Here is a 57,671-nt window from a genome sequence, read left to right as displayed (position 1 = left end):
GCCGGCGCATCTTCAACTCCAATTGAATAGCGGGGGTCGGCCCCGAGACCGGAGCAAGCTGTCAGGAAGATTTCCGGGTCCGGCTTGGAATGCCTGATCAGCGCCGCGTCTGCAATATAATCAAACACTGGCCCCAGCTGCAGAGATTGCAGCACGGTTCCGGCATTTCGGGAAACCGAAGCCAGCCCGACCGGAATCCCGGCAGCCTTAATCGAGGCCATGAACTCCGGGATGCCCGGCAGCACATCCTCCGGTGTAAGCTGTGTCAGCAGCCGGCAGTAATGCTCGTTTTTCTCAGAGGCAAGCTGCTCCTTCTCTTCCAGGGAATAGCGGTCCTGCCGGCCTCCTTCACGTAGAATCTCCTCTAGGGAATCCATCCGGCTGACGCCCTTCAGCCGTTCATTGAACGCTTCGTCAATCTGGATGCCTATGCGCCCGGCCAGCTGCTTCCATGCCTCGTAATGAAACCGGGCTGTATCGGTAATGACGCCGTCCAGGTCAAATACAACCGCCTCTATTCTGGTATCAGCCATTCCTGCTGCTCCTCCTTCCTTCATCCCTGCCGCGGGTCAGCGGCCTTCATCCGGCGGCAGTTAAATGAACTTCCTCGCCGGATATACGAATTTTCAGTTCACTGCCGGCCAGCAGCTGGACGTTAGTCCCCTTCCGGTCAACAGTGACGGACAGCTGTCTGTTCCGGTACATGATGGTGAATGCATACGAATCCCATTGCTTCGGCAGAACCGGCGCCAGTGACAGCCCGCTGTCCTTAATGCGCAGTCCGGCAAAGCCGAAGACGATCGCCATCCAGGTTCCGCCCATGTTCGCCATATGGAGACCGTCCTTGGTATTGCCATGGGTGTTGTCCAGGTCCATTCGCGCTGTTTCAATGAAATAATCATACGCCTTGTCCACTTCTCCGAGCTTGGAGGCCATAATACTGAAGACACAGGAGGACAAGGAGGAGTCGTGTGTAGTGATCCCCTCATAATAATGATAGGAAGCCCGGATGACCGCTTCGTCCTGTTCGTCTTCGAGCAGGAAGTGAGCGAGCACCGCATCCGCCTGTTTGCACACCTGGTAACGGTACAATGTCAGCGGGTGGTAATGCAGCAGCAGCGGAAATTGATACGCCGGTGTCCCCTGCAAATCCCATACCTGCTTGTGCAGGAAGGTATCGTCCTGGGGAGTAATGCCCAGCTCAGGATCATACGGCAAATACATTTTATCAGCAGCTTGCAGCCATTCGTCTGTCTCCTCTTCGGTAATCCCCAGCTTCGAGATTAGCCTGTTCAGCACCTCAGGTGAACGCTCCTTCAGCTCGGCCATCACCCGGGCGGCCCAGTTGAGATTATATTTAGCCATCACATTCGTATAGTAGTTATTATTCACAATGGCTGTATATTCGTCAGGTCCGGTTACAGCATCAATCTTGAACTTCCCATCATGGTAGTGACCAACATCGATCCATAGCCGTGCGGTCTCCGCCAGCAGCTCTGCTCCATACTGTTCGACGAATTCGTAATCCCCAGTGACCATATAATACTGCACAAAGCTGTAGGCGATGTCTGCACTGATATGATATTGCGCGGTTCCTGCCGGGAAGTAGGAGGAGCATTCACCGCCTGAAATCGTCCGCCACGGAAACAAGGCCCCTTGAGCATGTCCCATCTCCCGGGCGCGCATCCGCGCGCTGTCCAGCAGCGAATACCGGTACAGCAGCAGCGACCTGGCAATCTCCGGCTGGGTCATCAGGAAGACAGGCAGCATATAAATTTCTGTATCCCAGAAATAATGCCCCTCGTAGCCTTCACCGGAGAGGCCTTTGGCGGCGATATTGGAATAGCGGTCGCGGCCTGCCGATTGCAGCAGATGGAACAGGTTGAAGCGGATGCCCTCCTGAAGGGCCTGGTCGCCTCCGATCTGAATATCGGCGTGACGCCAGAAGTCCTCCAGATATTCCCGCTGCTCTTCGGCTGCTTCCCCGAAGGACAATCCGTTTAGCACGCGGCTTACCTCATAAGCCACCTGCAAAGGCGCTTCGCCGTGCCGCAATGTATCCGTGAACACATTCAGCTTCGTAATGACCGCCTTCTCCAGCAGGCTGAAGCGGATTACCTGCTTGACACACTCATCCCAGCGGGACATTTCCGAGCGGTGCTCCAGATTAACCTGGCAGGTAGAGACACAGGCGGTCTTGAGCCCGGAACGCAGCGTTTCAGCCTCCATCCCCGCCAGCTCCCCTTCTGCCTCTGCTGCTCTAACCTGCAAAAGCTTGGCATGGCCGGAGCCGACCCGCGGATCATTGGGGTCTGTGAAGTTCTCGACATCCCCGCGAAGCAAGGAGGTGACCGTTACATTGCCCTTAAAGTTAACCGGCTCCAGTGAGATTTCCTGGATAAATAATTCCTTCCGCCGGAAGGAGACAAGCCGTCTGAAGATCAGCTTAAGCTCCTTGCCCTGCGGGGAGCGCCAATGAATATAACGCTCGCTGTAGCCTTTATCCATATACAGCGTGCGCCGGTACTCCACGATTTCGCCTTCCTGCAAGGAGAAACGCTCCTTCTCCTCTCCTTCACCGAGATCTATAAGCACAGTCTGCGCATCCATTATATTAACAAGCTTCTGCTGGGTTTCGGGAAACGCATTCAGCTTCTCCCCGTAGGCAATATCCGTAATATCGTGAAACGCATTCAAATAGGTGCCGCGGATCGTGCCGGATGCCGCAGCGGAGGGTTCGTCTTCCTCAAGGTTGCCGCGTACCCCCAAATAACCGTTTCCGGTGAAATAAAGGCTCTCCTCTTGAAACAAAGCCGGATCATCTGACTGGTTGGATTGAATAGTCCAAGACATGAGTAACGGGTTCCTTCCTAGTTTGAAATTTCGATCGATACGACTCCATCCATATCAGAGATTCTATGGTACAAGTCAGTAATCGACTGGCTGGAGCTTACTTTAGTGCGAAGCTCCAGCAAATGGACCGCATCCTTCTTGATGTCTTTGATTCTTGAATGCAGAATGCGGATCTTATTGCCCTTGATATTGTCGATAATCTGCTTCAGTCCGGCCGGATTGTCGATGGTGATCAGAATGAGATGCTCACTCCCCAGTTGCTTCATCGGCTTGCCGAGCAGGAAAGGAATAAGCTCAACGCTGACGATCAGCAGCCCGACTACCGCGATAGCTTCTTTGTAGAAGCCGGCACCGACGGCAATGCCGATGCCGGCAGCCCCCAGATCATGGCCGCTGTCGTCAGACCGGAGATGTGGTCATTGCCCCGTCTCAGAATAACGCCGGCTCCAAGGAAGCCGATGCCGGAGACGATCTGTGCAGCCAGCCGCAGCGGGTCCATCTGGATCACAATACCATGCGTGCTTTTACCGGAATGATATGCGGTTTCCATGGAGACGATGGTCAGCAGGCAACTGATAATCGCGATGACCGAACTGGTCTTGAGACCGAGCGGCTTGCGCCTGATCTCCCGTTCCAATCCGATCACAAACCCGAGCAGTGCGGCCAGACCAAGCTTCATATAGAGTTCATTGTTCAACCATTCCATGGGACCGTTCCTTTCAAGCAGAGCCTGCGTCCGGATAAGCCGTCAGCTTCTGCTCCTTCTTCCATATACAAAGTAGAGCGTCAGGGTGGACATGATCATGAGGATCACCGTGTACACAAGCGTCAACGCCTTCGCGTCGCCCAACGCCTGCGGGTCCGTGCTGTTCTTGACTACGATGCCAAGCGGCTCGAACAGCGGATGGTACAGAAATACAGTGACATCATAGTCAGCCAGGATTCCGTTAAAATTCAGGGCCAGCACGGCCAGCGTTGACGGAAGGACGATCGGCAGCAGCACTCTGCGGAAGGTATAGAACGGCTTCGCGCCAAGATTGCGGGCCGCATCCTCCAGACTGCTGTCTATGCTGAAGAAGGAGGCTTTGACCATCCGCAGGGTAAACGGAATATGGACAATCACATACGCCAGGAACAGCATCCAGATCGTCCCGACGAGCACGGAATTGCCGACAATCCACCGGGGTACGCCAAAGGTCACAATCAGCCCGATCGCAATCAGCGTTGAAGGCAGAATCCACGGGATCAACAGCGCATACTCCAGGGCGGCGGACCAGCCGTTTTTGTATTTATGCAGAATCCGCGAAGCCATCAGGGCAATCGCCACCACGGTAACCGAGGCCGCAGCCGCGTAGCAGATGCTGACCAGATAAGGCTTGAACGCCGACAAGCTGGAGAATACCCGGATATAATTATCCAGACTGAAGCTGCTGAAGGACAACGTTCCCGAATAAATCGCCTGGGCATTGGTGAAGGAGAACAGCACGATCAGCACAACCGGAATCGCATAAATTAAAAAGACAAAGTAAGCGATAAGATGGGTGATGATATTGCCCGCTTTATGATTAATTTTTTGCTTGACCAGCTCCGACTTGACCTTGGAGACCGACATGAAATTGCCTTTCCGCTCAAAGCGAATCATGATGGTCAGCAGAATCAGGGTCGCAATCCCCAGAATAAGCGCCAGCAGGGCAGCCAGATTCCGCGAAGTTACGCTTTTGGAAAAGGTTAAAATCATCGGTGTAATCGTCTGAAAATCCGTACCGCCCAGAATCAGCGGAGCCGATGTCGCGGCAAGCCCGGTCAGGAACACAAGAATCGTGAGCGCAAAAATGGTCGGCTTCAGCACAGGGAACACCACGCGCCATAAAATATAGAAGGTGGATGCGCCCATATTCCTTGCAGCTTCAACCGTCTGATAATCCACCTTGCGGATGGCATTGCTCAGAAACAGCACATGATTGGAGGTACAGGCAAACGTCATAACGAACAGGACCGCCCAATATCCGTGGAACCATGTCGTATCAAAGCCCGGAAAGATTCCCGATAACAGCCTGGTCATGAAGCCGGTCTCTCCGTAGATCAGCTTGTAGCCGGAGACCAGAACGACCCCGCTGTAGATCAGCGTCGTGAAGTAGCCGAGTCTCAGCAGCTTCGCACCCTTGATGTCAAAGTAATCTACGACGAGAACCAGGAAGATACCCACTACATTCACCGTAACGACCAGGGAACAGGCCAGCAGGAAGCTGTTGTACAAGCTTTTCATCGCCCGTTCCGACCGCATCAGCTTCTCAATCGCTTCAAACGAGAATTTGCCGTCAGCAAAGAAAATTTCATAATAAATATTCAGGTTGGGGTAGATCAGAAAGGCGATGACGAACCAGGCGATCAGCCCGTACATAATCAGGGCTGTCGGCTTCATGGGCAGCCGGCCTTTAAATATCTGCGCTAGCAATCGAATGTCACTCCTCTAGTACTGAAGAATATCTGCAGGGTTGATATACACATCGATTTCTTCCCCCACCCCGGGTTGCACTGCACCGCTTTCGGTTTCCACCGTCTTTAACAGTCCGCCTCCGGCCATTTCGATCGTATGCTTCGTGTAGAGGCCATAGAATTCCTGATCGATGATCCGGCCCTTAAGCTGCACGGTGCCCGGTCTTTGAGCCTCGGGAGAGAGGTTTACCTTCTCATTGCGGATATACGATTTCTTGCCCGGATCGAGCTTGCTCTTCAAATCGCTGCCCGCGATGATGGACGGGTCGATCCAATTGATATCCCCGATGAAATTGCATACGAATTCGGTTGCGGATTGATTGTATATTTCACGCGGTGTACCGACCTGCTCGACAGTGCCTTTATGGAAAACGGCAATGCGGTCGGACAGCGTCAGCGCTTCTTCCTGGTCATGCGTCACATAAATCGTGGTAATGCCGAATTTCTTCTGCAGCTCCTTCAGCTCATTGCGGAGCTGGACCCGCAGCTTGGCGTCCAGATTGGACAGCGGCTCATCCAGGGCAAGGATGCTTGGCTTGAGCACAAGCGCTCTGGCGATTGCTACACGCTGCTGCTGTCCGCCGGACAGCTCGGACACCTTCTTGGCCAGCTGTTCATCGCTCAGATCGACCTTGGCGGCGATCTCTTTGACCTGCCGGTCGATTTCGTCCTTGGGTATCTTTTTAACCTTCAGGCCAAACTCGATATTCTCATACACGTTCAGCGTCGGGAACAGGGCATAGCTCTGAAACACCATGCCGATTCCCCGCTTCTCGATCGAGACATTCGTTACATCCTTGCCGTTCACCAGAATCTGTCCCTCTGTAGGCTGGATGAAGCCGACCAGACTGCGCAGAATGGTGGTCTTGCCGCAGCCCGAAGGGCCCAGGAAGGTGAAGAATTCACCCTCCTGAATGTTCAGGTTCAGATTCTTGATGGCATGGAAATCGCCGAATTTAATCTGGATATCCTTGAATGTGATCATATCTGTCCCCTTACTTCTTGATCTCAAGCTCGATTTTCTCTACCCATTGCTCAATATGGCCGGAGATGAAGCCCCAATCCAGCTGCTGGGCTTTTAGGTCCGCATACAGATTCTGAACTTCCTCAGGTGCCTTATCAACCGCTTTGGTATTGGCCGGCATTGCACTGAACTGTGCAGCGAATTCACCCTGAACCTCAGGCGTACCCATCCAGTCTACAAAACGCTTCGCCGTCTCCAGCTTCTTCGTTCCATTATTAATCGCGGCATGCTCTACAATCATCGGAACGCCAACCTCAGGTGCAACCGTTCCTGCCTTCACCCCGTATTGCTCCGTCTTATTCTTGAGCGTACCGGATACTACCGTGATGAGCGGAGTTTTGCCGCTGGCCAGGTTGGCATACGGGTCTTCCCCTTCAACGGCCGGAACGCCGTTATCGAACATCTGGGTGATCTCATCCCATCCCTGCTGGGAGATGCCCATCTCTCCGCTCTCATCGGTGTAGCGCGTAAGAATACCGGCCACTACCAGCTGAGGCGTAATTTGTCCGAGGACAGTCGGAGCCTCATACTTGCCGTGGAACTCCTTGTTCTGCCAGAGATCCGTCCAATCCTTAGGTGCCTTGTCAGGGGTGATGATCTCCGGATTATATCCCAGCAGAATCGCCTGCTTGATCAGCCCGTGGTAGTATCCGTCCTTGTCGTTCAGACCTTCCTCCACATCTGCAGCCCAGGAGGGGGTGTACTGCGTAAGCACCTTCTCACTCTTCAGTCTCTCGTACAGCATGTTGTTCAGCCCGTAAATAACGTCGGCTACCGGATTGTTCTTCTCGGCAATCAGACGGTTGGTCAGATCGGCTCCGCCTGCTCCCACAATCTCAATATCGAAGCCCGCTTCCTTCGCTTTCGCGGTCAGCCAGTCCCCGCGCCCGTCGGAGTTGGCGTTGGTATACACAATCAGCTTCTCATTTTTATCGTTTCCTGAGTTAGCAGCGTTGCTGTTTGCGCTTCCTGCGTCCGTATTGCCGCCTGCGCCCGAGTTACTGCCACATGCGGATACAACAAGTGCCATGGATAAAGTCAAAGCGGAGAGCATCATTTTTTTCATCATCATCGTTGAGTTTCGCTCCTTATTGGATAGGTTAGATTTCCAGAGTGGCAGTAACAGGATAATGATCCGAAGGGTATCTCCGGTCAAAGCTGTCGGTTACCGTCCGGGTCTTCAGTACTTTCGCCTGCTTGTCCGTAAAAATATAATCGATTTCCGTAAGCTCGTCCCATGGAATATCGTAGCGGAAACCGGTGAATGTCCCCCATGGGCCATAATGGGCATCGGCCGCTCTGCGGGTATCCCTCAGCTGCGCTGTAATCTCCCGGTAGCATCTCTCATCCGGCAAAGCATTAAAATCCCCTGTCAGTACAACCGGCAGCTCCCCGCCGTGCGTACGAATCCAGTCCAGAATCATCAGAGCACCGCGGTATCTGGCTTCTTCGCTGATATGGTCCAGGTGGGTATTCATAAAATGTATCCGTTTCCCGTTTCTGGTGTCCTTCAGCCTTACCCAGGTACAGATCCGGTTGCAATCCGAGCCCCAGGACTTGGAAGGAGTCTGCGGTGTCTCCGACAGCCAGAAGGTGCCTCCGTCTTCTCTGGTGAATACCGATTGGTTATAAAAGACCGGACTGTGCTCATCTTCAGGATCATGACCACGGCTGATGCCTTCCACCGCATAATCCTCAAGAGCGGCCAGGTCCCTCAGCTGGTTGCCCCGTGCCTCCTGCAGTCCGAAGACGTCCCAGCGGTAATGCCGGAGCATGTCCAGCAGGTGCTGCTTACGGAGCTCCCAACGGTTCTCTCCATCTGCCGTAGTGTCGAGGCGGATATTAAAGGAAGCCATTTCATAAGTCGTCATCGTTGTTCTCTTCCCCCCAGTAAGAGTAATTTGCAGTTTTTCACATCTGGTTTGTAAACGCTTTTAATTTACTCTCTGTGTTACATATTGAAGTCTATAAGGTTATGCCTTATAATGCTGTTAAAATATAAAGATTTTTATTAAAAATTAAAGGTGAACCTATGGCAAATCCTGCTAAACCTACCGTCAATACCGTTCCCAAAAAAATCATTAGACAGTTTATAGAAGAGCGTGTCAAAAACAGGCAGCAGTTCTATGTGCATCCTTCCTACAATTCGGAGCAAAAAATGCTCCAGGCCCTGTCCAAAGGGCTGTTCGATGAGGCGGCCCAGGCGCTGGATGCGATCAACCGGCAGGAACGCGCCACCCTGGCCCGCAGCCATGTCCGTTCCCTGAAGAACTCGCTGATCTGCACCTGCACCCTGTTCACGCGCGCCATTATTAACGGAGGCGTCCATCCGGAGAATGCCTATAATTTAAGCGATATTTTTATCCGGCAGATTGAGGAAACAGGCGAAGTGGAAGCCTTAAAGACGCTGGAATATGAAATGCTCCATTCCTTCTTCTGGACGCTGCGCAAGGAGAAGAAGCCGGCCTATAACTCTATTGTGAACAAGACGATTTCTTATATTCATGAGGAGATGTTCGCAGAGCTGACGCTGGAACAGCTGGCTGCCAAGGTAAATGTACATCCTTATTACTTGTCCGGCTTGTTTAAGCAGGAGGTTGGCCTGTCCATTTCCGAATACATCACGAGGAACCGTATAGAGGACTCTACTTATTTTCTGATTCATAGTGACCTGCGTATTCTGGACATCTCTGTACTGCTCGGGTTCTGCAATCAGAGCTACTATACCCGCCAGTTCAAGAAACATATGTCCATGACGCCGCTGCAGTACCGCAACCGGTATTCGGAGCAGGAGGAGCATCACACTTTTTAAAATGAAAGGGGCTTACTCAGCGGATGACAACTCTCTCCGCCGGTAAGCCCCAAGTCTGATTCGGTTCGCAGTAAATCCTAATCCTGCATACTTGCCAATTCGGCAGAAATCCGCTTCCTGGCCGCATCTACCACGCTGAAATCCATCGCCGTAACATAAATTTTCTCCAGGTCATCCCGGTGCACCTTGGCCTCTGCCAGCGCGGCTATCGCCTCTTTCATGGTGGCCTTATATTGTGCGCTTACTTCCTCCAGCGGTCCGGCAAGACGCTCATCCGTTCCCGGGGCAACAATTGCTTCATACGTATCGATGATTACGTCCCCCTCCCGCTCCGGGTAATATTCATGCGGGCTGGTGCTGTCAAAGATTGCAAAATCAAGCTCACGCACAATGACCATATCCAGACTATGTGGATCAAATCCGCAATGATAGATTTCCGTATCGAAGCCTCTCTGCTCCGCCTCGGCGGCTATTTTCTTGAGCAGGGTGGATTTGCCTGTTCCGGCCCGGCCCTTGAGGAAGAATCGTCTGGACAGCCCTTCGGTCAGATTAGGCACAAAATCCACCGCCCCCGAAGGTGTTGCTGCGCCGAGAAACCGGTGCTTCACGTCAGCACTCTTCTGAAGCTGCTGTGTGTCACCAAACAGCTTTTCCAGCATCCCGGCTGTTAATTGATCCGCCTTGCCGAAGTCCATATGCCCGAAGTAGAGCTTTTCCCATTCGTCATGTATGTTCAGAGCTTCCGCAAATCCGCTGTACGCTTCAGCATAGGCCCCCGCAACCTTCCGGTTCATCTCCTCAATGATCTTCCGTTGGCTGATCAGTGCCGCCGAGTCCCACGCTTCGCCCAGGTTTACATATTCCTCAACTGCACCGGGGGCCTTAGGCTCAATTACATGAGGCGCAGTCCCGTCCACAATGCCCGCGCCCAGCGCCGGAATAATGACTCCGTCAATGGAATCCTTATCGGAGGAACAATGAATCAGCTCAATATCGTATCCCCGCTCCGCCCACTCCGCGCCGATTGCTTTCATCAAGGAGGATTTGCCGGTGCCGGGACCGCCTTTCAAAATGAAGATCCGCCGCAGTCCCTGAAGATTCGATTCAAACAAATTGTAGAAGCCAAGAGCCGTATTCCCGCCTGCAAAATATCTTAATATCCGCGCTGCCATCCTTCCACTTCCTTTCCCTTTGCCGCCTGTTGGGCTTATAACCATACAATATGCGTCAGGTATTTGTAAGGTGTCAGGAGCGGGGGGATTAATGACCGATCCACGTAAAAACGGCATCCCCGTCATATAATGACAGGAATACCGCTATTGTAAATCATCTAAAAGCCCATATATTTCTCCACGCCGGCCGGATCCATAACCACCATCTGCTTGTTGCCGATCAGCTTGATCAGGCCGGAGTCCTCGAATCTGGAGAATTTCCGGCTGATCGTCTCCCGGGTTACCCCGACATAGCTGGCCAGCTCTTCGCGGGACAGCGGCAGGTCAATGTGAACGCGTCCGCCGCGCGGCTTGCCGTATTTGTCGCTCAGCTCCATGATCATATACGCGATCCGGATTTCCGGGTCCTTGGTCGCCAGACTCTGGGCCAGATTCTCCGTGTGGGCGAGACGTTTGGTGACACTTTTGAGCAAGCGCAGGGAGATGTCAGGGTTCTCGGTCATTAACTGCTCCATATCGCTGCGGGTCAGCATGCAGATATTCGTGTCTTTCAGTGCATACGCACTGAAGTTGCTAAGCTCATCGCTGTTGAAGATGCTGAGTTCCCCGAAGAAATCCCCGTTCGTCAGAATGTGCAGGATCTGCTCCTTGCCTTCCGGGGTCATTTTGGACAGCTTCACGTGTCCCTGTTGAATAATGTACAGCGTGTCCGACGGCGCCCCCTCGATAATTAGAGACTGCCCCTTGGTGAACTTGCGGTGCTTGATCATCGCGCTGATCCGGGTAAGATCCTCATCGGTCAGCGCGGCAAAAATCGGTACCTTGCGTGTACAAGGTTCTGCGGCGTGCTGGCAGGAGTGCTCTTTCATACCGTTCCCCCTGTAATCTGAAATGTGGAGCCGTGTGACTCTAGTGAGCAATTGAGTTCTTTTCTTCTATAGGGACGAAATGGCTGGTGTCCTCGCCGCAGACCGGGCAGACCCAGTCCTCGGGCAGATCCTCGAACGCCGTTCCGGCTGCTACATCCTCATCTGGATCGCCTACCGCCGGGTTGTAGATGTAACCGCAAGGGGTACAGATATATTTTTTCATCGTAATCAGCTCCTATTATAAGTTAACTAAATTAATACGGCCTGTGTCTCAGTCATAATCTCTTCAATACTCTTGCCGTCAGCACTTCCGCTTAACCGGGCTCCTTGCTCAATTGCTGCCTTGTAAGCCAGCGAAGCCGCAGCCCCCTGCCATGACAATGCCCCAATAATGACCTGATCCTTCACAAAAATCCGCGTATACGCTCCATTCTCTTCCCCGCATACGGTCTCATCACAGTACCGTTCATCTACGTTGCCAATGGAGAATAAGGAAATGCCGAAGGCATTGAACAGCGTCACCGGAACCGCCTTGCGGTACACGGTCCGCTCCTCCGCCATATTGCAGCCTGCAATCTTGCCCTGCTCCATCGCTCCGCCCCATAGGCCTTCCACATGCCCGTTCATCTCAGCGACATCACCGGCTGCATAGATGTTCGGGTCGCTGGTCTGCAGGTATTCATTCACCACAATACCATTGCGGACTTCAAGCGGAGTATCTTGGACAAGTGCCGTGTTGGGCACGATACCGATGGAATAGACCACATGGTCACAGGGGAAGCTTACACCGTTATTCAGCGTAACTCCGGTGACAACCTCTGTCCCCTCTATGGACACCACACCTGCCTGCGTCATCACCTTCACCCCGGCTTGCTTCAAGGTCTCCTGCAGCTGCTTGGACGAATGAGGGTCGAGCTGTCTGCCCATCAAGGAAGGAGCAGCTTCAATTACGGTAACGTGATAGCCCGCTTCTTGAAGCGCCCAGGCGGTCTCCAGCCCCTGCACGCCACCGCCGATGACGGCAATGCGGCTCCCTTCCTGAAGGCTGTCCTTCAGCCGGTCAGCGTCGGCCAGCTCCCGGAGGGTATGCACATTGGCCAGCCGGGCGCCTTCCACAGGTAATGCGCGGTTCTTCGCCCCCATGCAGAGCAGCAGCTTATGGTATTCCACACACTGGCCGCTCTCTGTCTCTACCGTCTGATGCTGCGGGTGGATAGACACAATGCGGGTGGACGACTGCACGGTGATACGGTTGTCGCAATACCACTTCTCCTTCTTGATCAGCACCTTCTCGCTATGCAGATCGGTGAACAGGCCCTTGGTCAGCTTGATCCGGTTGTACGGCAGCCCGCTCTCTTCCCCGAAGATCGTTATATCCGCTTCTGCGTCCTGGTCACGGATGGCTTTGGCAGCATGAACAGCGGATACCCCGCCGCCGACAATTACGTAATGCTTCGTCATATGAGCTTCCTCCTCCTAGATTGAACTGAGCAGCAGATCCGAGACAAATTCCGTGGCATTCTTAATCTTCTGGACCTTCTCTGGCTCTCTGGGAGAGAATCTCACCCGTACCGGGAATTCCACATGGGTCATGCCTGTCGATTTGATGACCTCTGAGGTGCTCTGCACAGTCATATTGGTTGCATTCAGATAATCCTGAATGACTTCGATCGCTTCCCCGCTCCAGCCGTAGGAGCCGAAGGCGGTCGCCAGCTTGCCCTCCAGATTCATGCCCTGCATGCCTTTCAGCACATCCTCCAGCTTGCCGATCATATCCGCATACTTCGTGGAGCTGCCGATGAAGACAGCGTCTGCCGATTCAATGCTGTGCAGAATGTCCTCCAGGCTGCTTTTATCTGCATTCCAGACCTCAGTCTCAATATTGTTCTCCTGCAGGCAATTCTGGATGATACCCGCCATCTTCTTCGTGCTGTTCTTGAGTGAAGTGTAGACAATTGCCGCCTTCTTGCCTTGGGTGGTCTCGCGGCTCATCGTGGCATAGATTCCGATAAACTTAGCGATGTCCTCGCGGATCAGGAATCCGTGGGAAGGCGCAATCATGCGGATGTTCAGCTCCTTCACCGCTTCCAGCAGGGTTCTGACATATCTTCTGTGCGGATGGATGATCGCAGCATAGTAGCCTTTGAAATCTTCCGTGATATCGAAGCCTGCTTCATCGCTGAACAGCTCATTGACGGCCACATGGGTACTGAAGATATCGCACGGGAACAGGATCTGGTCCTCGATGCAATAGGTAATCATCGTCTCCGCAGTGTGCAGGTACGGGGTTTCTTTGAACAGCAGTGTTTTGCCGCCGATGTCCAGGGTGTCTCCGTCCTTGACCACCAGGAAGTTGCGGCTGTGCAGCTTATACATCTCCTGCAGCTCCGGCACCGCAATCTCGGTGCAGACAATCGTAGCATTCAGAGCCTGCGCCGCCAGTGCCGCAAGTCCGCCGGAGTGGTCAGGCTCGGTATGGTTAATAACGATATAATGGATATCCATGAGGTCGATCATTCCGCCAAGACACTCGGCATATTCGCGGCCGAATTCCATATCCACCGTATCGATTACGGTCGGCTTGCCGGTTTTGAGGAGATAGGAATTATAGGTCGTGCCCTTGGCGAGAATCAGGCGGTGGAACGGCACTTCGCGGTTGTCTATTTTGCCTACCCAATGGATGCCCTCGGCGATTTGTCTGGTCTGTGTACTCATGTGTATAACCTCCAATATTTGATTGATAATCCTTATCAGCACCCTCATTCTATTACGCCAGCCGCTGCAAAAGGAGGATTCAAATCAAATTTCGGAAGTTTATGAAAGCTTTCAATTGGTATATTCTTAATGTAGCCTACTTCACAGAAGTTGTGGTGCGTGTGGTCACAGGCGGGGAGAAAATGTACAGGCCGCCTGAATTAAATGCCAGCAGCCGCCATCCCGGCGAGTACCTTCTCTCCTCTAGCTTCCAGATCCCCGCCGCTGAACCTTGGCAGTGTCAGCCCGGAAACGATCTTCCCGTCCCCCGTAAAAAGAACCCTGTCCGCCCTGGCGGCGACTCTCGCATCATGAGTAACAAGCATAATAGCGGTGCCCGCCTGATTGATGGCTACCAGCAGCTCCATGATTTCCTCTGCCGTCTTCGAGTTCAGCGCGCCGGTTGGCTCATCGGCAAACAGAATCTCCGGCGTATTCATCAGTGCACGGCAGATTCCGGCCCGCTGGAGCTGGCCGCCCGATACCTCCGTGGTATCCCTGTCTTCCAGCCCGGCAATACCTGTCTGGATCATCAGTTGTCTTGCTTTGCTTGCGAGCTCCGCCGTATTCCTCTTACCGTCCTGTACGGCGGGAAGCATGATATTGTCCAGCAGATTCAGATTCCTGAGCATCGTGGGCTGCTGAAAAATAAAGCCCATCCGGGTCCGGCGGAGATCGGCAAGCGCAGTTTCCCGGAGGCCGGCAAGTTCCGTATCGCCAAATCTCACGTTGCCCTCTGTAATCTCATCCATGCCGCTAAGCGCGAACAGCAGCGTGGTTTTACCTGAGCCTGAGGGTCCCATCACAGCAACAAATTCACCTTCTGCTATCTCTACGTCGATTCCATTCAATGCATTGGCTTGCTCCGCACCCTTGCCGTAGGTTTTCACGATATGAGTACCTGTAATGATGCTTCTCATCTGCTAATCCTCCTTGATATGTCCGGAAATGGGTAAGGCCTGAATGCCGGCAATGCCTAACCTGGTAGCGGCAACGACACAGCCTGCAATCAGCAGGGGTGAAATGAAATAGACAAACCATGGATTTACCGCGAAATGGAAGGCTGCTGCGCCGAATGACGACACGATCGCCACACCCGCAAGCTCGCCCAGCGTATTTGCCAACAGCGTGCCTATGATGACACCCAGCACCAGCACGGTAATTGAGCGTGTCAGATACTGCCTGCGGATATCCCTTCCAGTGAAGCCTATGGATTTCAATATGGCAATGGGATAACGGTCCTTCGCCACTAACATCTTCATGAATAGCGTTGTTACCAGAAGTGTGAGCAGAGCAATTGCCACAGTAGCGACAATAGATGCCTTTTGTATAGACTTGCGCATAGGTCCGAGCATCTGCCCGATGGTCTCGTCGATGCCGGTGATTTTGGCGGCAGGGAATTGTTCCCGGTACTGTGATATGGCCTCCTGAACACTCTGACGGTCCCGGAACGTAACCGCAATCCCCGCGCTTAGAATCTCCCCGTTATTCATGGTGAAGTTTGCCTGTGCTGTACGCCCGCCGTTCGTCACATCGGAGTAAATCCCGCACACCTTCAGGTATTTCTCCTTACCGTCAGCAATAACAACGAGCTCATCCCCAACGTTCTGTTCAAGGTCTTCCGCATTCAGTACTGAGAGGGCGATTTCCGCTTCCGCTTGCGGCGCACGGCCTTTGGAGTACGTAATGGGAAAAGCGGAATAGTCCCCGAAGGTCACCCGCAGCTTCCCCACCGTTCCATCATCCGTTCTCCGCTCTAACATCCTGCTGGTGAATATAGCATATTTCTCAACGTTCTTATCTTCCGCCAGCCTGGCTGCAATCTCCGCCGCCTTCCCGGGGACATCCTCCACCTGCGTCCGCAGCACTCCGATATTCAAGTCGCTGATGCCCATCCCCATATTGGTGATGAAGCCGGGGGCAGCGATCGTACTGCTGATATTGTACGGTACAATCATAATGAATGAAGAGATGATCAGCACCATTGTCATAGTGACATACAGCTTCTTACGGGACAGCACATCCTTGATGCCAAGAAAGATATTCCGGGTGAACAGCCTGTTGTGACTCAGCCGGAAGCTTCTGCCCGGTTTCGATGATTCCCGCGATGCGCCGAACCTCACTGCCTGAGCCGGAGAGATCTTACGGAAACGCCGCAGCACACTATTCACATACAGCATGACTACCGCGAAGATGAGCACCGCCCCCGCAAGCCCGCAGAGCAATCCGGGGAACTGGCTCCCGCTATCGCCCATGTACAGACGGATATTTTGCATAAAAGGCATTTGGAGCGGCAGAGAGGCCAGACAACCCAGCACACAAGCTACACCTGTGATCGCACCGTATTTCGCAAGGTACAGCTTCTTGATCTGCGATACCCGCATCCCGATGGCCTTCAATACGCCTATCTCCTTGTAATCCTCTTCAATCGTTGCCAGCAGCGTAAATCGGATACACAAGAACGCCACAATGATGGCCAGAATCCCGATCAATACCAGCACAGCAATCATAATGCCATCTGTAATGCCGTTAATCATCTTCACCTGATTGTACGTGATCGCAGGCGGACCGTTAGCCGGGAGTCCCGCATCCAGATACGCTGTCTCAAATTTCGGATAGTTAACCCCATCGAGCAGCCGGAATTCGATCAGGTGCTCCAATTGTCCGAACTCACGGACCCGCTCGAAATCCGTCTGGCTCACAAGGAACCGCTTCGAGCTGACCAGCGCCGCATTCATAGTTGAATCCCGCAAAAATCCGGCGACACGGAAGGAAATACCGTGGATCGTCACTGTATCTCCAAGTGCTGCGTTCCCTTCCTGCCGGTAATAGACAGGGACATAGATTTCACCGTCTGCCGGATGAATCACCCTGCCGTTTAAGTCCAGCAGGTAGTCGAATTTCTTACCTTGTACGGAAAGACCGTTGTCCTGAATGCTTCCGGCAAGCGTATCGTTCCCGATCATTATCTCTGCACCCTCGATATTGAGGAACTCCTGCACCTGATATTCCTCAACACTGTCATTACTGTCGGCGAAACGCTGCAACTGGGCCATATCCACATGGCCTGTATGCATCTGCATGTAATGGAGCGCCTTCGCCGATAGAAGCATGTTATCGATCGCGCCGGACAGATTCACGGTAAGTGAGGCAGCGAGCGAGGCCAGCATGGCGGCAACAAGGATGAAAGCCGTAATCGTGACGGTAATCAGCTTGCTTCTGCGCAGATCGTTTTTGATAATCTGTAGATACATGTCACTCCTCCGTCTATTTGTGTCTTTACAGGTTTAGTCTTTCGGGAAACTGAGGACGAACTTCTTAGTGTAGGGAGAGGCTGCATCCAATACACTAACCCGGCCGGAATGCTGTTCCATCACCTTGTGCACAATCGCCAGTCCGAGTCCTGTCCCACTGCTGGTACTTCTTGAAGCACTGCCGGATACAAACGGCTCAAACAGATTGCCTGCGATGGCCTCCGGGATCGCTGCTCCACTATCGGCAATATGTATCCCGATTAGGCCAGGTTCATCGGTTAGTCCCACATATAATAGGCTTCCGGACGGGTTATGGCGGATTGCATTGGTCAGCAGATTGCCGATAGCCCGGCTTATTTCCAGCGGGTCTGCCATGTATAACACGGGATGGTCCGGTAATTGCAGCTCTAAGCTCAGCTGCTTGCTTTCGATTTCACCAAACAGGGCAGCGCAAGATACGCGAAGCAGCTCCACAAGATCAACCTTTGCAAGCGTAAGCTTGTATTCAGGCGCACCCAGCTTGGAGTAGGCCAGCAGCTGATCAATCAATTGGTTCATCTGCCCCGATTTCGCTTGAATCGCCAGATGATATTCCCGCTGTTTGTCTGGCTCCTCAACCAACCCGCCTGCCAAGGCTCCGGCATAGCCGGATATCGTTGTCAAAGGGGTTCTCAGATCATGGGCAATGTGCGAGAACAGCTGCATCCGCTCATTCTCCATGCTCATCCGCTGTTCTTCGGCCTCCTTCAGCCTCTGCGCCATATAGTTGAACGCATCGCGCATGTCTGCAAATTCCGTTTCCGTCTCAAAATCCAGCCTGGTGTTCATATGTCCCAAGGTCACTGCCTTGAACCCTTCTTCCATCTTCCTTACAGGCTCCATAAGCTTCCTGTTGATCCCGCGGCCGAACAAGGCAATCCCGACAGCATACACGGCCGCTGTTATAAGAATCCAGATTACGGACAGCATGATCTGAAGCGACTCTGTTTCCTTAGCCAGCGGTGAAGAGGCCAGCTCCGCGAAGTTCATCCCGTTCCTCCAGGTCAACAGGCCGAACAATAACTCCAGGACCAGAAGCGACAGTGCAATGCCAAAGGTGCAGCCTATGAATCTGCGCATAATGACTCTTCTGAAGCTGCGCTTGTTCTTCATCGCTGCACCTCCAGCCGGTAGCCTAATCCCCGCACGGTTCCAATGGACACCCCGCTGCCGCCGGGAAGCTTGCCGCGCAGCTTGCTGATGGCCACCATCACCGTATTGTCATCCACGATAGCCGTCTCCTGCCATGCCGCTTCATACAGCTGCTGTTTGGTGTATACGCGGCCCGGGCTTTGCATAAACAGCTTCATGATGTTAAATTCTGTTGCGGTAAGGTGAATTGCCAGGCTGCCCCAGCTGAGACTGCAAACCGTAACATCCATACGCAGTTCCCCTGCTCTTAGTACCACCGCTGCGGAGTCTGCTGTACCGCTGCTATTGCGGCGTAATTGGGCTTTAATTCGCGCCAGTACCTCCAAAGGGTCAAATGGCTTAGTTACATAATCGTCTGCTCCAAGGTCAAGCCCCAGAATTTTCTCATGATTCTCTGTCTTGGCACTGACGACGATAATGGGCAGATTACTGTGCTCTCTCAAGCCCTTAATCAGCTGATAACCGTCAAGCTCCGGCATCATGATGTCAATAACCGCCAGATCAATCCGTGCTGCTGCAGCCTGCTCCAGTGCTTCCCGTCCGTTGCCGGCCTGGAGCGCGGTATATCCATCCTTCTCTACATACAGGCGCAAGAGCTCGCGGATCTCCTTCTCATCGTCAACGATCAGAATCGTTTGGTTCATGATTTCACCTCTCCTCCCGCTCACTCTGCAGAGCCTTAAGTTGATTATGCTGGCCCTACCTTTCAGTTAAACACGGGTAACCTTAACATTGCCTTAAGATTTATCATAGTAACGGGAAGGTGGTATGCGGAGAGTGGTTATCATTTACATGACATAGGGGAGAATTGCGTCAAAAAAATGACACCATTCTCCCCTACAGGCTACTTTAATATTCTCCTCTTATTATAAATGACGAGCCCCAAACTGTTCCAGCTAGTGGACACTTGCACGTACAGCATTGTTGCACTGTTAATCTCAAACGCTAAGGGTTACCAGCTCCTAAATCGAGGATTCTTATGTATTCTCGATTCTTTTATTGATCTACAAGGTTGATGACTGCGCTGACGGGCTTGTGGAGCCATGTGCCTGGCTCGAATAAATTGTAAGTATCATAACACTCATCATGATATTTCTTCTCTTCTAGTCTTATTTTAGCTATCCTGTCCATTCCCTCACCTCGTAAAGTACATTCTCCAGAGAAGTGTATGTCCCCTCTGCCATTTTCAATTATTTTTGAATGATATATTTCGGAGATCTGCGGCAGAGCGTAATCTGAACATTACCCGGTGGACGGAGATGCCGCGAGGTGGACACTTCACAGCAATGGAGGATCCGGAGCTTCTGGCGGCGGACATCCGTGAATTCTTCAGATCTTTAAAGGGGGAAACCACCCTACGGGTGAATAAAATTACCTTCGAGTGAACACAATGTATGCTGTTTTTGCCATACATTGTGTTCGTATGCCTGCTTAAGGCTACCTTAGCTACATATAGCTTCAATGTCACTCTACGAATCTTTCCAAAGACTCTTATCCACAGCACCAGAAGACTATAGTTTCCTATACAATGAACAAGCCAGGGGCAGCTTCCTAAGCGGAGGCTGCCCCTGGCTATGATATACCGGCAAGCATACGTGCCGGGATTGTTACTTTGCCGGTGCAGGCACGCTCTCTGCTGGAGCCGGTACTAGCTCGGGAAGCGCTTCTGCAATAGCCCCTGCTTGGTCAGGGACTGGTGCAGGCGCAAGCACAGAGTCAGATTGAACAGCGCTTGCTTTCGGCACGGTTACAGGAGCACTCTCCGCAGGAACTGGTATAAGCTCAGGCAGCGGCTGCGCAGTGATTTCTGCTTGACCAGATACAGGAGCCGGCTCAGCAGGAACTGTTACAGAATCAGCTGCTTCAGCAGATCCAGCAACTAGTTGCCCTGCTCTATTTTCCTGGGCGGGGATGGTGCTGCTCTCGGCAGGCTGGTTGCCAGATACCTCGACTGGCTTGGTTATTCCTTCTTCTGACGGTTTAGAAGCGGCGATTTCGGACGCAGTAATCAGGGAATCCTCATTCTGCGTATCTGCGACCACTTGCGGCGTAACCTTGGACGCCAATGCAGCGGTAGAAGTGCCGATCCCTGCGATTAACAAAGCTGCGGTTATTGATAAAAATAGAGTCTGTCTGTTTAGCTTTTTGACGTTAAGCATATGGGTTAATCTCCTTTTAAGTTGTTTGCCGTCACCGGATAATGAGGCATGGAATGATCCTGGCAAGCTTGTAGTTCCGGCCATGACTTGCAGAATGGTTCCGCCGTAGCGTTTGCGTTCTGCATGGGACATCTCCTGCACGACCTCCTGGTCACAGGCCAGCTCACTCCAGGTATGAAGCCCGCTCCGAAGCGTGTGCACCAGGGGATTGAACCAATGCAGCGCACGGATGGCCAGCAGCAGGGTCTTCACCCACAGATCCTTCCGTTTCAGGTGAACCAGTTCATGGCGCAGCACCATCTCCATATCCAGATTGCCAGAACGCTGTACAGGGAGATAGATCACCGGTCTCCACAGACCAGCCAGAAAAGGACTGCGTGCGGCAGAAGTGTACATTAACCGCACCCTGCTTGTCAGACCAAGCTGCTCCTTAATGCCCCTCAGCAGAATAGCCGTATCATTATCCTCCGGTACGAAGGTACGGGTACGTTCAAGCTCTCTGGTGAATCTGCGGTAAACGTACCACTGCCAGGCAGTGAAAGAGATGGCCCCTGCGGCCCAGATGCCCAGCAGGATATAGGCGGTATTTGTTGTTAAAGTTAGGGTTGCAGGCTGGAGTGATTCCGCTATATTTCCGGTTACACTCCCACTCTGGGGATTCTGTACACTTGTGGCTACACTCGGCGAGCTGAGGTATTGGGACAGCCACGGCAGAATAAGAGCTATAGGGAACAAATAAAAGACTAAGGCCAGCTTAATGAGTCCATAACGCCACCGGGCCGGGAAACGCCCCGTCGATAATCTTCCCAATGCATGAAAGCTGATGGTTACTACACTTCCGGCGACGGTTAAAGAGATGAGAAGATTCAGTAAGATGTTCATAATCATCACCTACTTCTCAGAGAACCATTGCTTCAGCTCATCGATATCCTCATCTGACAGCTTGTCGCCGTCGTACATGGCGGAGATCAGGTTCTTGACCGAGCCCTGATACAGCCCATCCAGGACATGCTGGGTCTCGACCAATTTATACTGCTCAGGCGTGATGCCGGGGACGTATTTGTTCAGCCGGCCATGCCGTGTAGCAGTCAGGAACCCCTTATCTACCAGCCGCGACAGGAAGGTCGATATCGTCTGCGCCTTCCAGTCCCTTCCCTTCTGTGCGAACTGGTTGAGTAGCTCCGTTGAAGTTACGGGCGGCGTACTCGCCCAAATGGCTTCCATCAGCTCTAGTTCTGTATCCGATAGCTTCTGAATCTTGTTCACCGTGAACACCTCTTATGTCTGTTATGCGTCCATAACATTATTACTACACTACGTAGTAGTTATAATCTACTACATAATGTAGTGGTTAGTCAACTGCGCTTAGCCGTCCGCACTATGGCATCGATAGTCACCTCATACAACTGCTGCGGCAGGTCATGTCCCATACCTTCAACCAGCATAAGCTCAGCATCCGGTATAGAAGAAGCGGTGTCCTCCCCGCACGCCGGAACGAACAGGGGATCGTCCAACCCGTGAATGACAAGGGCAGGGATATCTATGGCTGCCAGCAGCGGACGGCGGTCACCGGAGACCGCAATCGCGGCAATCTGCCGCCCCACACTGCCTGGGTCGTAAGCCCGCCGGATCTCCTCCGCAATGAGTGCCCGGTAAGCTTCTTCATCGAATGGATAGCCGCTTCCGGCAATTCGCTTGGCAAAAGCTAAGCTGTGCGCCATAAATCCTGCCTCATCCTCAAACGGATTCGGTCCCGGTGCAGTCATCAGCCCCATCACCTCGGGGGAAGCCTGCGGCAGGCTAGGATTCCCGGAAGTAGACATGATGGACGTGAGCGACAGGACCCGCTCTGGATACTTACTGGCTACAAGCTGGGCGATCATTCCGCCCATGGACCGGCCAACGACATGTGCCCGGTCAATTCCCAGCGCATCAAGCAGTCCAATCACGTCACTGGCCATGTCATCAAGCGTGTAAGGCATGTCCGGCCGTTGACCCGACATAAGCGCAGCTGCCAAGGCGTTGAAATCCAGAGCCGGGTAATGGCTGTAATGTGTGGAGCAGCCTGTGTCGCGATTGTCAAACCGGATCACCCGGAAGCCCCGCGCTGCCAGTTGTTCGCAGAATGGAACGGTCCAGCGGATCATCTGGGTGCCGAGTCCGGCAATTAAGATGATCGCCTCGTCTTTATCGCTGCCGAAGCTGTCATAGGCCAGCTCAATGCCGTTCGTCTGTATAATGTTCATAGTCTAATCTCCTTCAGTTCTTCTTCTCATCTTCCGGAAATGCACCGGCTGCTAATCTCTTCACATAGTTGCGGATATCAGGTGCCCAGTCCTGAGTGTATTGATCCAAACGCTCCGCATTACCGGCATACAATGCGCGCAGAGCTTCTTCATAATGGCTGAAATCCCCGGCCATCGCTGTCATAAAGACATAAGCTGCTTCCTGTGATTTGCGGATCGTGCTCTGCTGTTCCCCGGCCCGGCGGGCTTCATCAACCAGCTTGCGCAAGGTTACGGATGCTCCTCCAGGCTGGGCTTTGAGCCACTCCCACTGCCTGGGCAATAAAGTCACCTCACCAGATACAACCCCCAGCTTGGGCCGTCCGGCCCGGCGCGTGGTCTGGGAATTCGCCTCTGTAGCGGATGACTCACCTGAAGGCGCTGCTAACCGTGAAAACACATCATCTGCTGTCCCGTGATAATCAACATCTATCGGCTTCCCCGTCGAATCGTCAAAGATAAGCACCCGGACCAGTTCACTTTCACTCAGCGCCCCCTTCACTGTAGTAACCACGTGCTGTAAGGAGCCGCTGGCAACGGCCTCCACGCCCAAAAATGCTGTGCAATAATAATGCGTCTGTTCATTACTCGTACTCATATTATTTGTGACCTCCCTTCTGTTCGGGTTAATTATACCCGGGTAAAAAAATAAATGCAATATTACCCGGGTAAAAATTCGCTCGATATGTTCGATTTCCGCTACAGCTGCTACTCTAACCCCGCGCCTGTCTAATATAGTCGGTTTTTCGATTACATTTGGTTCACACACCTCCGCCACGCCTAATGTAGTCGGTTTTTCGATTACATTTCGTCCACGTGCCACCGCCATGCCCAATGTAGTCGGTTTTTCGATTACATTTGGTTCACACGCCTCTACCACGCCCAATGTAGTCGGTTTTTCGATTACATTTCGTCCACGTACCACCGCCACGCCCAATATAGTCGGTTTTCCGATTACATTTCGTCCGCAACGCCCCGCACTACCTAATGTAATCGTTTTTCCGACTACATCTCCCCTCGCACCTGCCCCTCCGAAAAACAACAGCAAAAACGGCCCCAAACAAGGGCCGTTTCACCAATACAGCTAACAATCGCTGCGTATTCAGTTAACCGATTTGTCGTACTGTAAGTAGACGACGTGCGTCTGGAGGTATTCGTTCAAGCCGTGCTTGCCGTCAGCGCCGCCGATGCCGGATTTTCTCCAGCCTGCATGGAAGCCCTGCATCGCCTCGAAATTCTCGCGGTTGATGTATGTCTCCCCGTATTTCAGCCGCTTGATGACTTTCATAGCGACGTTCAGATTCTGGGTGTACAGCGATGAGGTTAAGCCGAATTCACTGTCATTGGCGAGGGCAATCGCCTCATCTAGGGTTGAGAACGAAATGACGGGGATGACCGGACCAAAAATTTCATCCTGCACAATCTCCATCTCATTCGTAGCATCTGTGATCACTGTCGGCTCGAAGAAGCTGCCGGTTCCCTCTACTCTTTTACCACCCAGAGCGATCTTAGCCCCTTCCTGCACGGCACGGTCCACCTTCTGCTGAACCGAATCCTGCGCAGCCTTGTTGATGAGCGGTCCCATCTGGATGTCTGTGTCCTTGAGCGGATCTCCGTACTTCACAGCCTTCATCGCTTCAACCAGCCGCGCGGTGAACTCCTCCTTGATCTCCTCATGGACATAGACACGCTCCGCACAGTTGCAGACCTGGCCTGTATTAATGACCCGCGAAGCGACAATCGCCTGTACCGCCAGCTCCAGATCGGCATCCTTCATGACGATAGCAGGCGCCTTGCCGCCCAGCTCCAGACTGACCTTGATGATATTCTCAGCCGCCGCCTCCATGACCTTCTGCCCTGCCGGTACGCTGCCTGTAAGACTAACCATTCCGACCTTGGCGTTACTGGACAGCTCGTTGCCCACTTCCGCACCTCTGCCAGTGACTAAGTTGAATACTCCCTTGGGCAGCCCCACCTGATCTACGATCCGGGTGAACGCCACGGCATTGTTCGGCGATTCGGCGCTGGGCTTCACAACAATCGTGTTGCCGGTGATGAGCGCCGGGGCCATTTTTCTGGCGATTAGGAAGAACGGGAAATTCCAGGGCAGAATGCCCGTGGTGACGCCAATCGCTCTTTTGAATACAAAAATATTCTCATTATCACGGTCGCTCTGAACAATCTCTCCCTCATAACGCCGTGCCCACTCCGCCATATAATCCAAATAATCCGCAGTGAAATGAACCTCTACGGTCGATAATTCCAGGGTCTTGCCGACTTCCTCCGAGATCAGCCTGGCGAGACTGTCCGCCTCTGCCCGGATACCGTCAGCAATCGCATGCAAATACTTGCCGCGCTCTACCGCCGGAGTCTCCTCCCACGCCGCTTGGGCCTGCTCCGCTGCATCAATGGCACGTATGACATCATTCCGGGTTGCCTTGGGAACCTGTGAGATGACCTCATCGGTTGCCGGGTTGGTCACTTCCATCCACTCTTTGCCTTCGGATTCCGTAAATTGTCCATCGATATACATCAAATGCTTGGTCACTGTTTCTCCCCCTCAAGGTAGATTATTCCATTATCCCATTTGCTCACCCATAGTGTAAACGCTATCAATATTTATTGTCAATAAGTTTCACATTTTTTATTTGTTTTTGTGTTGTTTTTCATTGACTTGTTGAGTTAAGCTGTGAATAGATTGTCATTGATGGGAGGGATGGGAGTGAAAGTCAGTATTTTTTCCACTTGTCTGGTAGATCTTATGGCTCCGAATGCCGGTATTGCCATGGTGGAGGTCCTGGAGCGGCTCGGCTGCGAGATCGATTACCCCGCTTCACAGGTCTGCTGCGGCCAGCCTACTTACAACAGCGGCTATCTGCAGGAATCGAAGCTTGCTATGCAGAACATGATGCTGGCCTTCGAGGCTTCAGATTATGTCGTAGGTCCGTCCGGCTCCTGCATCGCTATGTTTCATGAATATCCGAAGATCTTCAGCGGTGACCCGGAGTGGGAATTGAAAGCGGTTGCTCTAAAAGAAAAATCTTACGAGCTCACCCAGTTCATTGTCAAAGTGCTGGGGATCACCGATGTCGGTGCCACGCTCGAAGGAACAGCCACCTACCACCGCTCCTGCCATATGACGAGACTGCTGGGCGAGAAGGAAACGCCCTTCCAGCTGCTGGAGCAGGTGAAGGGGCTGAAGCTTGAGCCGCTCAAGAACAGCGACAACTGCTGCGGGTTCGGCGGCACCTTTGCGGTGAAGATGCCTGAAATCTCGGAGCAGATGGCCGATGAGAAATGCGGCTGTGTGCTGGATACCGGAGCGGATATCCTGATCAGTGCAGATATGGGCTGCCTGATGAACATCGGCGGACGCTTGTCCCGCAAGGGGGAGCCCGTACGGGTCATGCATATTGCAGAGGTGCTGAACCAGCATACGCCTGTGGTTAATAAAGGGGGAAACTCAACATGAGTCTGCAAACGGATACACGTAAATTCAGCGAACGCACCTCAGAGGGCCTTGGGGATTCCTTAATGCGCAGTGCTGTGGGGTCGGCCCAGGACAGCCTTAAGACTAGGCGGCTGACAGCCGCTACTGCATTGGGCGATTGGGAGAAGTGGCGGACAGTCGGTCAGCTTATCCGTCAGCATACGTTGTCTAACCTGGATTTCTATCTGGAGCAGCTTGCGGATAATGTGGAGCGGCAGGGTGGGCATATTTATTTTGCCGCTACCAAGGAAGAGGCCAGCAGTTATATCCGGGATGTTATTGTGCGCAAGCAGGCGACCCGAATCGTCAAGTCCAAGTCGATGGTTACTGAGGAGATTGAACTGAACCATGTGCTGCTTGAAGCCGGCTGTGAGGTGATTGAGACGGATCTGGGAGAATACATCCTGCAGATGGATGATTGGGACCCTCCCTCTCATATCGTAGCCCCCGCCCTGCATAAGGACCGGGAGCAGATCAGGCGCGTCTTCGCAGAGAAGCTTGGGTATACCGGCGATGAGACGCCGGAGAAGCTGGCCGCATTCGCCCGTACCGTCCTGCGCCAGAAGTTCCTGGATGCGGAGGTCGGGATCACGGGCTGTAATTTCGCCATCGCTAACCTGGGCGCAATCAATCTGGTCACGAATGAAGGGAACGGCGACCTCACCGCTGCGATCCCCAAGACGCATATCGCGGTCATGGGCATGGAGCGGATTGTACCCACGCTTGAAGAAATGGAGATTCTGGATAATCTGCTCTGCCGCAGTGCCGTCGGCCAGAAGCTGACCAGCTACATCACGGTCATGGGACCGTCAGCGGCGGGTGAGACCGACGGGCCGGAGGAATTCCATCTGGTGGTCGTCGATAATGGACGCTCCGATATTCTAGGAAGTGAATTCAACGAGGCCTTACAGTGTATCCGCTGCGGGGCCTGCCTGAATGTCTGTCCGGTCTACCGCCATATCGGCGGCCATGCTTACGGTTCCATTTATCCGGGTCCGATTGGGGCGGTTATTACGCCGCTGCTTGGCGGTTATGACGATTATAAGGAGCTGCCGTATGCCTCCAGTCTCTGCGGAGCTTGTACCGATGTATGTCCGGTAAAAATCCCGCTGCATGAGCAGCTTGTGATGCACCGCCAGAACATTGTGGAAGAGAAGAGAACCGGCGCGGCGGACCGGATCCAGATGAAGGCAGCCGCCAAGCTGCTCTCCTCCCCTGCCTTGTTCGGTAAAACTCTCAGACTCGCCCATTCCGCCAGCCGGATCTTGAGCAAGCACGGGCGTATTGTAAGAGGCCCGGCTATCCTTCAGGGATGGATTGGTTCACGCGACCTGAAGCAGCCTGTCAAGCCGCAGGACAGCTTCCGGGCATGGCTGAAGAACCGCAAAGGAGGGGCAGAGCAATGACAGCATCTGCAAACACGAATTCAAACACGAATACGAATAAGGAGGCTTTTCTGAATACCATTGCCGCCAAGCTGGGCCGGGCACGAAAGTTAGAGGTTCAGCGTCCTGCTATACAGGACTTGCTTCCCAACAGCTACGGGCCGCTGACCCGGGACGATCTTGCAGCGATGCTTAAGGAGCAATGCTTCTTCATCCACACTCAGGTGATTGAGACGACACAGGAGCTGCTGCTGAGAACGTTAGAGGATCTGATTGGGGCCAATGGCAGCGGGGCGGTGATGACCTCCGGTGATTCCCGGTTCAAGGAATACGGGCTGGATTTCCCGGGGGCTGCCGTATGGGAAGAAGCGGCGGGACGGGCGGAGAATATCAGGCATGCGGAAGCGGCGAATACAGCTATTGTCTTCGCCGACTTTGCACTTGCGGAATCAGGAACGGTTGTGGTCGAGAGCCGCCCCGATCAGGGCCGGTCGCTCCACTTCCTGCCTGCCCATTATATTGCGGTGATTGAACCCGATAAGCTGGTGCTTCGCTCCACGGATGCCGCCGCGGTGCTTAACCGGAGAATCCAGGCGGGGGAACCGGTGAGCTCATCGATTAATTTCATCTCCGGCCCCTCCAATTCCGCGGATATTGAGATGAAGCTGGTGGTCGGGGTACACGGCCCGTTAAGGGCCACTTATGTGCTGATAACCGAATAGCCCTATCCGCTACATGTAATCCGTAACGTCAAACTCCCGATCCTTGTAGTAATATTTCCGGTCCTCTTCCGTTATCTCACGGATAATCCGGCATGGACTGCCTACGGCGATTACGTTATCGGGAATGTTCTTGGTCACTACGCTGCCTGCCCCGATCACTACATTGTTCCCGATGGTCACGCCCGGATTCACGATGACATTGCCGCCGAGCCAGACATTATTGCCGATGGTGATGCCGATGCCATATTCATAGCCGGAATTCCGGGATTCGGGGTGGACCGGATGCCCGGCGGTATAGAGCGAGACATTCGGAGCGAACATCACATTGTCGCCGATAACCACCTTGCCTACATCGAGAATCGTACAGTTGAAATTGGCATAAAAGTTATTGCCCAGGCTGATGTTGCTGCCGTAATCGCAGCGGAAGGGCGCTTCGATATGCACGATCTCCCCGACCTGGCCGAGAAGCTTGCGGAGCACCGCCTCCTGCTCCTCACGGGCATCGGGACTCAGATGGTTGAACTGATGAACCAGCCGCCTGGCCGCAGTCCGTTCCTCTATTAATCCGTCGAGCCATGCTTTATAGGGCAGCTCTGCGAGCATTCTGTCTTTTTGATTCATAGGATTCATTAGTTGGGTTCCTGCTTTCTCTTATTGTTGTGCGTCCTAAGCGTCCAGAGCATTCTGAGGATATGTCCAGAAGATCTCCTGCCCGTAACGGAGCCGGATCTCCTGTTCCGTCAGCTCCTGGCTGCCGACAAGCTCGGCTGCCTGGAATTGCGAGCGGTGCGCCCGGATCGCGGCCATCTTCTTGTCCAGAAATGCGGTGACATCGACATGTATATCCGACAGTCCGATGTGCTCCTCATGGCCGATGGAGAAGGCGCTACAGTAGACAACTGGCCGGTCAGCGGCAGGCAGGCGGCGTACCGCCCGGATGACCGCTGCCCCGGTGGCATCGTGGTCAGGGTGTACGCTGTAGCCCGGATAGAACGTAATCACGAGGGACGGAGCAAGCTCCCGCAGTAAGGACAGTAGCGTATCCTCCAGCAGACGCGGGTCGTCGAACTCGATCATTTTATCGTGGAAGCCCAGCATTCTTAAATCCTGTATCCCGATGGCACGGCAGGAAGCACGCAGCTCCTCCCTGCGGATCTCCGGCAAGGTTACCCGGTTCGCGAACGGGGGAATCCCCATATTCCGGCCCATCTCTCCCAGCGTCAGGCAAGCATAAGTCACTTCAGCGCCAAGCTCAATATACTTCGCCAGGGTGCCAGCCGCTGCAAACGCCTCATCGTCAGGATGCGGGAACACCACCAGTATGCGCTTATGTTCTGTAATCTGTGTATCGTTCATAGGTTCATTCCTCCCGGTGACATTATAGCTTAGCGAAATAATCAATAACAACCTCGCGGAAAATCAGCCCCGCCTGTGAAACATAACGGTTCTTATGCCATAACAAGGCGATTTCCCGGACCAGCCTCTGGTCCTCCAGCGGAATCAGACGGATATGATCGTGCTTATTCCTCGCTGTACCCGGTATGAAGGCTAAGCCGATCCCGGCTTCCACCAGGTCAATCAAGCGGGCCGGCTCGTCTCCCTCATATACGTAGCGCGGCAGGAATCCTGAAGCCTGGCAGACGGAATCCACCAAATCACGAATTCCGTAGCCTTGCTTGACCCCCACAAACCACTCATCCTTAAGCTCTATCAAGTCCAGGCGCTTACGGTCTGCTAACGGGTGACCGGCGGGAACGGCAAGGTAGATGTGATCGTTACAGACCACCTGACATTCCAGATCCTCCCCTCTGACCGGAGGTGAGGACAAGCAGAAGTCAACCTCTCCCCTCTGGAGAAGAGCAACCATCTCCTGCATGGGCAGCATTTGTACGTGAAAATGGATGTCCGGCAGCTTGCGGCGAAATGCCTGGAGGATACCGGGCAAGGTACTCGCGGTGGTTACCGCTAATTTAAGGGTGCCGGACTCCAGACCGGACAGGTCTTTAAGCTCCTGCCTACCCTGCTCCAATTCAAACAGCGCCTTCTCCGCACGCGGAAGAAATCTGCGTCCCGCCTCGCTGAGCCGCAGCTTCCTCCCGCTCCGGTCGAATAAGGGGACTCCAAGATCCTCCTCCAGCCGCTGAATGGTCTTGCTCAGTGAGGATTGGGTCACATGCAGCCTGTGTGCTGCTTCGGTCATATGCTCCAGGCGGGCAACCGCGATGAAATACTGCAATTGAAGAAGCTCCATATCCGCCCCCATTCATTCCTTCGAGTCTATGAAATCATACCATGAAATGCGTTGGAGTAAATAACCCTTATCCTGTACGATAACTGTACAGCACTTGAGGGGGAATAACAATGAATGCACGAAACTGGTGGTTAATGATATCTGTCGGGCTGGGAGTGATGCTTAATCCGCTTAATTCTTCGATGGTGGCTGTGGCGATTCCCAGGCTGCAGCAAGCGTTCAAGCTTGAATTCACCGTGGTTTCCTGGATTATTTTTTCGTTCTATATCGGCAGTGCCATTGCCCAGCCTGTTATGGGCAGAGCGAGCGATATCTTCGGACGGAGAAGAATTTTTCTGGCCGGACTGGTGATCGTCTTCGCCGCCTCCCTGCTTACGCCTTTGTCTTCGGGATTCGGGGGACTCATCGTTCTGCGGGTTGTCCAATCGGTCGGCACCAGTATGGTGGTGGCTGTGGGAATGGCGATCATCCGGGTGAATATTACAGACAAGCAAGCGTCCGCGCTGTCGGTGCTGTCGATGTTTACATCGGGAGCAGCAGCGGTAGGACCTTTTGTCGGCGGGGTGCTCATCCATGTGTGGGGCTGTTCTTCCATCTTCTATATCAACCTTCCGTTTGTAACGGCGAGCTTCCTGTTAGCCTGGCGAACCATCCCGCAGGACAAGCCGTCAGCCGCTATAGCACCCAAGCTGTCCTTGCGTGAATGGATCAGCCGGATAGACGTGCCCGGAATTCTGCTGTTCACCACGGGGCTGGTGGCTGTGCTCGCACAGCTGCTCTCCGCCAAGTCCTCCGGCCATGTCTCCCTATTCAATATCATCGCCGGTCTGGCGGGGCTCATCCTGCTTATCTTCTTCGTAAGGCATGAGTTAAGAACGGCGATGCCCTTCATTCCGCTGCGTACCTTCGGCAAATCTCCCGGGCTGATCCGGGTTAATGTCGAATTTATGCTGGTTAATCTTTTATTCTATTCCGTCTTCTTCGGTCTGCCTTCTTATTTGCAGCTCGTCCGTCAGGTCAGTGAATTCCACACAGGGCTGCTGATGTTAAGCCTGGGTCTAAGCTCGCTCGCTGTCTCTCCGCTGGCCGGACGATGGATCGATTCCTCCGGGCCCCGGCCGGCGCAGAGCGTATCGGCTATTCTTATGACCATCGGGTCTGTATGGATCGTACTGCTCAATCCGGCATCCCCGTTAATCAGCATCATTCTGGTTCTCGCCGCCTTCGGAATCAGCAACGGTCTGATCAATGTCGCGATGCAGGCAGCCTTGTTCAACCATTCGCCGAAAGAGCTGATCGGAGTCACCTCCGGCTTATTCAGCACCTCCCGGTATTTCGGAACCATCCTCTCCTCCCTGCTGATCGGAATCGTTATGGGCAATTCGTTCAGCTTCAAGGGCTTCCAGATGATGGGGATGATCCTTGCCGGGATTGCCCTGTGTCTAGTGATCATGTCCCGGTGGCAATCTAACAAGCCCAAAGACTCCCGTCACAGTCTGGATGACCGTTAGGGAGTGCTTGGAGGGCGGGTCTTACCCCTCAGTCACATCAGCACGCAGGTCCGTGGCGACCTCCAGCATCACCGGGATGATAGCTTCGATGGAGAGCGCTACATACAGATCGCCCATATACAGCCGGAACGGGTATTCCGCACCTTCGTGGCTCCACATGAAGAAATCACCGTCAATCGACATCGTGCTCTCCGGTCCCTTCACGGTGAACACCTCGGAATATCTGAAGCCGGGCTTACCGGCAAAATATTGCTTGCATTCCTCCAGGGTAATCGCTTGCTCGGCATTCTCTTCCTGCATCGAACGGGTAATACGTAAACGCTGGCTCATCGGTGATCCTCCACAATTTTAATGTTTAAGCTAATAAATTGAACTATTGATTTTCAGGTTTTAGGATTAGTCGTGACTCCAGAGAAGTTTTGGACTTCCGGCCGCTGTTGTCTGCAGATTTCTTATTTCATCCCGTTTTTAACGGTTGAAATCCGCATACAAAGGCGGACGCTACCGCTCCTCCAGTTCCAAAATTCCCCTCCGCCACTCTTCCTTTAACTTGAATTTTTAGTTCAATCTATATATTAATCCGTGCGTTAACTCCATTAACTAATATCCGCCGGGTTGATCATCGCGAGAATCTGGTGGTCCTTCCACACGCCGCGGATCTTCACATTCAGCCGGGCGATGCCTTCCTTGTGGAAGCCTGCGTTCTCCAGCACACGGATGGAGCCGGGATTGTCCGGGGAAGCTTCCCCGGTAATCCGGTGGAACTTCAGCTCCTCGAAGGCGTACCGCACGACCTGCTTCACGGCCTCCGTCATGTAGCCTTTACCATTATAATCCTTGTCCAGACTGTACCCGATCATACAGCTCTGCAGCGGTCCACGCACGACAAAAGACAGACTGACACTGCCGATAATCCGGCGGTCTGCCCTGTGAATGACCAGGAAATCATACCGCGCGTCTGCTGCCCGCTCCTCTTCGTACTGCGCAATCCGCTTGCGCTGATATTCTTCGCTATAGAACTCTTCACTGATGTCAGGCGAATGCTCTTCAAAAAAAGCGCGGTTGCGCCCATACATCTCCGTTAGCTCTCTGGCATCCTCAGCTTCAGGGAAGCGGATGTATACTCTTTGCTCTGTCATCTGCACGCCTCCAATCTAATGGCAGCACAAGGCTGCTTCCTCCGGCTGCCCGATCATTTCATCGAACCGGTAGGTCCAGAAACGTTCTGTTCCGTATTTGCCGCAGATTGCCGGATCGGTTGGCCGAAGACCGCCAAGCACTTTATCCTCCTGGAACTGGGTGCGGTGCGCCAGGATGGAGTTGATTTTGACAGTGATATACGGGGTCACATCCATGACTACATCGGCTGCCCCAATCTGCTGCTGATGGCCGTGCGAGAAGGCGACACTATGTACAATGGGACGTTCCGCAGCTGGTATCCGGGCAATCGTGCGAATGACCGCAGCTCCGGTAGCATCATGATCCGGGTGCACACTGTAGCCGGGATAGAACGTAATCACCAGCGACGGCGCAACCTCCTTCACAAGTGCTTCAATACGCTGATCCAGCAGCTCCGGGTCTTCGAATTCAATCATTTTGTCATGAAAGCCCAGCATCCTCAGGTCCTGAATCCCGATGGCCTCACAGGATGCGGCAAGCTCCTGCTTACGGATCTGCGGCAGGGTAATACGGTTAGCGATCAGCGGAACCCCCATATTGCGCCCCATCTCCCCCAGCGTAAGGCAGGCGTAAGTCACCTTGGCTCCTTCGGCAATATACTTTGCAAGTGTCCCGGATACGAAGTAAGCTTCATCGTCGGGATGGGGCAGCACCACCAGGATGGTCTGATGCTCTATAGCTCTGTTATTCATAGCTGCGTCATCCTCCATGTTCATCAAAAAGGGCTCCGGCTGAGCTGCAGCGCCACAATCAGCTTGCCCATACTGTCATGTCCGGCCAGAATCAGCCGCTCGTGATCCTGCTCATCCACATGGGTCAGGCCTTCTGCGTAGATCCAGCCTTTCTCTGTCTTCAGGCCCACCCGGTAGGGTCCGGTCCCTGAGATGGAGCCGTGGGTGTACCTGATCTCGGCATTGCTGATGAATACCGAGCCCGGAGCCCGGGAGCTGTCGAAATGGCTGGCGTAAGCTCCGTTAGTAAGTTCAAGATGGATATATAGATCATCGCCGACGAATTGGTCGATTCGGGTCTGGATCATCTGTGGTTCGATAAGCTGCATGTTGTCCTCCTGTTGTATCAAGAATAGCTGAATCCGGTGCATTTATTATACATGAAAAAAAGAGCCTGCCCAAGGAACTCCAAGAATTCCTTAAGCAAGCCCGGTGACGCTGAGGATTACAGATTAACTATAGAGAAAACCTTATTGTTAACGAAGTAGACGTATTGGTTGCCGTACACCAAATAGTTATCGTTAACGCTGTCCGGATCTCCCCAGGACAGTAAAAGTTCTGTCATCGTCATCCCGTTGGTTGCCTTCTCATCACGAATAACCGACCACATTTTATCACTGATCTTAAATAGGGTACGCGGATTCTGGAAACATAGTATTTTATCTAAATAATCAACATAGGTCTCAGCACTATCAATCTCTATCGGAATTTCCTGCCCATTAGCCCTGCGTATGATGACTTCTAGATTGCCATTTGCAGGGTTAGAGCGGAAGTTGCTGATGGTCACTTTTTCCAAGTTTTTAAAAGGACTATTATTTATATTGGGATTTCTGGTCCATACTGTTGTTCCATTATAGACTTTTTGCAGAAGCTCAAGATGGGCAGCGGTATACATGGTATTATCCACATATTCGTTCAAATCCAGGACCCATTCGGTTCCGGCTTCATTTTGCAGCACCAGGTTCTGGTTGTAGTCATCGACGTACTGCACACTCTTCACCCAGTGGCTTCCCGGGTGTCCATATAAATAGACCTTTTTGCCAAGTGCAGTACCCATTGTACCCGGCAGTTTGCTGATCGCATAGAGCATACTGTTGCTCTTATTCTTCCCGTCCTCTGTGCTCCAGACGAACAAAGCGATGGCGCTGGAAGCATATTTACCGTCGATGGCTCCGAGCTTCAGCAGTGTTTTGAAGGATACATAATTGGAGCTTTTGTACAAAATAGAGTTGTCCTTGTTCAGCTTGGCGCTGCCTTTGCTGCCTGTCAGCGTTACGCCGGCGGCATCCGCCGCTACAGTGAAGCCCGGAATCTGCCCGGCCAGCTTCACCGGTACATAGGCCGAGCCATTCACAAGCACAGATTTGGCTGGAGAAATGACGAGCTGCCCTTCAATAAAGGTAGCAATCTCCGTGTACTCCGGTGCAGCAGCTGCTGCCTGTCTGGTGCCCGCCGGATAGACAAATCCGGCTACGAGCAACAGAGTGGTGAGCCATAATGCGAGTTTTTTCATAGATGTTCTAATTCCTTCCCCCAATGTAAGTTAGGCGCTCCGGCAACATGCCGGAATCTTCCAGATTAGTACATTCGACAAGAAGTTAATTATTTCCTCTATATAAAAAAGTTCTCTCCATTTCTCCGCCTCCCGCTATTTCGGAATACGGATCACAAATACCGTCGCTTCTCCGTCCCTGCTCTCCAGCAGCAAGGTGCCGCCCATCTTCTCCACATTCTTCTTGGCGATGGACAAGCCCAGTCCGGTTCCTCCGCTGGCGGTCGTCCGCGCCTCATCCCCCCGCACAAACGGATCAAAGATCGTGGACCACAGCTCCTTGGGAATGCCGATTCCGTTGTCCGCGATCTCCACCCGGATATCCGTATCCTCGGGAATCACTGACACCCGGATACGCGTGCCCTCGGGATTGTAGGCCAGCGCATTGCCGGTCAGGTTGTTGATCACACTGGCGAACAGCTCAGGATCATAATGGGCATAGACCTCTTCTTCGGGCACCTGGAGCTGCAGCTCGAAGTCTTTTTGCTCAATCTCGCCGTAGGTGTCCGCAATGATCTCCCGCAGATGGTCTCCCAGCTCCAGCCGCTGTACTCGCAGAATGAAGTCCGGCGAATCCAGCTTAAGCAGGTCGAGCATATGCTGAATGAGCTTCGTGACCTGCACCGACTTGGTGTAGATGTAGTTCAGGTATTTCGCTTGGCGTTCCGGGTCACTGACCCGGCCTTCGATGAGCGCCTGCGCATACCCCTGGATGCTGGTAATCGGCGTCTTCAGGTCATGCGACAGATCGACCATCAGCCGTTGCTTGCTTTGCTCGGCCTGCCGCTTCTCCTCGGTGGTCTTCTCGATCACATTGGCCATGTAGTTGAAGCTGTTGCCGATGCGCAGGAACTCGGTCTCCGCATACAGCGCGATCCGCGTGTTATAGTGTCCTTCCATCATGCGGTTTAAGCCCAGATTCAGCACCCGCAGCGGCTTCTTGATCCGTCTGGATACCCAATAGCTGTACACAAAGATCAGCAGCAGAATCAGCCCGCTGACCACAAACACATAAAAGAACACCGAGTGGTTCAGATAGGAAACCAGCATTTCATTGTTAATAGACACCTTGACCACATCACGGGGAAGCTTCAGCAGCAGCCATTCCGCTCCGCTGTCATTCTCCACGCTGGTGATTGAGTAATAATAGGGCTGATTGCTGCGGTTCTCCAGTCCCTGATACAGCGTGTCCTCGTCATACACCTGAATATCATCCTGCTTCTCTCCGATCACCTGGATGACCCGCTTGGAGGAATCGAGCAGCTCCAGCCAGCCTCCGCTCTTCAGCAGACGCTCGCTCTCCGGGCCTTCGCCCAGCTCGCCGAGATAAGTATGGGCTTCCACCGACATATCGGGATCTGGAATCATTTTCTCCCGGATGACTTGAGTGATATCCTTCTGCACAAATAAATAGACGGCCAGCACCAGCATCAGCAGCATACAGTTGAACAGCAGGAAGTCGATGGTCAGGGACGTTTGCAGCGGGCGGCTGTCTCTACTTTTCCACGGGTGCTTCAATTTTGTACCCCAATCCCCTGATCGTCTTCAGGTATTCCGGCCGTTTGGAATCGCGTTCAATCTTCTCCCGGATGTTGCTGATATGCACCATGATGCTGTTGTCCTCGTACACATAGAAGTCCTCCCAGACCGTCTCATAGATCTTCTTGCGCGTAAAAACACGGCCCGGCTGCTGCATCAGCAGCTCCAGAATCTTGTATTCTGTTGAGGTCAGGGCGACCGGCTCACCGTCCACCTCCACCTGGCAGCTGCTCCGGTCCAGGGTCAGCCGGCCCAGCACAATCTGGTCCTTCGGCTTCTCCTCCTCCACCGTCTTGGCATCAAACTGATGGACCCGGCGCAGCAGGGCTCCGGCACGGGCAACGATCTCCAGCGGATTAAAGGGCTTGGAGATATAATCGTCTGCGCCCAGCTCCAGGCCGAGGATTTTGTCATGATGCTGGCTCTTGGCCGACAGGAACAGCACCGGAAAATGCTCCGTCTCCCGAATCCGCTTCAGCAGCTGAAGCCCGTCCATCCCCGGCATCATAATATCAAGTATGGCCAGGTCAATCTTGTGATTCTGCATCAGCTTCAGCGCTTCCATTCCGTTCTGGGCCTGCAGAATATGATATTCCTTCTCCAGATACAGCTGCAGCAGCTCCACAATCTCCGCTTCATCGTCGGCTATAAGAATGGTATACATGCTGAATCCCCCTCTGTCTCTATGTCTCTTCATGCAAGCCTTGCTACTCACTAGCTGTAACTATAGCCTGCCATTCTTAATCCAGTCTAAACCAAAACTAAAGAAAAGCTAAAGATTATTTACAAAATACCCCCAACATTCTAACATTTCAAAAAACAGTCCGGCACAGCCATAACTGGCTTGCCGGACTGCTCGTTGCTTATACCGTAGGTACTGTTCCGCCGTCAATCACGTATTCGGCACCCGTTATGGATGCTGCGCGCTCGGAAGCGAGGAAGGCCACCAGCTCAGCCACCTCCTCGGGGAAGCCGGGACGTCCGATGGGTATGCCGCCCAGTGCATCCATCACCGACTGCAGCGCACTTTCCACACTGCCGGTCACCTCCGCAATACTCTTCAAGAAGGCATCGGCTGCTTCGGTTTGAATGAAGCCCGGTGCGACCCGGTTCACCCGGATGCCCTGCGGAGAGAATTCCTTAGATAAGCTTTTGCTGTAACTGCTTAATGCGGCTTTGGCGGCTGCATAGGGGATGGTCGATTCGATCAGCGGCAGCACTCTTTGAATGGAAGAGATATGGATGATGACTCCCTTGCCCTGCTCCAGCATGAGCGGGATCAGCCCCCGGTCCAGCCGGACGGCAGCCAGCAGGTTCAGATTCAATGCATCCATCCAGTGCTCATCGGATGCTGCGAGAAATCCCCCGGCTGGTGTTGAGCTGCCGCCAGCGTTATTCACCAGAATGTCGATCCGCCCGAACCGGGCCTTGACTGCTGCAATGACTTGCTCCACGCCTTCGGGCGTGGACAGATCGGCTTGGACGAACAAATCTGATTGGTGCCCTTCAGGGGGCAGTGTCCGGGCGGTGGTCATCACCTCCGCGCCTGCCGCAGTGAACCGGGCAGCGATTGCCTGTCCCATTCCTTTGGTGCCGCCAGTCACCAGGACTTTCTTGCCTGCGTATTCGGTTAATGGGTTAGCATAAGTTATAGACATGATTACAGCCTCATTTCATAATGGTTTCCCTAGTCGGGCTTGCGTTTGGAGCCGCTTAAGGGGTGTAAATTCATCTTATACTTGAATAAGATGTGCGTCTAATTTATTATTTTCATATAATCAATTAATAATATTCATATAAATTAAGGAGTTTTTCAATGGAGCTTACCCAATTAGAGTACTTTCTGACCGTTGCCCGGCTTGAGCATATGACCTCTGCTGCCAAGGAGCTGCGGATTACCCAGCCTGCACTGAGTCATGCTATCACCAAGCTCGAAAGTGAGCTGGGCGTTCCTCTATTCGAGCGCAAAGGCCGCAATGTCCGGTTGAACCGCTATGGGGTGATGTTTAGTTCGCGGGTTGAAGAAGCGCTGCGCAACATCGGTAATGGGGTGCGGGAGATTGAGGAGTCGTCCAATGCGGAGAGCGGGGTCGTCCATATCTCCTACCTGAATATTCTTGGTGTTGACCTGATCCCTTCGCTCATCAGGGATTATCAGGCGGATCACCCGAAGGTCCGGTTTGAGCTGTATCAGGGGAATCACGGGGATATTGATGAAGCGCTGGATAACGGGACCTCGGATATGCTGATTACGTCCAGAGAGACTACGGCGGAGGATAAGGACTGGCTGGTGATTCGCCGATTACCGATCTATATCGTGGTCTCCGCCGCCCACCGCTTCGCCTCACGTCCCTCTTTGAGTCTATTCGAGCTGTCGGGTGAGCCGTTCGTTGGCCTGAAGACGAATTGCGGACTTAGGGACACAATCTCCTCCCTCTTCCAAAATACTAATTTCGAACTCGCTCCCACCTATTATGCTGAGGATCTGATTACTGTGGCCGGCTTCATCAAAGCCGGGCTCGGTGTATCCGTGCTTCCGCAGACACTGGGATTGATGCTTGACGGACTGGTCTGGATTCCGATCGAGGAGCAGGGCTGGGAATGGGAGGTGGGCTTGCAGTGGCATAAGAACCGTTACCTGTCCCCTGCGTCCAGAAGATTCCTGGTGTATGTTCAGGAGACTAGGGAGGCAGCAGATTCAGTCTTAAATTGAAGTACTGATTGTATTTTCTGCAATAGAAAACGCATAAATGACCGCAAAATGAGATTCTATTGTATTTCATACATTGGAATATTGGGTGTTAGGTGAAAAATGAACTTTTTTCAATATTCAATTGTACCGAATACAATAGATTCTATTTCGGAGCCTTTTTTACAGCATTCTATTGTACAAAATACATCTACTATCGTTCCAGCGCCTACAATTTATAACGTGAAGCAAAGAGCTGCTCCAACCAGCCGCTTCACGACTCTGGGACAGCTCTATTAAGCATTTTAGCGAATCAACGCCCGAAGCTCTTCAACCGTTGTCTGGTACTGCGGCTGGAAATCAGCAGAGTTCATATAACCGGCTATGCTGGTCAAGAATTGTCTGCCTTCCAGGGTTCCGCTTACCTTAGCGGCATCCAGTGCACATAGCAGCAGTTTACCGTTACCCACGCGGCACTCTGTGAGGAGACTCAGCTTGTGATTACGCTCGAAATTATCGATCGTCTGTACAATAGGATTCCAGCTGCGGTCTGCCTCATCCATGATAAGCGATTTGGAATGCTCTACAATATTCCACCAAGGGTATGTGGAATGTTCTTCGCTCGGGAACTCGCGCAGCACCGGATGCCCGTTATCGATCAGCAGGCCCATCGTACCGGTTGGAATTGGCCGGTTCATGCTCTCCGAGATGGAGCGGAACATCGGGTAGCACCAGAAATCCGTGCAATAATAACCTTCAATTCCGTTCTGAACCGATTCCGGCTCCGGCATCAGCAGTACGTTGCCGCCATGTCCCAGCAGGGAGACAGCCTCCTCAGACAGCTCTGTGAACACATGAATGCCTTCAGCTTCAAGCGGGTTATCGCTCTGCTCCGGATAGATCCACAGGTCATGGCTCTTGCGGATATCGGTATCTTGGACCCGGAGCGCCAGCTCCGCCCGGCTCATCCGGTCAACCGCCGGAAGCTCAACCGCCAGATCGCAAATGTCGATGTAATGGGTTCCGGCAGGAATCCATGCTCCGGCGGAACCCGTTGTCCGCATTCCTCCTGCTACCGCAAGCTCCCAGTGCAGCTCAATGGCGTCCGGCATTCCGCTGCGGAAGCAGCTCAGCTCCACATGGGCCTCAAAGATCTCCCCGGCGGCATAGTTATACTTAGGGAATCTGGCCAGCAGCACGGCATCATTACAGAAGGTCCGCCACTCCTCCGGGCTGATCAGCCCCTTGGAATCCATGAAGGCATCCAGAACACCTACAAGTGCTGTCCCCTGACCGCTGAAGTCCTGGAGATCCAGAAGCTGGAACCCCGCCAGCCGGCGGGAACGGAATGCAGCTTCAAGCTCTTCCTTGTAGCAAGCGACAGCGAGCTGGCCGGAGCTTCTGAAATAAGCATCAGCCAGATGGCCCAGCCCCTTGCTCTCCAGCCGTTCCCGGAAAATGATGAAATTCTCCGCTTTGAGCGAACCGGTATATTTCTCAATTTCCGCGAAATTCGGAAACGTCGCATATTGTCCAATCTCATGTGAGATTACGGGCACCTTGGGAATCCACTCGCCGGATTCGCCGCCAGCCTGCACAGCTTTGGCTTCAGTGCCGTACTGGATCAGAACCTCGCCGCCTGCCTCAGCTGACACTGCTTCACTGTTCCCGAAGCCCGGCGGAATAATCTGGTCGTCGTAATCCTTCATTGTACCTGGCAGCGAGGTCTGGACATGGCCCAGCGGAGCATCGCACATCGCATAGGACCCTCTGAACAGCCGGTCGCGTGTGAAACGCACACCGCTGAAGAAGTCATCTTGCTCCAGCACTTCCGGCACCCACTGATGGTTGTTGGAGCCTTGGGTGTAGAGCGGACGGTCGTCGAACGCCTTAAAATCTGCCAGGAAGGAGTTAATACGGGCTTTGCTGCCCCATAGCTCATTGCCAAGCGACATCATGACGAAGGATGGATGATTGCCGAATTCGCGGAGAATGGCATAGCCTTCGCGGATCAGGTAATCCTGCTCCGCCTGGTTATGCCCTTCATCCGTCTCTTCGGTAATCGTGCCCCAGAACGGCAGCTCCGGCTGCATATACATTCCGAGCAGATCCGCAGCGGTGAAGGCGGCTTCCGGCGGACAGCAGGTATGAAAGCGGTAGTGGTTCATGCCGTAAGACTTCGCAATTCCCAGAATCCGCACCCACTCTTCTACTTCTGTCGGAGTATAGCCGGTGAGCGGGAAGATCAGGCCGTCATGCTTGCCGCGCAGGAAGGTCTGCTCACCGTTAATGGTGAACTTATCACCTTCGGCCCGGAACTCCTTGAGTCCGAAGTTGAGCTCCTGACGGTCAACCGTTAGTCCCGCTCTGTCTCTCAGCTCCAGAGTAACGGTGTAGAGCTGCGGGGCAAATTCACTCCAGAGCAGCGCGTCTGCTCCGAGCTCATAATCGAGGGAGAACTCACCCGGTTTAACTGTATAATTCCTTGCTTCCACGAAATGGGCATTATCGCTGTTCTTACTCTCTGCCGAGACGACAAGAGTAGCCTCAGCCCGGCTTTCCAGTGTTGCCGAGATCCGCACCGAACGGGCAGGCAGATCAGACTTCAGCCGGATGCCGCTAATCCGGGCTTCCCCATAGAATTGCAGCTCTATCCGGCCGGTAATCCCGTTCCAATTGGTCTGGGTATCCGGCGAGGTCATATGCCCGCCTTTGGTCGGATAGCCGGTGTTGTTCACCCGGATCGTAAGCGTATGACTCCCGGGCTCAAGCTGCGGCAGCTCATATACATGCGCAGTGTTCAAACTGTCACGGCTGCCGGTCTCCACACCGTCCACCCAGAGGGTGGTAAGCCTTGTACGTTCCAGATATAAGCAGCACCGCTTACCCGCCAGCTCTTCCGGAATTACAACCTCTCTGGAGTACCAGACCGGTCCTTCGAACAAATATTCATCCGTTAACGCGCCTGCAAGAACCCTGCTATTCTTCGGTCCTTTACGGGCGTGGGAGGTCGTTCCCGGCAGCCTGATTCCATCGGTAAAAGGTAATACCAGCCCCTCCCCCTTCTCATCCAGCTGCAGCTTCCATTCGCCTTCAAGGCTGATTGTTGACAGCACAATGATCACTCCTAATAATAGTAATCTCTATACTCTTGCGGGGTAGTACCTGTGGTCTTCTTGAAAAGGAAGGCGAAATAGGCAGCCGTCTGAAACCCTACCTGCTCCGCCACTTCATACACCTTGATGCCAGGATCACGGAGCAGCTCCTTGGCCTTATTCATACGCGTTTCCTGGACATATTCAGAGATCGTCTGGCCGGTTTCTTTTTTGAACAATACACTTAAATAGCTTGAATTCAGATGGTACAGCTCAGCCAGCTGCTTCACGGTCAGATTCTCCTGCAGATGCTCAGCCAGATGCTGCCGGACCTGCTGGATCAGATGATGCTGTTGTGCAGTCTGCTCCTTCTGCTTATGCTGTGTATAATGGACGAGATATTCCAGAACGGTCTTCCGCACTTCCTCCACGCCGGTGCAGTCAATTAAGCGCTGCCACATCAGAATGTTGGTTTCGGTATCCGTGTCCTGATTCCGCTTCAGCTTACGTGCCAGCTCGCTGAGCAGTCCCATGCCGAACGCCTGCACATAAGAGAAAGAGATCGGCTCCCCGGCCAGCATCATCTCAAAAGCATGGCTTGCATAAGCCGATGCCTTGCTGTTCTCCCCAAGCTCCAGCAGCTTCACGATCTCCGGAATATACTCCTCACGCATCCGGAAGTCTTGATATTCATTCATCAGATGCCGGTCGCAGTATACAATCTGCCCATATCCTGCCAGCCGTGCATCGGCAATCATATGCCGCACCTCTTTGTACAGGAGCGGAATTTCCGTCCAGCTGCATGCTTCTCTGCTGACCCCGACCGTAACGGAAGCATCATATTGTTCCTGAAGCACTTCCTGAATGAAGCGCAGCTGCTTCTCCAGCCTGGCCCGCACCTGCGGGACCTCTTCCAGCACCAGCACAGCGGTCTCTCCTGCTCCCGCCTTCCCGATATAAGCGCCGGAGAAGCCGTCCAGCCCAAGCTTCACCGCATTCTGCAGGGCTGCACCCAGCAGAATCTGCTCCTTGGCATCGTGGCTGTGATGCAGGTACAGACTGTCACAATCGAACAGGAACAGTGTAGCCTGCCACTCGCCTGCGGGAAGATCCAGCAGACGCCGCCATGAATCCAGCAGTTCTTCACTGTGAATCCAGCCTCCGGTCAGATCCTTAATGAAGCGCTCCAGCAGCACTTCCCGGCTCTCTGTCACCTTCTCCCTGAGCAGGGCGGTTTCCTGCTCCAGCCGTTTTTTCTTCTCGGCGGCTGCGCGGAGAGCCTCCAGCTTCTGCTCCAGCTCCTGCGTCTTGACCGGCTTCAGCACATAAGCCTTCGCCCCTAGCTGGATCGCCTCCTGCACGAATTCAAATTCATCGAAGCCGCTGATCATCACCGTCTGCATCGACTGCTGCTGCGGATAATCTGCCTGGATTCTGGCCAGCAGCTCAATTCCGGTCATCCCGGGCATCGCCACATCGGTAATGAGCACATCCACTTTGTTCTCCTGCAATACCTTAAGCGCTTCCATCCCGGAACGGGCAGTCAGCGGCGTGTTGTAGCCAAGCGCCTCCCAGCGGATATGCCGGAGCAGGCCTTGAATCTGCATGGGCTCATCGTCAACAATCAAAACACGCATGTTACCCCTCCTTCTTCTTCAGCTCGGGACGTTCTATGCAGACCGGAATATGGATGGTTACCGCAGTCCATTCGTCTTCTGCACTGTTGATTTCAAGGCGGCCTCCGGGACCGAAATATAGCGCCAGACGTTCCCTGATATTGTTCATGCCGAACCCGTTCCTGCTGCCGCTGTAGGTACCGGCACGTATCTTTTCAAGCTTATCCTGTCCGATCCCTTGCCCGTTGTCAAACACCTGAATGCGCACCTCATCCCCTCTGCGTTCAGCCGTGATCTGAATAAAAGCATGCTCCCTGGCCGTAATGACGCCATGCAGATAACAGTTCTCTACAATCGGCTGCAGGATCAGCTTGATGGTATAGAGATCAAGAATCTCCGGATCGACCTCCCATTCCACCGACACCTGCCCCGGATAACGGAGCTGCTGGATATCGATATATGCCTTCACATGCTCCAGCTCATCGCGCAGCCGGGTTACATTGACCTGATTGCCCAGTGCCAGCCGGTAAAAGGTCGTCAGCGCATCTATCGTGCGGACTTGCAGATCATCCTGCAGATCCAGCGCCCGCCAGCGGATTAGACTGAGGGAGTTATAGATAAAATGCGGATTAATCTGCGCCTGCAGCGCCCGGAAAGATTGCTCACGCTCCTTAAGTAATGCTTCCGTATGCTCTTCAACCAGCTTCCCGAGCCGCCCGGACATTGAATTAAACAGCACCTCCAGCTCCCCAAGCTCATCCTTGTCACGGTTCTTCACCTTGACTTCGAAGTATCCTTCCGATATATCCGTCATCCGGCTCCCTAGCTTGCGTATCCGCCAGATGGTATTCTTCAGGACCGTCATAATCAGGAAAATCGACAGCAGCAGGAAGAACGCAATTCCCGCCGAGATGTAATACATAATCCGTCTGGACTGCTCCTCCAGGCGGTCCAGATGCACCAGTGCGCCAACCCGCCAGCCGGACTTGATCTCCTGTGTAATCAGTACTGTTCCGTTGTTCGTCCGGGTAGTACCGTCAGCGCTGCCCCAGTATTCACTTAGCGAGGAGGAGGATAACGAAGCCGCGATCTCGGATGGTTCTGAGGAGGCGATAATCCGCTGGCTGCCGTCAACGATATACATTTCCCCCGCGCCGTCAAAAGGATGGTCGAAGGATTCCGCGAACACGCTTTTATAATCCAGCAGCAGATAGACCAGCCCGTGTACGTCCCCGTTGCTGTCAAGGATTTTGTGGGATACGACCAGCTTGTTCCGGTCATCCTTGGCGTTGGTCCATACCAGATTATCCGGAGAAGCTAGCCGCTCTGCATACCAGTCCTGCTCACGCTGTCCGGACAGCATCCGCCCCTCGGGCTTCCAGAGCAGGCCGCCATCCTGCACCAGCGTAGCATTGGTATGGTAGATGCGGAAGTTCTCAATACCCGGAAGGTATTTGCTCGTAAACAGGAAGGATCGGTCCACATAATTGACGGTACCAAGCTGTTCTGTGATATCTGAATAATCCCGCGTTATTCTTGAGATCAATTCCCCATCTGTCGCTGTCCGTGTAGCCAGAAGGTCATAGCTCTGCTTGCGGAACTCGATGCTCTGCGCACTCTGGCGCACCGCCTCCCTGATGGTCAGGATATAATTGGCCCGGACCGTCTGCAGCATCAGGTAGCCTGCTCCAGCGGCAAGCAGTACCGTAGGAAGGAATACAATCAGGCCGTAGAACAGGACAATTTTGCCTCTCAGGTTCATGGAACGGGTCATACGAATAATCCATTTCTCTATGCTCTGCTTGATCATATGGCCCTCCCACAAGATAACCCCACAAAGTGGGGCTTTAGCGTAGGTGATAACTCAGGTACTTTGCGGGGACCCCAAAACATATAAGGGAGCCCCCCACAGGTGAAGGGTGCTCCGGCATATTTTTAAATTTAAGAATTTATAGGTTTCACGCTACACTTGTTTCTAGCTGCCTGCGTTCATTTCTTCCTCATATCTGCCAAGCCACTCGGCCTTGACTTCACTCCAATGTCCGCGTTTCTCCAGCGCTTCCTGGAATCCGTTCCACTCCGCTTCGAACTTGGCATCATCCGCCGCCATCAGCAGCTTAGCCCGGTATTCCTTGCGGATATTCTCCAGCTCCAGGGAGTATTTCTCCCATACCCCGCCCTGCTTAACCTCGATCAGATCATAAGGCTCTGCTACACGGATGGTCCCCATCTTCCCGATGGCTTCGGTGAACTGAATCGTCTTGGCTGCGCCTGCCTTACCGCCATCTTCTGTATTCCACCATGGGTACCACTCATTACTGTAGGAAGAGGTCATGTAGAGCTCCGGTGTCACCTTGGATTTCTGGGCGGCATCGCCAGAGTTACGTGCGGTCTTGTACGTCTCATCTGTAAATTTCCACTTGCCCAGCGGCTGGTCCACCCAATCCCAGTACTTGCCTGCCGGCCCCTCGCTCATTACCTGCTGCTGTTCTGCCTTCGGCTGCAGGCTGTAATCCAGGAATTTCAGAATCGCCTCAAGATTCTTGGTCTTCTGGCTGATATAGACATCATAACCCGGATTCGGATTTGTGACCTGATTAATGCCCAGCTTCTCTACCCCTGCAACCTTAGGGAAAGGAATGACTTCATAGAACCAGCCCGGCTCCGTAGGGCCATCCAGCGTCTCCCAGGCTGTAGCGTTGATGTTCCAGAAGCTGCCTGCATTCAGCGCAACCCGGCCGGATTTGTTCTTCTCTATATATTGCTCGCCCTTATTGGTCACTACCTCCGGATCAATCAGCTTCTCCCGGTACAGCTTATTCATCCATTGATAAGCGGCTTTATAATTGGGATTATCATAAGCGAAAAGAAATTGATCCCCCTGCTTCTCAATGCCATTTCCGCCCGTACTGACGCCAAAAGCAGTCAGCACCGCATTCTCGTCACTCCAGCCGAGCGAATCATTAGTGTCCATAAGGAAGGACATGGGCAGCAGTGTTTTGCCGGAGGCGTCCTTCTGCTCTGCGGCCTTCTTCAGGAAGGTCTCAACCCCCTCCAGTGTGGACAGATCGGCTGTAGTCATGCCTGCCTTCTCCAGCACATCCGTTCTGACGAACCAGCCCTGCGAGGCCCAGCCCGGCCAAGGCTTCTCCGGGTTCTGGTCAAACCAGGTCGGAATCGACCAGATATGGCCGTCCTCATCCTTCATCAGCTCCAGATACTGCTTCGGTATCGCTGCGAGGCCCGGATATTTGTCCGGCATGTCGAAATACTGCTCCACCGGCAGGACCTGCTTGGAGCGGCGCATGGCGCTTTTCACCGTCTCGTTCCGGCCGAAGATCGCCGCATCCTCGAATCCGCCGGTATTGATCTTCAGGTTAAGCGCTGTCATCGCATCGCCCTGTGTAGCCTCCAGCTTCACATCCACCCCCGGCTCCTCTTCCCGCCAATACTTCTGCACCAGGCTATCATTATTGATGGTTGCCGTCCAGCCAAGCCAGAGGTTGAAGGCCAAAGAACCGCCCGCCCCTTCAGTAGCTGCAGGTTTATTCCCTGTACCGCTGTTGTTTGCCGCCGTATTTCCGCTGCCGGAATTGGAGCCGGAACACCCGCTGACAATAGTCAGCAGCGCCGTCATGGCCAGAGCTGTAAGCCGGGCTTGTTTAATTTTCACTGGAATACTCCCCCTATATGGTTATTGTACTGCATAATGCATCTATGGCGAATAAACTTAGAGATCAACCCTTTACTGATCCCAGGAGAACGCCTTTGACGAAATATTTCTGCAGGAAAGGATACACACAGAGAATCGGAAGCGCACTGACCATCACCACAGACATTTTGATCGACATCAGCGTAATATTCTTTAACTGCGAGCTGCGGGCCAGCGCCTCCTGATTGTTGTTGGAGCCGAGCACGGCCGACAGATCCTGCGCCGACAGCAGCTGCTGCAGGAAGGTCTGCACCGGAATCAAGTTCTGCTTCGTGACGAAGAACGCTCCGGCGAACCAGTCATTCCAGTGGCCCACGGCCGTGAACAGCCCCAGCGCAGCGAGCATCGGCTTCGATAACGGAACGATAATCTGCCATAGAATGCGGACCGGTCCGGCCCCATCCAGCTCCGCCGACTCGACGAGCGCCTCCGGGATGCCCTGAATGAACTTCAGCATGACGAACATGTTCCAGACGGAGAACAGTCCCGGCAGAATATATACCCAGAACGTATTAATCAGGCCTAGATTATTGAGCTGAATGTAAAAGGGAACGAGCCCGCCGCTGAACAGCATCGTCAGCAGAATGTAGCTGAGAATCGTGCTGCGCAGCGGAAGTCCCCGGTAGGAGAGGCCGAAGGCCACCAGCAGCGTGACCAGCAGTCCGCCAACCGTGCCAATTACCGTTCTGCCCACTGTAATCAGGTAGGAATGCCGGATGGTCTCGTTGCCGAGCACAATCTCGTAATTAATCAGTGTGAAGCTGCGCGGCCAGAGATAGACCCCGCCTTTGGCTGCATCCGCACCGTCATTCAGCGAAATCGCCAGCATGTACAGGAACGGATACAGCACCGATACGCATAACAGGGATAACAGTACAATGATGATGTACTCTGCTATTTTTTCACCACGGCTTGCTCTCATGGGCCATCACCACAGTCCTTCCCCGTTTAGTTTTCTGGACAGCTGATTGGTTGAGACGACCAGAATCAGGCTGATTAGCGAAGACAATAATCCTACGGCCGTCGCCATCCCGAAGTACCCCTGCTGCAAGCCGTTGCGGAGAATATACGTATCCAGCACATCGGCAACGCTATGATTGGCAGAGTTCATCAGCGGATAAATCTGATCCATTCCCACGGTAATTAAGCTTGGGATACTGAGAATCAGCACAATGGAGATGGTCGGCATGATTCCGGGAATTGTAATATGGCGGATCTGGGCCAGCTTGCCTGCACCTTCAACCTTGGCCGATTCATACAACTGGGGATCAATGGTTGTAATGGCGGCCAGATAGAGAATGGTGTTCCAGCCGGTCTCCTTCCATAAGCCGCTGAAGACAACGATTGGACGGAACCACTCCGCCGAGCCCAGGAAGAATACCGGGTCTCCCCCCGCCTGCCCGATGAACTGATTGACCAGCCCCCCGTCCAGCGTGAGGAAGGATTGCAGTATATAAGCAACTACGATCCAGGAGAAAAAATGCGGCAGATAGCTGACCGACTGGACGAAACGCTTGAACGCCGGCCGGGTCACTTCATTGATCAGTAGCGCCAGCAGGATCGGAGCGGGGAAGCCGCAGATGAACTTCAGCACCGAAATGTACAGCGTATTCTGAACTACGGTCAGGAACTGCGGGTCTTCCAGGAAGGTAAAGTTATCCAAGCCCGCCCAGGTGCTGTCCCAGATCGAGGTCCCAATCTGAAAATCCTTAAAGGCGACCTGAATGCCGGCCATGGGGATATAGCTGAACAGGAACAGCAGGACGACTCCGGGCAGGATCATCAGATATTGCCAGCGGTATTTATAGATTTTGTTGAACAATGGTCTCCCCCCTTGATACTTCTATCATAAAAGGAACTGCCACCCGCGCCTATATAACAGCGGTTGGATATCTATCGTTCTGATTTGTTCTTGTGAAGCGCTTACGGGCAGAGGAGGGATTAAGGAATACTACGGGCAGGACAGACGTGGCAGGCAGATGTGCCGGTGCAGCAAAAAGCGCATGCCGGATCATACCGGCACGCGCTTAATGGATGAAGCTGATTTCGTTGCCCGCTGACCTGCTTAGTTGAGCAGAACCTGCTTCGTAGCAATGTTCGTGCAAAATTCCTGGTCGTGTTCTACAAACAGGATGGTCGGCGCATACTCCAGCAGCAGCTCCTCAATCTGCATCCGCGAGATGACATCGATGAAGTTCAGCGGCTCATCCCAGATGTGCAGATGCACCTGCTCGCTAAGGCTGGCGGCGATCAGCACCTTCTTCTTCTGCCCGCCGCTGTATGCGGACATATCCTTCTCGAATTGCAGCCGTGAGAAATCCAGCTTCCGCAGGATGGCCTTGAACAGGCTCTCATCAATTCCTCTTTCTCTGGCATAATCGTTCAGACTGCCCTGGAGGTGCGAGGTATCCTGGGATACATAAGAGATGGCCAGCTGGCTGTCTCTTGCGAAGCGGCCGGTATAGCTGATGTCCTGTCCGCAGATCAGCTTCAGGAGGCTTGATTTGCCTGAGCCGTTGCTGCCGGAGAGGGAGATGCGGTCACCCTGTTCCAGAGTGAAGCTAACACCGGCGCATACTGTTGTATCCCCGTACCGGACCGCAACCTCCTCCAGCTCCGCCAATTGCTGCTTATGATAGGGAAGCTGTGCAATCTTCAGGCTCTCGGCGCTCTCCAGATTCCGCAGCAGCTTCGACTTCTCGGCGATGGCGGATTCCTGGCGCTGCTGAATCGACTTGGAGCGTTTCATCATCTTGGCGGCCTTGTGGCCGACATAGCCCTTATCCAGCTTGGAACCGGAGTTGGTGGTGCCGTTCTTGGATTTCTCCACTTCATGCGACCAGCCGCTGGTCCGTTTCGCCGAATCGGACAGACGCTTGATGTCCTTCCGCAGCTTCTCATCCTGCGCCAGCTCGAACTGGTCCTGCCTGGACTTGTTCTCCCACCAGCTGCTGAAGTTGCCCTTCTGGATCTCAATATTGGTCTTGTTGATCGACAGAATATGGTCCACACAGTTATCCAGAAAAGCCCGGTCATGCGACACCAGAATATACCCGCTCTTGTTGCGGAGATAGTCACTGACCAGCTTGCGGCCCTTCACATCCAGATGATTGGTCGGCTCGTCAATGAGCAGGAACTGGTTCTCGCGCGCGAACAGCGCAGCGAGCAGCACCTTCGTTTGTTCTCCGTTCGACAACGACTCAAAAGGCCGGTACAGCGCATCCTCACTCACTTTTAGCAGAGAGAGCTCGCGTATAAACTTCCAGTTCTCCAGCTCCGGGTCGATCTCATCAAGTATCTCCAGGGTCTGAACCGTCCGGTCAGCAATCTCATACGGGAAATATTCGAAGCCCACCTGTGCGGAGATCGTCCCGCTGTATTCATATTTGCCCAGAAGCAGGTTCAGGAAGGTCGTCTTGCCGCGGCCGTTGCGTCCGGTGAAGCCCAATTTCCAATCCGTATCCAGCTGAAAGCTCACATTCTCAAAAATATGTTCGTAAGTGCCCTGATAGGCAAAGGTTAAATTGCTCACATTAATCAAAGACATACATATATCCTCCTGTATTCACAAAAATAAAAGCTGCAAGAAGGTTCTCCTCCCGCAGCTCAAATAAACACAGCAAGCCTGTTCCCGGATACTTACCTCCAGGCAGACTTGAACAAGGATATTTGGACCAGAGTGAAAAGAGGCAGACCCTTCCTGCATATCAACCATAAATTGCGCGCTACAAATAACGCTTGTTTATTGGTCACATTACGCAAGAAATGTCCGCACGATACTCTTCAACTCCCGTCGCTTAATTAAGTGCATTTTAACAGAAGTTTTGCCGGAGAGCAACCCGCTGTCAGATTAATCCGTACTTCAGGAAGCAGTTATACAGTCCGTCGTCCTCTATCGAATCGGTGATATCATCAGCAATGGCCTTGAGCGGCTCGCGGGCATTGCCCATGGCAATCCCTACCTGGACATATTCCAGCATCTCCAGATCGTTAAGCCCGTCTCCAATCGCCATGCTGTCCTCCAGCGGGATATTCAAATGCTGCAGGACATCCGCAATAGCCGCAGCCTTATGAACGCCAGGCATCATCAGCTCTCCACTGTTCTCCCCGAAGATCGGGATGGAGCACTGAATTGCCGTGAAGCGGTCCTGTAATTCCTCCTGAATCTGCTGAAAGGGCAGGCTGCTTTCCAAGAAGCATACCTTATTAACGTCATCCAGATATAACTCCTCGTCCCCGTAAGTAAGTGTTGCGATATAGGGATGGGGTGACAGCCGCTTTCTCTCCTGCGCCTCTGGATCATTCAGCAAGTCTCCATAGATTCTGCGTTCCAGATGCGGCTGTAAATGGCGGCTGCCATGCAGCGCCGTATTGGATTCCAGGATGAAATCGACCCCGTTCGCGTTAAAATAATCGATCAAATGCTTCGCATCCTCGGGAGTCACTTTTTTATGATAAAGCATTTCGCCGCCGCTCTCCACATAACCGCCTGCTGCTCCAATCAACCCGTCGAACCCGATCTCCCAGATGTAATCATAGATTTCTGCCTTGGAGCGTCCGGTGCACAGGTACAGCAAATGCCCGTTCTTCCGTGCCTGCCTGCACGCCTGTATTGCCGATTCCGGGACAACTCCATTCTCCATGAGAAGCGTTCCGTCAATATCGATGAAAATAATCTTGCTGCTGGTCTGATTCATGTCCTCTTCTCCCCTTTGTATCGTCTTCCACTGAACTATAGGTTATGAAATGCGTTCCAAGTCAAGCGTTATTTCACTGGTGCAGCCCGATTCACTTATCCCGGATCTGTCCAAATAAATAGGATAGCGTAGCTAGCAAGCATCTTATCCCGTTGGAGGTACATAATGAGAACATTACAAGAATCCTTAACAAAAACAGCAAAAGCGGTGCTGCTCGGTACAGCTCTGACTCTGGCAGGCGGCACGGTGTTTACAGGTGCACAGCCGGTAGCTGCTGCATCTGCATCCGATGCCCAGGCTGTCTACAACCAGTTCCGCAAATACGTCAGCAATCCCGCAAGCCTGGCCCAGGCCCGCAAATACCTGATGAACCACATCTCCAAGGCAGGCTCCTGGTACGGCACGGTAATGACCCTTCAATTGGAGAATGCCCAGAGAGCGGGGCTTGAGCGCTTCTCTGAGAAGCTGTATCCAGAATCTGTGCAAAAGGCATTAATGGATGCTCAGATTAACAACGATATGACCTATACGGAGATTCTGAAGCGGGTGAAACAGCCTGCCGTCCGCAAGCTAATCGAAGAAATCTGGGATAAAGGCTACAAGCTGGAGAGCAGCGAAGGGATGTATTATCCGGTCATGCATTATGAAGGCTTCAAGGTATTCAAGCCCTATGTCAGCAAGGATATTGCCGCGTATATTGACATCATGGCAACGGAGAGCAACAAGCCGTCCACCTTCGATGCCGGTATCGTGATCACTTGGGATGAGCTGATCGGCAGAGCGGCCATCATGAGTGATTACGTCCAAGATTATCCGAAGTCAAACCGGGCCGCGGCCATCCGCAATGAAATGGCCTATACGGTTCCTCTAGTATTGCTCGGCTCGGATAATACACCGGCCTACGATTATGACACGATGGAACTGGACCCCGAGCTGCGCAGAGCCTATGATCAGGTTCTGATGGACGGGCCAGGCGATAACAAGGTGCTGAATATTCTAGCCAAGCTGATGCCGCTGCTGGATGCTGCCGGGAACAAGAAGACACCTGAGGTGGAAGCTTATCTGAAGCAAATTGTGGGACAGTATACGGAGCTGTGAATGGTTGAGATTTGAGTTGAATGACGTTGGCGGGTGAAAAGCTGGTGAGGCGGGTCTGCGGGGCAGAATGTGATCGGTTTTTCGATTACATTCTGTCTCCGCGCCCTCCAGCGCCGCAATGTAATCGGTTTTTCGATTACATTCGGGCCATACGCCCTCCAGCGCCGCAATGTAATCGGTTTTTCGATTACATTTGGGCCACACGCCCTCCAGCGCCGCAATGTGATCGGTTTTTCGATTACATTCGGCCTGCGAGCCATCAGACCGCAAAGAGGCTGTCCTTCATCAGAAAGGACAGCCTCTTGGTGTAACCGTTAAATCAGATCCGACTCCTTGGCGGCGGTAATGACTGCAGCGATACTCCCCCGCAGCTCATCTGCATTCCGGGCCTGGTGCGGATCAGCCGTATAAATGACGGCATCGGCCAGATATCCTTCGGCAATCCGGCCCAGCTCATGGCCCTTGCCGAGAATCACCGCGGCGTCCTCAGTGGCTGATCGCCACGCCGCAGCCCGGCTCAGCCCGTAACCGATCAGCGTATCGAGCTCCTGCAGATTATAGCCATGCAGCGCCGGGGTAGCATAATCGGTGCCGAAGCCCAGCCGGACGCCGGCTTCTCTGGCATACCCGATGGCCGCTGCATGGGCATCGGCCGCCCGGGCGGCGCGTTCAGAGATCACCGGCGGCAGCCCCAGCACACCCTTAGGATCGGCAGCGATCTGATAGATTGAAGCAGTTGGCACATAAGCAACACCAGCTTCGGCAAGTCTTCCGGCCTGATCCCGGGTCAGGAACATCCCATGCTCGAAGGATGCCACCCCAGCCTGTGCAGACCAGTCAATCGTTACCCCGCCCCAGGTATGGACCAGCACCTTCTTCCCATGCTCATGGGCATGACGGACGATGAAGGCGAATTCCTCCTCGGAGAAATTCGGCTCAATGACCTTCTCAGCCGGTGCGCCGAGACCGCCGGTGGCCATGATCTTGACCCAGCCTGCTCCGGTGGCATAGACCTCAGCCAGCCGCTTCTCCAGATGCCGGGTTCCCTTGGCATCGGCTGCACCCAGCATCGCGCTGCTGGTCTCTACCCGCAGCGGCTGCTGATAATGCTGCACCAGAAGCCGGATCGTCTCCGGCGGCAGGCCCCCGGCGTCGCGGGCTGTGGTCACGCCAGTCCGCAGCGTTGCCGCAAGGGCCTCAGCCTGCATCTTCTCCACCTCCCGTCCGTCCCGGGCCAGCTGATCGTCATGGTCGAAGTCCGTCCAGGCCAGATGCGTATGCAGATCGATGATACCCGGGCTGATCCATAACTTCTGGGGCGATGCCTCCGGGTGAGAAGTGTCCTGTCCCACAACTTCCGGCACATCCGTCCTCTCCAATGCCTCCCGATCCGGCCCGGCCTCCACCACCAAGGTGAAACGGCCATCCCGCATCTCAATATCGAACCGTTTCCCTTCGATACCCGCAATATGAATACCTTTGTAAGCCTGGAAGGCCGGTTGCTTCAGAATCATACCGGCTCCCCCCATACCTGCCGGACAGCCTGCACGGCCGCACCCGCATCCTGCTCCAGCAATCCGGCAAGTGTCTGAATCGCAGCTTCCACACCTTCGCGGCTGGCCTGGCGGCCAAAATGATTAATCCGCAGCAGCTGGCCGTTCAGCTCTCTGTCCCCGGGAGCCACAATGCCGATCGGCTGCCGGATCAGGAGCCGCTGTTCCCCATTAATTCTAACGGTGGTCGTCAGCGTGGAATAATGCCGGCTGTCCTTCTGCCACGGAGCAAGCCCCAGCGCCGTGATCCCGGCAATAGCTGAAGCTGCGGCCCGTTCATGCCGGCTGATTACCTGCGGCAAGCCCTCCTCGAATACAGCACGCAGCGCCTGAATCAGCGCTCTGGCCTCCAGCACCGGAATAAACGGCGGTACGCGAAGCGGCGCAGAGCCGTCCGGGGCGGGCCGCAGGTCCAGCAGAGACAGGATCGAATTGCGCGGCGCCCGGTCATTCGACTCCAGGAAGGCCCAGCCGCGCGGTGAAATGCTGACCGCACTGACCCCGTTGGGTCCGGCGAGTGCTTTTTGTGCACCAATGACCGCGAAGTCTACCTCCCATTCATCCACAGGCAAGGATTCTCCCCCGACCGCCGATACAGAATCCGTTACGGTAATCAGGTCATGCCTGCGGGCCAGCCTGAAGATCTCTTCCGCAGGATTAGAGCCGCCGGTAACGACCTCAGCCTGCACGAAGGACAAAGCCACCGGCTGGTACTGCTCAATCGCAGCAGCTACCTGCTCCACCGTGACCACCTGGTCAAAAGGCACCTTCACCTCCACCACATCCGCGCCTCCGCGCGTAAGCCATTGTCCAAACAAGCTGCCGTACGGGCCGGTCACTATGTTCAGGATCGTGCGGCCGGGAGCAGCAATTCCTGCAGCTACCGCTTCAATGCCTAATATTGCCTCGCCGGGGATGATGACCGGAGAATGCTGTGTGCCCAGTAGACTGGACAGCTCCTCCGTTAAGGTACTCAGCTCCGGTAGCGTGAGCGGTACAAACCCTGTATATTCAACGTTCATATAGACCTCCTGATGTTATGTTATGAATGATATTCGGGCATCTTCGGAACCGCAGACAGCAGCTCACGGCTGTATTCATGCGCCGGGCGCAGGAAGAATTCGTCTCTCGAATTCACTTCGGCCAGCTTCCCCTGGCGCATGACCGCAACCGTATCGCTGACAGCATGAATGACGCCCAGATCGTGGGAGATGAACAGCATCGTCAGATTCAGCTCTGTCCGCAGGTTGTGGAACAGCTCCAATACACTCCGCTGGACAGAGACATCCAGCGCACTGGTCGGCTCGTCGGCGATCAGCAGACTCGGCTCGACACTTAGCGCGCGGGCAATCGCAATCCGCTGGCGCTGTCCGCCGGAGAATTCATGCGGATACCTGTCCAGCGCCCTGGCCGGGAGCTGTACCTGCTCCAGCAGCTCACGGCTTCGGCGCTCCACCTGGGAGCGGTCAACAATCCGGTGGAACCGCAGGGCTTCGGCCAGAATCTGCCGGACTGAATGCCGGGGATTCAGTGAGGCATCCGGGTTCTGGAAGATCATCTGAATCTGCTTATGCTGCTCCTTACTCCGCTTCTTACGCAGCTCTACTGAGCCGAGCAGCAGCTGCCCATCATCCGGGGCAATCAGCCCGGCAATGACCCGCGCCAGCGTGGACTTCCCGGAGCCGGATTCTCCGACCAGCCCAAGGGTCGTATGCTGCGCCAGCTCCAGCGTGATATGATCCAGCGCGGTGTAATCCCCATATCGGACAGTAATATCCTTCACTTGTAATGCTGGTTCCATCATATGCCGCCTCCTTCCAGCTCCGGCAGAGGCAGTACGGAATCAATTAGCATCTGAGTATAAGCTTCAGCCGGATGCTGCAGCAGCGCCGGAGTCGCACCATACTCGACAATCCGGCCCTGCTTCATTACCGCGAGTCTTGCGCACAGATTCGCCGCAATCGCCAGATTGTGGGTAACGA

The 57,671-nt window shown here is 53.6% G+C and carries 50 protein-coding genes and 1 pseudogene (2 of these 51 cut by a window edge); 7 read left to right on the top strand and 44 right to left on the bottom strand.

All coding sequences use genetic code 11. The features are described from left to right. From pgmB to K1558_RS26725, 7 genes and pseudogenes are all read right to left on the bottom strand, one after another. Positions 1–533: the 5' portion of a beta-phosphoglucomutase gene (gene pgmB / locus K1558_RS26760; protein ID WP_238655019.1), read on the bottom strand. 145 nt of this gene lie to the left of the window's left edge; 533 of the gene's 678 nt are visible here — the first part of the coding sequence; it begins with the start codon at positions 531–533; its stop codon lies beyond the left edge, outside the window. A 46-nt stretch (positions 534–579) separates the two neighbouring features. Then, entirely contained in the window at positions 580–2,853 is a 2,274-nt protein-coding gene (locus tag K1558_RS26755; RefSeq protein ID WP_238655018.1) for a glycoside hydrolase family 65 protein, read from the bottom strand. Between the two features lie 17 nt (positions 2,854–2,870). Further along, a pseudogene (locus tag K1558_RS33240) lies at positions 2,871–3,559 on the bottom strand (MgtC/SapB family protein). Between the two features lie 42 nt (positions 3,560–3,601). Continuing rightward, positions 3,602–5,275, bottom strand: a complete 1,674-nt coding sequence (locus K1558_RS26740) for an ABC transporter permease (protein ID WP_238655027.1) — start codon at positions 5,273–5,275, stop codon at positions 3,602–3,604. Positions 5,276–5,323: 48 nt separating this feature from the next. Next, positions 5,324–6,334, bottom strand: a complete 1,011-nt coding sequence (locus tag K1558_RS26735) for an ABC transporter ATP-binding protein (protein ID WP_238655017.1) — start codon at positions 6,332–6,334, stop codon at positions 5,324–5,326. Positions 6,335–6,344: 10 nt separating this feature from the next. Then, positions 6,345–7,442 carry an extracellular solute-binding protein gene (locus tag K1558_RS26730; RefSeq protein ID WP_238655026.1) on the bottom strand — a complete coding sequence of 366 codons (1,098 nt, stop codon included), beginning with the start codon at positions 7,440–7,442 and terminating at the stop codon, positions 6,345–6,347. A 31-nt stretch (positions 7,443–7,473) separates the two neighbouring features. Beyond that, positions 7,474–8,244, bottom strand: coding sequence for an endonuclease/exonuclease/phosphatase family protein (locus tag K1558_RS26725; protein ID WP_238655016.1), 771 nt, complete (start codon positions 8,242–8,244; stop codon positions 7,474–7,476). A 161-nt stretch (positions 8,245–8,405) separates the two neighbouring features. Between K1558_RS26725 and K1558_RS26720 the strand changes: the two genes are divergently transcribed. Continuing rightward, positions 8,406–9,185 carry a helix-turn-helix domain-containing protein gene (locus K1558_RS26720; protein ID WP_238655015.1) on the top strand — a complete coding sequence of 260 codons (780 nt, stop codon included), beginning with the start codon at positions 8,406–8,408 and terminating at the stop codon, positions 9,183–9,185. A 77-nt stretch (positions 9,186–9,262) separates the two neighbouring features. On the opposite strand, the gene K1558_RS26715 is transcribed toward K1558_RS26720, so the two are convergent. From K1558_RS26715 to aldA, 14 genes are all read right to left on the bottom strand, one after another. Next, positions 9,263–10,357 carry a PRK06851 family protein gene (locus tag K1558_RS26715; RefSeq protein ID WP_238655014.1) on the bottom strand — a complete coding sequence of 365 codons (1,095 nt, stop codon included), beginning with the start codon at positions 10,355–10,357 and terminating at the stop codon, positions 9,263–9,265. A 158-nt stretch (positions 10,358–10,515) separates the two neighbouring features. Next, positions 10,516–11,226 (bottom strand): Crp/Fnr family transcriptional regulator, encoded by a 711-nt coding sequence (locus K1558_RS26710; RefSeq protein WP_238655013.1) that lies wholly within the window; start codon positions 11,224–11,226, stop codon positions 10,516–10,518. 40 nt (positions 11,227–11,266) lie between these two features. Then, the gene (gene rd, locus K1558_RS26705) at positions 11,267–11,449 is read right to left on the bottom strand and encodes a rubredoxin (protein WP_238655012.1); all 183 of its coding nucleotides are present in this window, start codon (positions 11,447–11,449) and stop codon (positions 11,267–11,269) included. 26 nt (positions 11,450–11,475) lie between these two features. Continuing rightward, positions 11,476–12,687 (bottom strand): NAD(P)/FAD-dependent oxidoreductase, encoded by a 1,212-nt coding sequence (locus tag K1558_RS26700; RefSeq protein WP_238655011.1) that lies wholly within the window; start codon positions 12,685–12,687, stop codon positions 11,476–11,478. 15 nt (positions 12,688–12,702) lie between these two features. Next, positions 12,703–13,941: an FprA family A-type flavoprotein gene (locus K1558_RS26695; protein ID WP_238655010.1), complete on the bottom strand. Its 1,239-nt coding sequence runs from the start codon at positions 13,939–13,941 to the stop codon at positions 12,703–12,705. A gap of 200 nt (positions 13,942–14,141) precedes the next feature. Beyond that, positions 14,142–14,900 carry an ABC transporter ATP-binding protein gene (locus tag K1558_RS26690; RefSeq protein WP_238655009.1) on the bottom strand — a complete coding sequence of 253 codons (759 nt, stop codon included), beginning with the start codon at positions 14,898–14,900 and terminating at the stop codon, positions 14,142–14,144. Positions 14,901–14,903: 3 nt separating this feature from the next. Beyond that, positions 14,904–17,234, bottom strand: a complete 2,331-nt coding sequence (locus K1558_RS26685) for an ABC transporter permease (RefSeq protein WP_238655008.1) — start codon at positions 17,232–17,234, stop codon at positions 14,904–14,906. Between the two features lie 33 nt (positions 17,235–17,267). Beyond that, a complete protein-coding gene (locus K1558_RS26680) occupies positions 17,268–18,386 on the bottom strand; it encodes a HAMP domain-containing sensor histidine kinase (protein WP_238655007.1) in 1,119 nt (372 codons plus the stop codon). Then, complete coding sequence (locus tag K1558_RS26675; protein WP_238655006.1) at positions 18,383–19,069, bottom strand: response regulator transcription factor; 687 nt, start codon at positions 19,067–19,069, stop codon at positions 18,383–18,385. The genes K1558_RS26680 and K1558_RS26675 overlap by 4 nt, the downstream gene beginning before the upstream one ends. Before the next feature lie 963 nt (positions 19,070–20,032). After that, positions 20,033–21,466, bottom strand: coding sequence for a M56 family metallopeptidase (locus K1558_RS26670; RefSeq protein ID WP_238655005.1), 1,434 nt, complete (start codon positions 21,464–21,466; stop codon positions 20,033–20,035). Positions 21,467–21,475: 9 nt separating this feature from the next. Beyond that, entirely contained in the window at positions 21,476–21,850 is a 375-nt protein-coding gene (locus tag K1558_RS26665; RefSeq protein ID WP_238655004.1) for a BlaI/MecI/CopY family transcriptional regulator, read from the bottom strand. Between the two features lie 89 nt (positions 21,851–21,939). Continuing rightward, positions 21,940–22,830, bottom strand: coding sequence for an alpha/beta fold hydrolase (locus K1558_RS26660; protein WP_238655003.1), 891 nt, complete (start codon positions 22,828–22,830; stop codon positions 21,940–21,942). A gap of 13 nt (positions 22,831–22,843) precedes the next feature. Continuing rightward, the gene (locus K1558_RS26655; protein WP_238655002.1) at positions 22,844–23,467 is read right to left on the bottom strand and encodes a DUF2239 family protein; all 624 of its coding nucleotides are present in this window, start codon (positions 23,465–23,467) and stop codon (positions 22,844–22,846) included. Positions 23,468–23,971: 504 nt separating this feature from the next. Further along, entirely contained in the window at positions 23,972–25,417 is a 1,446-nt protein-coding gene (gene aldA / locus K1558_RS26650; RefSeq protein ID WP_338019737.1) for an aldehyde dehydrogenase, read from the bottom strand. A gap of 174 nt (positions 25,418–25,591) precedes the next feature. Between aldA and K1558_RS26645 the strand changes: the two genes are divergently transcribed. The 3 genes from K1558_RS26645 to K1558_RS26635 are packed head-to-tail and all read left to right on the top strand — an operon-like array spanning position 25,592 to position 28,466. Next, positions 25,592–26,341: a (Fe-S)-binding protein gene (locus K1558_RS26645; RefSeq protein WP_238655001.1), complete on the top strand. Its 750-nt coding sequence runs from the start codon at positions 25,592–25,594 to the stop codon at positions 26,339–26,341. Then, positions 26,338–27,765 carry a LutB/LldF family L-lactate oxidation iron-sulfur protein gene (locus K1558_RS26640; protein ID WP_238655000.1) on the top strand — a complete coding sequence of 476 codons (1,428 nt, stop codon included), beginning with the start codon at positions 26,338–26,340 and terminating at the stop codon, positions 27,763–27,765. Before K1558_RS26645 ends, K1558_RS26640 begins: the two co-directional genes overlap by 4 nt. Further along, positions 27,762–28,466, top strand: a complete 705-nt coding sequence (locus tag K1558_RS26635) for a LutC/YkgG family protein (protein WP_238654999.1) — start codon at positions 27,762–27,764, stop codon at positions 28,464–28,466. The genes K1558_RS26640 and K1558_RS26635 overlap by 4 nt, the downstream gene beginning before the upstream one ends. 9 nt (positions 28,467–28,475) lie before the next feature. Here K1558_RS26635 and K1558_RS26630 read toward each other — a convergent pair whose 3' ends face one another. From K1558_RS26630 to K1558_RS26620, 3 genes are read right to left on the bottom strand one after another with little or no spacing between them, the layout of a single operon-like run. Next, positions 28,476–29,087 (bottom strand): sugar O-acetyltransferase, encoded by a 612-nt coding sequence (locus K1558_RS26630; RefSeq protein WP_238655024.1) that lies wholly within the window; start codon positions 29,085–29,087, stop codon positions 28,476–28,478. A gap of 45 nt (positions 29,088–29,132) precedes the next feature. Further along, positions 29,133–29,822 carry a bacillithiol biosynthesis deacetylase BshB2 gene (gene bshB2, locus K1558_RS26625; protein WP_238654998.1) on the bottom strand — a complete coding sequence of 230 codons (690 nt, stop codon included), beginning with the start codon at positions 29,820–29,822 and terminating at the stop codon, positions 29,133–29,135. A 22-nt stretch (positions 29,823–29,844) separates the two neighbouring features. Beyond that, on the bottom strand, positions 29,845–30,717 hold the full coding sequence (locus tag K1558_RS26620) for a LysR family transcriptional regulator (protein ID WP_238654997.1): 873 nt from the start codon (positions 30,715–30,717) through the stop codon (positions 29,845–29,847). Between the two features lie 110 nt (positions 30,718–30,827). Between K1558_RS26620 and K1558_RS26615 the strand changes: the two genes are divergently transcribed. After that, the gene (locus K1558_RS26615; protein ID WP_238654996.1) at positions 30,828–32,228 is read left to right on the top strand and encodes an MFS transporter; all 1,401 of its coding nucleotides are present in this window, start codon (positions 30,828–30,830) and stop codon (positions 32,226–32,228) included. Positions 32,229–32,249: 21 nt separating this feature from the next. On the opposite strand, the gene K1558_RS26610 is transcribed toward K1558_RS26615, so the two are convergent. From K1558_RS26610 to K1558_RS26575, 8 genes are all read right to left on the bottom strand, one after another. Then, positions 32,250–32,558, bottom strand: a complete 309-nt coding sequence (locus K1558_RS26610; RefSeq protein ID WP_238654995.1) for a hypothetical protein — start codon at positions 32,556–32,558, stop codon at positions 32,250–32,252. Between the two features lie 266 nt (positions 32,559–32,824). Continuing rightward, positions 32,825–33,367, bottom strand: a complete 543-nt coding sequence (locus tag K1558_RS26605; RefSeq protein ID WP_238654994.1) for a GNAT family N-acetyltransferase — start codon at positions 33,365–33,367, stop codon at positions 32,825–32,827. Positions 33,368–33,382: 15 nt separating this feature from the next. Further along, complete coding sequence (gene bshB2, locus K1558_RS26600) at positions 33,383–34,099, bottom strand: bacillithiol biosynthesis deacetylase BshB2 (RefSeq protein ID WP_238654993.1); 717 nt, start codon at positions 34,097–34,099, stop codon at positions 33,383–33,385. Between the two features lie 23 nt (positions 34,100–34,122). Continuing rightward, complete coding sequence (locus K1558_RS26595) at positions 34,123–34,467, bottom strand: YojF family protein (RefSeq protein ID WP_238654992.1); 345 nt, start codon at positions 34,465–34,467, stop codon at positions 34,123–34,125. Between the two features lie 116 nt (positions 34,468–34,583). Then, on the bottom strand, positions 34,584–35,651 hold the full coding sequence (locus tag K1558_RS26590) for a hypothetical protein (RefSeq protein ID WP_238654991.1): 1,068 nt from the start codon (positions 35,649–35,651) through the stop codon (positions 34,584–34,586). A gap of 135 nt (positions 35,652–35,786) precedes the next feature. Next, positions 35,787–37,208, bottom strand: a complete 1,422-nt coding sequence (locus K1558_RS26585; RefSeq protein WP_238654990.1) for a sensor histidine kinase — start codon at positions 37,206–37,208, stop codon at positions 35,787–35,789. Then, on the bottom strand, positions 37,186–37,893 hold the full coding sequence (locus K1558_RS26580) for a response regulator transcription factor (protein ID WP_238654989.1): 708 nt from the start codon (positions 37,891–37,893) through the stop codon (positions 37,186–37,188). The genes K1558_RS26585 and K1558_RS26580 overlap by 23 nt, the downstream gene beginning before the upstream one ends. A gap of 199 nt (positions 37,894–38,092) precedes the next feature. Beyond that, positions 38,093–38,887, bottom strand: a complete 795-nt coding sequence (locus K1558_RS26575) for an SDR family oxidoreductase (RefSeq protein ID WP_238654988.1) — start codon at positions 38,885–38,887, stop codon at positions 38,093–38,095. Between the two features lie 158 nt (positions 38,888–39,045). Between K1558_RS26575 and K1558_RS26570 the strand changes: the two genes are divergently transcribed. Beyond that, positions 39,046–39,942, top strand: coding sequence for a LysR family transcriptional regulator (locus K1558_RS26570; RefSeq protein WP_238654987.1), 897 nt, complete (start codon positions 39,046–39,048; stop codon positions 39,940–39,942). A 281-nt stretch (positions 39,943–40,223) separates the two neighbouring features. On the opposite strand, the gene K1558_RS26565 is transcribed toward K1558_RS26570, so the two are convergent. The 8 genes from K1558_RS26565 to K1558_RS26530 form a co-directional block, all read right to left on the bottom strand. After that, positions 40,224–43,034: a glycoside hydrolase family 2 protein gene (locus K1558_RS26565; RefSeq protein ID WP_238654986.1), complete on the bottom strand. Its 2,811-nt coding sequence runs from the start codon at positions 43,032–43,034 to the stop codon at positions 40,224–40,226. A gap of 11 nt (positions 43,035–43,045) precedes the next feature. Beyond that, positions 43,046–44,650 carry a response regulator gene (locus K1558_RS26560; RefSeq protein ID WP_238654985.1) on the bottom strand — a complete coding sequence of 535 codons (1,605 nt, stop codon included), beginning with the start codon at positions 44,648–44,650 and terminating at the stop codon, positions 43,046–43,048. A 1-nt stretch (position 44,651) separates the two neighbouring features. Then, positions 44,652–46,439 carry a cache domain-containing sensor histidine kinase gene (locus K1558_RS26555; protein ID WP_238654984.1) on the bottom strand — a complete coding sequence of 596 codons (1,788 nt, stop codon included), beginning with the start codon at positions 46,437–46,439 and terminating at the stop codon, positions 44,652–44,654. A gap of 165 nt (positions 46,440–46,604) precedes the next feature. Continuing rightward, complete coding sequence (locus tag K1558_RS26550; protein ID WP_238654983.1) at positions 46,605–48,302, bottom strand: type 2 periplasmic-binding domain-containing protein; 1,698 nt, start codon at positions 48,300–48,302, stop codon at positions 46,605–46,607. Positions 48,303–48,366: 64 nt separating this feature from the next. Continuing rightward, a complete protein-coding gene (locus tag K1558_RS26545) occupies positions 48,367–49,263 on the bottom strand; it encodes a carbohydrate ABC transporter permease (RefSeq protein ID WP_238654982.1) in 897 nt (298 codons plus the stop codon). A gap of 6 nt (positions 49,264–49,269) precedes the next feature. Beyond that, on the bottom strand, positions 49,270–50,163 hold the full coding sequence (locus K1558_RS26540; protein ID WP_238654981.1) for an ABC transporter permease: 894 nt from the start codon (positions 50,161–50,163) through the stop codon (positions 49,270–49,272). 243 nt (positions 50,164–50,406) lie between these two features. Continuing rightward, a complete protein-coding gene (locus K1558_RS26535) occupies positions 50,407–51,888 on the bottom strand; it encodes an Lsa family ABC-F type ribosomal protection protein (protein WP_238654980.1) in 1,482 nt (493 codons plus the stop codon). 298 nt (positions 51,889–52,186) lie between these two features. Next, a complete protein-coding gene (locus tag K1558_RS26530; RefSeq protein WP_238654979.1) occupies positions 52,187–53,038 on the bottom strand; it encodes an HAD family hydrolase in 852 nt (283 codons plus the stop codon). Between the two features lie 165 nt (positions 53,039–53,203). Between K1558_RS26530 and K1558_RS26525 the strand changes: the two genes are divergently transcribed. After that, positions 53,204–54,136 carry a hypothetical protein gene (locus K1558_RS26525; RefSeq protein WP_238654978.1) on the top strand — a complete coding sequence of 311 codons (933 nt, stop codon included), beginning with the start codon at positions 53,204–53,206 and terminating at the stop codon, positions 54,134–54,136. A 314-nt stretch (positions 54,137–54,450) separates the two neighbouring features. Here K1558_RS26525 and K1558_RS26520 read toward each other — a convergent pair whose 3' ends face one another. The 4 genes in view from K1558_RS26520 to K1558_RS26505 are tightly spaced (at most 20 nt apart) and all read right to left on the bottom strand, a layout consistent with a single transcriptional unit that may run on beyond the window. Then, positions 54,451–55,650, bottom strand: a complete 1,200-nt coding sequence (locus K1558_RS26520; protein WP_238654977.1) for an amidohydrolase family protein — start codon at positions 55,648–55,650, stop codon at positions 54,451–54,453. Beyond that, a complete protein-coding gene (locus K1558_RS26515) occupies positions 55,647–56,711 on the bottom strand; it encodes a pyridoxal-phosphate-dependent aminotransferase family protein (protein WP_238654976.1) in 1,065 nt (354 codons plus the stop codon). The genes K1558_RS26520 and K1558_RS26515 overlap by 4 nt, the downstream gene beginning before the upstream one ends. Before the next feature lie 20 nt (positions 56,712–56,731). After that, positions 56,732–57,493: an ABC transporter ATP-binding protein gene (locus tag K1558_RS26510; RefSeq protein WP_238654975.1), complete on the bottom strand. Its 762-nt coding sequence runs from the start codon at positions 57,491–57,493 to the stop codon at positions 56,732–56,734. Further along, positions 57,490–57,671, bottom strand: partial view of an ABC transporter ATP-binding protein gene (locus K1558_RS26505; RefSeq protein WP_238654974.1) — the 3' end only. 574 nt of this gene lie beyond the right edge of the window; only the last 182 of its 756 coding nucleotides appear in the window; its start codon lies off the right edge, out of view; it ends in the stop codon at positions 57,490–57,492. The genes K1558_RS26510 and K1558_RS26505 overlap by 4 nt, the downstream gene beginning before the upstream one ends.

It is taken from the genome of Paenibacillus piscarius, assembly GCF_022234545.1.
GTDB lineage: Bacteria > Bacillota > Bacilli > Paenibacillales > Paenibacillaceae > Paenibacillus_AQ > Paenibacillus_AQ piscarius.
This window is presented reverse-complemented; position numbering and strand designations above follow the sequence as displayed.

Bases quoted from the DNA above. Each gene is read 5' to 3' on its own strand.
- rd (WP_238655012.1), bottom strand. From the start codon at position 11,449: ATGAAAAAATATATCTGTACCCCTTGCGGTTACATCTACAACCCGGCG.
- K1558_RS26735 (WP_238655017.1), bottom strand. From the start codon at position 6,334: ATGATCACATTCAAGGATATCCAGATTAAATTCGGCGATTTCCATGCC.
- K1558_RS26525 (WP_238654978.1), top strand. From the start codon at position 53,204: ATGAGAACATTACAAGAATCCTTAACAAAAACAGCAAAAGCGGTGCTG.
- K1558_RS26710 (WP_238655013.1), bottom strand. From the start codon at position 11,226: ATGAAAGAGCACTCCTGCCAGCACGCCGCAGAACCTTGTACACGCAAG.
- bshB2 (WP_238654998.1), bottom strand. From the start codon at position 29,822: ATGAACGATACACAGATTACAGAACATAAGCGCATACTGGTGGTGTTC.
- K1558_RS26595 (WP_238654992.1), bottom strand. From the start codon at position 34,467: ATGCAGCTTATCGAACCACAGATGATCCAGACCCGAATCGACCAATTC.
- K1558_RS26670 (WP_238655005.1), bottom strand. From the start codon at position 21,466: ATGAACATCTTACTGAATCTTCTCATCTCTTTAACCGTCGCCGGAAGT.
- K1558_RS26680 (WP_238655007.1), bottom strand. From the start codon at position 18,386: ATGAAGAACAAGCGCAGCTTCAGAAGAGTCATTATGCGCAGATTCATA.
- K1558_RS26520 (WP_238654977.1), bottom strand. From the start codon at position 55,650: ATGATTCTGAAGCAACCGGCCTTCCAGGCTTACAAAGGTATTCATATT.
- K1558_RS26715 (WP_238655014.1), bottom strand. From the start codon at position 10,357: ATGGCAGCGCGGATATTAAGATATTTTGCAGGCGGGAATACGGCTCTT.
- K1558_RS26740 (WP_238655027.1), bottom strand. From the start codon at position 5,275: ATGAAGCCGACAGCCCTGATTATGTACGGGCTGATCGCCTGGTTCGTC.
- K1558_RS26605 (WP_238654994.1), bottom strand. From the start codon at position 33,367: ATGACAGAGCAAAGAGTATACATCCGCTTCCCTGAAGCTGAGGATGCC.
- K1558_RS26695 (WP_238655010.1), bottom strand. From the start codon at position 13,941: ATGAGTACACAGACCAGACAAATCGCCGAGGGCATCCATTGGGTAGGC.
- K1558_RS26555 (WP_238654984.1), bottom strand. From the start codon at position 46,439: ATGATCAAGCAGAGCATAGAGAAATGGATTATTCGTATGACCCGTTCC.
- K1558_RS26580 (WP_238654989.1), bottom strand. From the start codon at position 37,893: ATGTATACCATTCTTATAGCCGACGATGAAGCGGAGATTGTGGAGCTG.
- K1558_RS26720 (WP_238655015.1), top strand. From the start codon at position 8,406: ATGGCAAATCCTGCTAAACCTACCGTCAATACCGTTCCCAAAAAAATC.
- K1558_RS26545 (WP_238654982.1), bottom strand. From the start codon at position 49,263: ATGAGAGCAAGCCGTGGTGAAAAAATAGCAGAGTACATCATCATTGTA.
- K1558_RS26560 (WP_238654985.1), bottom strand. From the start codon at position 44,650: ATGCGTGTTTTGATTGTTGACGATGAGCCCATGCAGATTCAAGGCCTG.
- K1558_RS26530 (WP_238654979.1), bottom strand. From the start codon at position 53,038: ATGAATCAGACCAGCAGCAAGATTATTTTCATCGATATTGACGGAACG.
- K1558_RS26615 (WP_238654996.1), top strand. From the start codon at position 30,828: ATGAATGCACGAAACTGGTGGTTAATGATATCTGTCGGGCTGGGAGTG.
- K1558_RS26510 (WP_238654975.1), bottom strand. From the start codon at position 57,493: ATGATGGAACCAGCATTACAAGTGAAGGATATTACTGTCCGATATGGG.
- K1558_RS26635 (WP_238654999.1), top strand. From the start codon at position 27,762: ATGACAGCATCTGCAAACACGAATTCAAACACGAATACGAATAAGGAG.
- K1558_RS26640 (WP_238655000.1), top strand. From the start codon at position 26,338: ATGAGTCTGCAAACGGATACACGTAAATTCAGCGAACGCACCTCAGAG.
- K1558_RS26660 (WP_238655003.1), bottom strand. From the start codon at position 22,830: ATGAACATTATACAGACGAACGGCATTGAGCTGGCCTATGACAGCTTC.
- K1558_RS26630 (WP_238655024.1), bottom strand. From the start codon at position 29,087: ATGAATCAAAAAGACAGAATGCTCGCAGAGCTGCCCTATAAAGCATGG.
- K1558_RS26570 (WP_238654987.1), top strand. From the start codon at position 39,046: ATGGAGCTTACCCAATTAGAGTACTTTCTGACCGTTGCCCGGCTTGAG.
- K1558_RS26690 (WP_238655009.1), bottom strand. From the start codon at position 14,900: ATGAGAAGCATCATTACAGGTACTCATATCGTGAAAACCTACGGCAAG.
- K1558_RS26515 (WP_238654976.1), bottom strand. From the start codon at position 56,711: ATGAACGTTGAATATACAGGGTTTGTACCGCTCACGCTACCGGAGCTG.
- K1558_RS26700 (WP_238655011.1), bottom strand. From the start codon at position 12,687: ATGACGAAGCATTACGTAATTGTCGGCGGCGGGGTATCCGCTGTTCAT.
- bshB2 (WP_238654993.1), bottom strand. From the start codon at position 34,099: ATGAATAACAGAGCTATAGAGCATCAGACCATCCTGGTGGTGCTGCCC.
- K1558_RS26535 (WP_238654980.1), bottom strand. From the start codon at position 51,888: ATGTCTTTGATTAATGTGAGCAATTTAACCTTTGCCTATCAGGGCACT.
- K1558_RS26675 (WP_238655006.1), bottom strand. From the start codon at position 19,069: ATGAACCAAACGATTCTGATCGTTGACGATGAGAAGGAGATCCGCGAG.
- K1558_RS26730 (WP_238655026.1), bottom strand. From the start codon at position 7,442: ATGATGAAAAAAATGATGCTCTCCGCTTTGACTTTATCCATGGCACTT.
- K1558_RS26620 (WP_238654997.1), bottom strand. From the start codon at position 30,717: ATGGAGCTTCTTCAATTGCAGTATTTCATCGCGGTTGCCCGCCTGGAG.
- K1558_RS26755 (WP_238655018.1), bottom strand. From the start codon at position 2,853: ATGTCTTGGACTATTCAATCCAACCAGTCAGATGATCCGGCTTTGTTT.
- K1558_RS26590 (WP_238654991.1), bottom strand. From the start codon at position 35,651: ATGAAAAAACTCGCATTATGGCTCACCACTCTGTTGCTCGTAGCCGGA.
- K1558_RS26610 (WP_238654995.1), bottom strand. From the start codon at position 32,558: ATGAGCCAGCGTTTACGTATTACCCGTTCGATGCAGGAAGAGAATGCC.
- K1558_RS26725 (WP_238655016.1), bottom strand. From the start codon at position 8,244: ATGACGACTTATGAAATGGCTTCCTTTAATATCCGCCTCGACACTACG.
- K1558_RS26655 (WP_238655002.1), bottom strand. From the start codon at position 23,467: ATGAGTACGAGTAATGAACAGACGCATTATTATTGCACAGCATTTTTG.
- K1558_RS26685 (WP_238655008.1), bottom strand. From the start codon at position 17,234: ATGTATCTACAGATTATCAAAAACGATCTGCGCAGAAGCAAGCTGATT.
- K1558_RS26575 (WP_238654988.1), bottom strand. From the start codon at position 38,887: ATGTCTATAACTTATGCTAACCCATTAACCGAATACGCAGGCAAGAAA.